We start from the raw sequence: 55133 nt of genomic DNA, 5'->3' as shown, positions 1-55133 counted from the left end.
GCGCGCCGAAACTGGTCGCCGGTCGTCTCCGAAAACCGAACCATTAACCCCTAGTTTCTTACCTTGTCGCCCGGTACCACGCGTCGGTATGGTTCCAAGACGACTCTCCGTCGCCGGGTACTGCAGGGACCGCCGGAAGCCGTCGGCGGTCATCGACGAGCGCGGAAGACCCTGTCGGGGCAGTAACAGGACGTCGCTGACCCCCGCGCTTTCAGCCTTCCCGCGATCGACTATCGACCGGAGCAACGACGGAGAGCCAGGCGGCCTCTCGCCGATCCCGGACGCCGGCGTCCGGGAGAGGATCTGCGAGAACAGGATCGCGGCGATCGACGACAACCACACGACCAACCTATCAAAATGATTGACGACGATTCCAGCGAGCCGACGAGCGACTCGTACGGCGCGGAAACGGGCACGGGTGGTTCGCACGACGTGGAGACGGACGGCGGTGTCACGGCCCGACACGAGACGACCGACTACCTCGACGCGGAGATCAATCTGCTGTCGCCCAGCACCCCGTACATGCGGGAACACCAGCGGATCGTCTGGACCGGGTTCATCGTCTGGTCGTTCACGACGTTCGGACCGATCACGGCGACCCGGATCGCGCCCGACCTGATGACCGCGCAGATGCCGATACTGGGGTTCCCGTTTCACTACTTCGCGATCGCGATCGGCGGCCCCACGAGTGCGCTCCTGCTCTCGGTGTGGTACGCCCGCCAGCGCGACAAACTCGACGCGAAGTACGGGATCGACCACTCCGCCGTCGAAAGCGGCGGCCGCGAGGACGCGACGGTGGCCGACGGAGGTGCGACGGAATGATGTCGGCCGCCGCTCTCCAACTGCCGTACATCATTCTCCAGGACCAGGCGCTGCTCCCGGAGGGGCTCGACATCTCGTTCAAGCCCCTGCCCGCGCTCATCGTGATCGTCATGATGACGTCGTTCCTCGTCGTCGGGTACATATTCAAGGTCGCCGACACCGACGACATGTGGGTCGCCGGGCGGTCGATCGGGAATATCGAGAACGGGATGGCCATCGGGGCCAACTGGATGTCGGCGGCGTCCTATCTCGGGATGGCGGCCCTAATCGCGCTGTCGGGCGTGTACGGGCTGGCGTTCGTCGTCGGCTGGACGACGGGCTATTTCATCCTGCTGATCTTCCTGGCCGCGCAGATGCGCCGGTTCGGGAAGTACACCGCGCCGGACTTCGTCGGCGACCGCTTCAACTCCGACGCGGCGCGCGCCATCGCGGCGATCACGACGTTTCTCATCGGGTACGTCTACTCGATCGGCCAGGCCCGCGGTATGGGACTGGTCGGCCTGTACATTCTGGGAGACCCCAACATCCCGGGCCTGACCGGCTACCAGGGGATGATGATCATCTTCATGGTGATCACCATCGGGTACCTCGCGCTGTCGGGGATGCTGGGCGCGACGAAGAACATGGCGCTCCAGTACGCCATCCTGATCACCGCGTTCCTGAGCGGGGTGTGGGTGACCGGCTACGTGGCCGGCTACTCGACGATCCTGCCGCAACTGGAGTACGGGCGGCTCATCAGCGAACTGGGGCGGGAGTTCTCGGCCCCCTTCGCGGGCGGCAGCTACTACCTGTGGATTGCGACGTGTTTCTCGCTGATCTTCGGGACGTGCGGCCTGCCGCACGTCCTGGTCCGGTTCTACACGGTGGAAAACGAGCGGATCGCGCGCTGGTCGTGCACCTGGGGGCTGTTTTTCATCTGCCTGCTGTACCTGAGCGCTCCCGCGTACGCGGCGTTCGGGACGGCCCTGTACTCTCAGAACGTTCAGCCGACCTACGGCGACCCCGGCATGGGCTCGGCGGCCGCGGACGTCATCGTCGTGCTGGCCACACAGCTCGCCGGGAACCTGCCGACGTGGTTCGTCGGCTTCGTCGCGGCGGGCGGGATCGCGGCGGCGGTCGCGACGGTCGCCGGGCTGTTCATCGCGGCGTCGTCGGCCATCTCCCACGACATCTACGCGAACATCGTCAACCCGGACGCGTCGCAGTCGGAGCAGGTCCTCGTCGGCCGCCTGAGCATCATCCTGCTCGGCGTGCTCGTCATCCTGGCCGCGCTGAACCCCCAGGCGCCGATCGCCGCGCTGGTCGCCTACGCGTTCTCGCTGGCCGCCATCGTGCTGTTCCCGATGTTCTTTCTCGGGCTCTGGTGGGAGAAGACCAACCGCCAAGGCGCGCTGACCGGGATGGTCCTCGGACTGATCCTCTGGTTCATTCCGATGCTGAACGAGGGGCAGTTCGGGATCATGAGCGTCCCCGAGGGGCAGTCCGGCGTCATCGAACCGCTCGCCACGTGGATGCCGGCTATCGGCTCGGCGCTGGTCGCCATGCCGATCGTGATGATCGTGACGGTCGCCGTCTCCAAGGCCACCCCGACCCCGCCCAGGGAGATCGTCCTGATGGTCCGGCAGTGCCACAACCCCGAACCGATGGCCAGGGACGTGACCGCCGAGGACGTGGTCGCCCGGAAGATGGACGAGAGCCCAGCGGACGACTAACCATGTACGAACGCATACTCGTTCCGACCGACGGAAGCAACGTCGCACAGGCAGCGGTAGACCACGCGCTCGACCTCGCCGAGAAGTACGGGGCCGAGATACACGCGCTGTTCGTCGTCGACATCAACGCGGTCAGCATCACGCTCGGTCCCGAACAGGTCGACCGTCTCAGCCAGGGGCAGTTCGGCCAGATGACGGAGCTGCGCGAGAAGGCCGAGTCGGCGACCGGCTACGTCAGACAGCTGGGCGAGGAACGCGGGATCGACGTCGTCGAGCACCACGCGGGCGGTACGCCCCACGAGATGATCGCCGACTACGCGGAGGACCACGACGTCGACCTGATCGTGATGGGGAGTCACGGGCGATCCGGCGTCCGGCGCGCGCTGCTCGGCAGCGTGACCGAGCGGACGCTCCGATCCACCAGCATTCCCGTACTGGTCGTCGACTACCCGGGCACCGGGGACTGACGTCGCCCCCGGTTCGCGTAAGCCTGAGGTAGCTGCTCCCCGTTCGACCCCTCATGGACGATCAGAGCGCCGCGAACGCGGGCGAGGTGCCGTCGCCGTGAACCTCGGGGATCGCCTGCGCGAGCACGTCAGCGAGAACAAGCGGGGGATAGTCCACGACCTGATGTTCGCCGTGATATGGGTGACGCTGGTGTCGTTGATCTTCGAAGCGGTCGAGGGCCCCCGGTGGGCGTACTACCTGTTCATGGTGGCGGGGATTCCGGCGTACTTCGGGTTCTTCCTCTCCCTCGAGATGGCGCGCGAACAGGAGCGCGAGGGGTGATAATCCCCGGGGCGCTCGGCTCGCGTTACGCGCGAACGAACAAACGAGAGGGAGGGCGCAGCGGGCGGGCCGGGAGGAAAGCGACGAACACAAACGGCGCGCCCGGCTATCGAGAGCTGAATGGACATTCGCTTTCTCGGCGGCGCTCGCGAGGTCGGCCGGAGTGCCATCCTCGTGAACGACCGCCTTCTTCTCGACTGCGGGATGTCGACCGGGAACCCCCCGCAGTTTCCGGTGGGCGCGCCAGACCCGGACGCGGTCGTCGTCAGCCACGGTCACCTCGACCACGTCGGCGCAGTTCCGTCGCTGCTCTCCGGCGATCGACGTCCGCCGATCCACTGGACGCCGCCGACGCGCGAGCTGGCGCTGACGCTCGCTCGCGACACCCTCAAACTCCACGGCGGCACCTACGACTGCCCGTTCACCGAGGAGGAGGTGCGGCGCGTCACCCAGGTGTCGGAGACCCACGGGTACCGAGAGACGTTCGAGGCGGCCGGCCACGAGGTGACGTTCTACAACGCGGGCCACATCCCGGGGAGCGCGCACGTCCTCGTCGACGACGGCGAAACGCGGCTCTTCTACACCGCCGACTTCCACACCGACAGTCAGCGGCTGGTGTCGGCGTCCACGGCACGGCCCCCCGCGGACGTCGTCATCTGCGAGAGCACCTACTCCGACGTCGAACACGAGCGTCGCGAGCGCACCGAAGAGCGGTTCGTCGAGAGCGTCAGAACGACGATCTGGGAGGGCGGCACCGTCGTCGTTCCGGCGTTCGCCATCGGTCGGACACAGGAGATACTGCTGATCTGCGAAGCCAACGGCGTCGACTGCTACGTCGACGGCATGGGTAAACGGGTGACACGGATGCTTCGCCGACATCCGGAGTTCGTCCGCGACGGGGAGGCGCTCCGGCGTGCGAAGTCCAACGCCCGCTTCGTCACCGGCCGGGACGGGCAGCGGAGACGCATCGCCGCGCAGAACACGGTGATCGTGACGACCAGCGGGATGCTCTCCGGGGGACCGGCCATGACGTATATCCCCGAGGTTCGGTCGAATCCGACGAACAAGATCACGCTGACGGGGTACCAGGTCGAGGGGACGCCCGGGCGCGAGTTGCTGGAGAGAGGACGGGCAGAAATCGGCGGGCGGGTACTACCCGTCAGCGCGCAGGTCGAGCGATACGACTTCTCCGCCCACGCTGACCGCGACGGGTTGCTGGACTTGCTCGCGGCGTATCGAGACTGCCCGGTTCTCGTGAACCACGGCGACCGCTGTGAGGCGTTTGCGGCTGAACTGCTCGACGAGGGGTTCGAAGCGTCGGCACCCGAGCCGGGCGACGAAATCGCCGTCTAGTTCCCCCGGAGAACCGACGACGCCACGGCCCTCCCGCGGGGGTTCGGGGCGGAAGTCCGCGACTTCAGTCGCGGGTTACTGACCTCCGAAGGAAGCAAGGCCGCGACTTCGGCCGTGGGCGACCCTCGCCCGCCGCGGACGCCTCGCCTCCGTCGGTTCCGGTTTTCCCACCACCGGCGTCGAGACGACGCCGGCGGGCAGACCGCGGCGCGCCGGAGGTCCGATCGCTGTATCGGGCCCTCGCCGCGCGCCGGGGTACCAGCCGTCGAAGGGCTTGAGTTGCACCGCCGAGTCCGACGCGTCGAGAATCAGCACCGCGTTCATGGCGTCGGCCGTCGAAGGTCGAACCGAGCCGTGCGCGGCGCACGGCCGTGATCACCGTGACGACGCGAACGTTCAAATCACCGGCCAGTTACGTACAGGGGCGCGGGGTGCTCGACGACCTCGGCGCGCACGCGGCGGCGCTCGGGGAGACGGCGCTCGTCGTCGGCGACGACGTGGTGCTCGACATCGTCGGCGACAGGGCGACGGAGAGCCTCGGGGCGAACGACGTCGAGGCGACGACCGAGACGTTCCGGGGGGAGGCGTCGACGGCGGAGATCGACCGCCTCGTCGAGGTGCTGCGGGAGCGCGACGCCGACGTCGTCGTGGGCGCGGGAGGCGGCAAGGCTCTTGACGCCGCGAAGGCGGTCCGGGAGGCGACCGGAACGGCGATGGTGTCGATGCCGACGGTCGCCTCGACGGACGCGCCGACGAGCAGCCTCTCCGTCATCTACACCGAAGCGGGCGAGTTCGAGGAGTACTGGTTCTACGAGGAGCACCCCGATCTCGTGCTCGTGGACACCGAAGTCGTCGCGGGCGCGCCGACCCGGCTGTTCCGGTCCGGCGTCGCGGACGCCCTGGCGACGTGGTTCGAGGCCGACGCGACCTACCGATCGGGCGGCCGGAACGTCTTCGGCGATCGGCCGACCCGCGCGGCGCGCAGCATCGCGAAGCTCGCGTACACGACGCTCAGAGAGCACGCCGTCTCGGCCGTGCGCGCGGTGGAGGCGAACGCGGTCACCGAGAGCGTCGAGGCCGTCACCGAGGCGAACACGCTCCTGAGCGGCCTGGGGTTCGAGAGCGGCGGGCTCGCGGCCGCCCACTCCGTCCACAACGGCCTGACGCAGTTGGAGGAGACCCACGGCGCGACCCACGGGGAGAAAGTGAACGTCGGGACGCTGTCGCAGTTAGTCCTGGAGGGCCGCGACGACGCGTTCGTCTCGGAGATCGTCGAGTTCTCGCTCGCGGTCGGCCTGCCGGTCACCCTCGCGGACATCGGCCTCGAGGACCCGACGGACGAGCAGCTCGACGCCGTGGCCGAGGCCGCGTGCGATCCGGACGAGACGATCCACAACGAGCCGTTCGAGGTGACGCCGGCGGCCGTCAGGGACGCGATCTGCGCGGCGGACGAGCTCGGACGCGCCGCGAAGGCGCGCGACGGCCGCTGATCGGCGGCCGTCGGATGCAAAAGGTTCACTATTGACTACCGGTTCCCTTCACACATGGACCGACGCTGTTCGAGGCGGCGGCTTCGGCCCGGTTCGATCCCGCACCCGGGATCGGAAGACCCTCCGTCCGACGTGCGCGCGGCCCGGCCAGCGACCGGATGCGGGCTCGACCGATGAACGAAAGCCGAAGTCCGGGCGTTTCGAACGTCGTCCTCGTCACGGTGGACTCGTTGAGAGCCGACGCGGTCGACGCGTCCCCCGCCGGCGATCTGACGCCGACGCTCGGCCGACTGGCCGCCGACGGCCTCGCGTTCGAGAACGCGTTCGCGCACGGCAACTGGACGCCGTTTTCGTTCCCCAGCGTCCACGCGTCGCGGCCGGTGTTCGCTGCGAGCGCCGACATCGGACTCCCGGAGACGCCGACGCTCGCGGAGGTCCTGCGGGCGTCGGGGATTCGGACCGGGGGATTCAACGCGGCGAACGGGTTTCTGACCCACCACTGGGGGTACGATCGGGGGTTCGACGAGTTCGAATCGTTCGTGACGGGGGCCGAATCGGGCCCGTACAGCCGATACCTCGCCGCGCACCCGACGGTACAGGGGTGGATTCAGCTCGCGACGTCCCCGTTCCGGCGAGCGGTTTCGCGCCTCGCGGGCGGCTCCGACGACCGCCCGTTCGCGGACACGTCCCGGATGCTCGACGTCGAGCGCCGGGCGTCGCGGTTCGTCCGCGACGCCGACGGGCCGTTCTTCCTCTGGGTCCACTACATGGACGCGCACACGCCGTACGTCCCCGCGCTGCGGTACCTCCGCGAAGTTTCCTCGCGTCGGGTGAGCGCGTTCGGGATGGCGCGCGCGCACGTCCGCACCGGGCTCGGCAGGGAGGTGGGTGACCGGACGCTCGCCGACCTGAAGACGCTCTACGACGCGGCAGTGAGGCAGGTCGACGCGAGCGTCGGCCGCCTGCTGGAGGCGCTGTCGGAGGCGGGCCGCCTGGACGACACCTGCGTCGTCGTCGCGGGGGACCACGGCGAGGAGTTCCTGGAACACGGACACCTCGCCCACTACCCGAAGCTCTACGAGGAACTCATCCACGTTCCCCTGCTCCTCTGGCACCCCGACCTCCCCGCCGGACGGGTCGAACCGCACGTCGGCCTCGACGCGATCGCGCCGACGGTGTGCGACGCGCTGGGCGTCCGGCCGGCCGAGAGCTGGGAGGGGGAGTCCGTCCTCCCGCCGTTCGACCGCGAGCGTTCGGGCGAGCGTCCCCCGGCGGTGTCGGTCGCGGTTCGCGGAGAGGAGATCACACAGCAGCCCATCCCGCGCCGCCTCGACGAGGGCGAACTCCTCGTGAGCGCGCGGACGGCCGACTGGACGTACATCGAACACGTGGAGACGGGGCGCAGGGAGCTGTACGACCGGAGAGCCGATCCGAGCGAGCAGCGGAACCGGTACGGCGACCCCGCCGACCGGCCGGCGGTCGCGGCGCGGCTCGAATCCGCGGTCGACGAGCACGCCTCCCGCCTCGCGAGAAACGAGTCCGCGGAGCGCGAAACGCCGAACGAGATCGCCGCTCGGCTGAAGGCGCTCGGATACCGGTGATCCCGTCGTTCGACTCGCGCGTCCGGCGGCTCGCGAGCCGTGCCGAAGCGGGGCGGCTCGCGCGGTTCTTCGTCGTGGGGTCGACCGCCGCGCTCGTGCAGACGGCGCTGCTCGCGGCGTTCGTCGAGGTCGTCGGGCTGTACTACCTCGTCGCGGCCGTCGTCGCGATCGAGATCACGATCGTCCTCCAGTACTTCGCCAACAACGCGTGGACGTTCGGAGCGTCCCGCCACCGGACGGCGGCCGAGTACGCCGGCGGCCTGCTCCGGACGAACCTCGTCCGGGGGACGGCGATTCCGATTCAGGTCGGTCTGCTCTACCTGTTCGTCAACGGAGCGCCGGTCGGGTACGCCCTCGCCAACCTCGGCGCGATCTTCGTGAGCGGCTTCTACCGGTACCTCCTCGACTCGCGCTGGACGTGGTAGGGCGGGAGAGAGGCGGAGGCGGAACGGTTATCCTCGCTACTCCTTCGACACGATGCGCACCTGAAACGGTTCGTACCCGCCGTAGGCGGCCTCCAGCGCGCCGAGCCACCAGTTCCACCGCTCCGGGATCGTGCAGTCCGCGGGCGCGTCGCCGAGGTTCCGAACCACCTCGTCGACGGTGAGCGGCGCGCCGCGGTCGACCTCCGCCTTCCCGGCGTCGGCGAGGTCGCGTGCCTGCCGCACGACGACTCGGCGCTCCGCCGGCGCGCCGCCGAAGGCGGATTCGAGGGCCGCGTCGAGCCTGGCGTCGTCCATGCGGGAAGGTGGGCGCGGCGGACCATGAACGCTACGCGCGCCAGGCGACGAGCAGGAACAGCCCGCCGAAGAAGCCGAGCGCGACGGCGACGTAGGCGACCGCCGCGCCGTCCACCCGTCCGGACGCCCGCAGGGCCGTGAATCCCGCAACACCGAGAAAGAGCAGCCCGAGCGCCGCGAGGATCCCCCGTTCGGCCCGCGACGCGCGGCGGCGATCGGACTCCGACCCGGCAATCGCCTCCAGCGCGGCGCGCACGGCCGGGAGTCGCTCGGCGGGAACGACGAGGAGGAACGGGTCGTCGATCCGGGCGCCGTCGTACCGGAGCAGACAGAGCGCGTAGCCGCCGAGCCGAACCGCCCGGACGGCGCGCAGGCCGTCGACGTCGTGTTCGCGGCTGCCGTCGCCCGATTCGACGACCAGCGTCGACGTCTCCGGATCGACCGAGCCGGCGGTGCGGCGGAGGGCGTCGACCGCGTACAGCGCGACGAGACAGCCGGCGTACGCGAGCGGAATGGCGGGGTGGAAGACCGCCAAGAGGAGCGCCGCCAGCCCGACGAGGAAACCGGCGACGAGCGGGCGCGGATCCGGACGTTCCGCGCCCGGCAGCAGGTCCGAGACCGCGTCCGCGCCGTCGATTCCGGCGGCGACCGCGAGGTAGACGAGGGCCACCGGTCCGCCGAAGAGCAGCGCGAGCGCGACCAGGAGCAGCGCTTCGGTCGCCTCGGCGGTCGTCGAGGTCAGCGCGACGAATCCGACGGTTCCGACCGCGAGAACGAGGAGGGCGACGAGCAGACCGACGAGACCGTATTTGGAGATCGTTCGGAGACCGGAGCCGGGATCGACGCGCCACGAGACGCGACGGGGGGACGTCGCGGGATCGGGAACCATGGGGGAAAATCTGTCGCCGGGGGAGAAGGAACTACCGCCGTCGTCGGGTGACGGGAACTACCGCCACCACTCGCCGCGGCGCTCCTCGTAGCTGGCGTCGCGGAAGGGCTCGGGTCGCTCGCGCTGCTCTTCTGCGCCCAGTCCGTAGGCGATCCAGTTGCCGACGTGCCAGCCGACGGCCTCCGTGTCGACGCCGGCGAGCACGATCCGGAGCCGGGTGTAGTACTCGATCGCGCCGTCCCCGTCGACGTCGGGGCCGGCGGTCGCGGCGCAGGAGCCGGTCGGGCAGGTGGACTCGTCGCCGAACCGGACGACGACGTCGGCCTCGTCCGGCGAGTCGACGGTGCGGAAGGTGAGGTTGTCCGGGACGCTCCCGTCGGCACCCCGTTCGTAGTACTCGAGCACGTGTCCGATCTGCTCGCGCGCCTCCTCGGGATCGGAGGCGTTGGCGGTGTCGACGTAGACCGCGAACGTCCCGTCACGCCACGGGAACGCCCGCTCGGTCGCGTTCGGCCGCGGTTCGGTGTACAGCACCGACGCGCCGCGCATGACCTCCCGCGGCGCGTCGTCGTGCGTGAGGCCGAGCGTGTGGCCGAGTTCGTGCTTCAGCACGAGGCGGGTCGAGTCGTTCGAGAGCCCGGTCTTCACGTACACTGGAAGGGGATCCGAGTCGGCGACCTGGCGCTCGTCGGTGACGAGGGGCGCACAGCCAGCCGCCTCGTGGGCGTCCCCGCACTCCCGCACGTCGTCGACGAAGCGGACGACGACGTCGGGGTCCTCCGCGTCCGGCTCGACGCGGTACGAGACGGGGTAGCCGGCGAACCGCTCGGCGTTCTCCTCCCAGTACGCCGTCGCGTCGCGGACGAGGGGGACGAAGTCGCGTCCCGGCTCGCCCGGGTTCTCGACGGCGACGACGATCGGCTCGTCGCCCCAGGGGCTCGGACGCGGTTCGACCGGCGTCGGGGTGGGCGTTTCGGCGCCCGGGGAGCCACCCCCGGCGGCGTCGTCCCCGCGGGACGCGCTCGGCGTCTCGGTCGGGCCGACCGAGTCGGACGGGCCGCCGACCGGAACGGGAAGCACGCAGCCCGCGAAGACGAGCGCAGCGGCGAGCGCGACTGGAATCAGCGCGGCTCGGAGGCTGCTCATCACCCTGTCTGGGGCCGGACGAGCCATGAGCGTTCCGGCCCGCGTCGTTCCCGTTCCGGTCGGGGCGGCGACCGACGTCGTCTCGGGAGGCGGGTCCGTCACCTCGGGGGTGAGCCGCTACGCCGCGCGGTTCGCGGCGTAGCAGTCGAACTCCTCGGCGAGCGCCCGCTCGCCGGTCTCGATCTGGACGGTGGCGTGATCGATCGAGAAGTCGCGCGAGAGGAGCGCCTGCGTCCGCGCCAGGATCGCGTCGGCGTCGGCCTCCGACGGCGCGACGAGGTGGGCCGAGAGCGCGGTCCGCGAGGAGTCGAGCGCCCAGACGTGGAGGTCGTGGACGCCCTCGACGTCCTCGACGGCCGCGAGCGCCGCGCGAACCTCGTCGACGTCGATCCCGCCGGGAGTCCCCTGCAGGAGGATGTTGAGGCTGTCCCGGAGCAGATCCGCGACCGAGTAGAGGACGAGCGCGGCGACGACGAGCGCGAAGAGCGGGTCGAGCACGTACAGGTCGGTGAACGAGAGGACGACGCCGAGGACGATCGCGGCGACGCTCCCGGCGGCGTCGGCGAGGAGGTGCAGGAACGCCCCCTCGACGTTGAGCGATCCGCGGTGGTCCGACAGCACCCACGCCGCCGCGGCGTTCGCGGCGAGCCCGAGGACGCCGACGAGGACGACGAGCCCGGCGTCGACCGGCCGCGGGTTCCGGAAGCGGCCGTAGGCGTCGACGAGCACGTAGCCGACGACCGCGAGCAGGAACACCCCGTTGAGGAGCGCGCCGATCACCTCCGCGCGGTGGTACCCGTACGTCCGTCTCGGATCCGGCGGCCGGGTCGCCGCCCACGCGGCGAAGAGCGCCAGCCCGAGGCTCGCGCTGTCGGTGAGCATGTGCGTCGCGTCGGCCAGGAGCGTCAGCGAGTCGGCCAGGAGCGCCCCGACCAGTTCGACGAAGAAGAACGCGGTGTTGATGCCGAGCGCCAGCGCCAGCGCCCGGAGGCCGCCGGCCGCGCCGCGGTCGTGACCGTCGTGATCGTGACCGTCGTGATCGTGACCGGACATCGGATGCGCGGGAGAGGGGGGAGGCTCAGGGGCGCTCGGTCTCGGCGTCGCCTCCCGGCGCGTCGTCGGGCGAGACGCCCGCGAGCCGCATCGCGTTGCCGGTGACGCCGAGGCTCATCCCCATGTCGCCGATCACGACGGCGTGGATGACCGACACCAGCCCGAGGGGCGCGCCGACCGCAAGCACCGCTTTCACCGCCAGCGACGACCAGACGTTCTGCCGGATGACGCCGTTCGCCCGGCGCGACAGGTCGTAGAGGTACGGAAGCCGCGCGAGGTCGTCACCCATGAGCGCGACGTCCGCCGTTTCGAGCGCCGTGTCGGTGCCCGCCGCGCCCATGGCGATTCCGACGGAGGCGGTCGCCAGCGCCGGCGCGTCGTTCACCCCGTCGCCGACCATCGCGACGCGTCCGTACTCGTCGGCCAGGTCTTCGACCGCTTCGACCTTCTCCTCCGGCAGGAGGTCCGCGCGCACCTCGTCGACTCCCACCCGCTCGCCGATCACCCGGGCCGTCCGCTCGTTGTCGCCGGTGAGCATCACGATCCGCCCGACCCCCAGGTCGCGCAGGCGGGAGACGGCCCACTCGGCCTCGGATCTGACCGTGTCGGCGATGGCGATGACGCCCTCCAGTTCGTCTTCCGTGCCGACGAGGACGACCGTCTTCCCCTCAGCCTGCAGGCGCGGGACCGTCTCGTTCACGAGGTCGAGGTAGGATCCGTGCTCGCACTCGGCCGCCTCGTCGAGGTAGCCGAGTTCGCGGCCGGTGCTCGATCCGGCTCCGCCGTCAGCAGCGTCGCGGCTGGCCGTTGCCGTTCCGCCATCTGTAGCGTCGCGGCCGGCCGTTGCCGCTCCGCCGTCCGTCTCCACGTGGGCGTGTTCGAGATCGAACCCGAGATCCTCGAAGAGGCCCGGCTTGCCGGCGTAGTGGGTCGTGCCGTCCAGGTCCGCCCGCACGCCCTTGCCGGTGATCGACTCGAACTCCGAGATCTCGCGGTCCGGCACGCCGCGGTCCTCGGCGTGCTCGACGACGGCCGCCGCGATGGGGTGTTCGCTCCGTCGCTCGATGGCGCGGGCGCAGCGCAGGAGGTCGGTCTCGCTCGTCCCGTTCAGCGGGATGACGTCGGTGACGCCGAGCTCGCCGGTCGTGAGCGTCCCGGTCTTGTCGATCGCCACCGCGTCGATCTCGCCCATCGCCTCGAGGTAGTTGCCGCCCTTGATGAGGACGCCGTTTCGGGCGGCGCTCGTGACGCCCGAGACGACGCTGACGGGCGTCGAGATGACGAACGCGCACGGACACGCGATCACCAGCAGCGTCAGCCCTCGGACGAACGCCTCGGTCCACGAGACGCCGAAGACGAACGGCGAGGCGAGGGCGGTGACGACGGCACCGACCACGATCACCGGCGTGTAGTAGCGGGCGAACCGGTCGACGAAGCGCTCGCTCTCCGTCCGGTTGGCCTGCGCGTCCTCGACCAGTTCGACGACGCGCGAGAGCGTCGAGTCGGCGGCGGTCGCCGTCGTCTCGACTTCGAGGTACCCCTCCTCGTTGATGCTGCCGGCGTACACCTCGTCGCCGGGCTCCTTGTCGACGGGGACGCTCTCGCCCGTGATCGGCGACTCGTCGACCGCGCTCGCGCCCTCGCGGACGCTCCCGTCGAGCGGCACCTTCTCGCCCGGACGGACGACCACCGTCTCGCCGACGGCGACCTCCTCGACGGGGACCGTCGCCTCCTCGCCCCCGCGGCGGACCGTCGCCGTGTCCGGCGACAGCTCCATCAGCTCCCGGAGCGAGTTCCGCGCGCGATCCATCGAGAAGCGTTCGAGGAGCTCCGCGACGCTGAAGAGCACCGCGAGGGTCGCCGCCTCGAACGGCAGGTTCACCGCGAGCGCGCCGAGGATCCCGGCGGCCATCAGGAAGTCGATGTCGAGGTTGCGGTTCCGCGCCGAGTAGTAGCCGTTGCGGACGATTCCCTGCCCGGCGACGGCGGCGGCCGCGACGTACGCCAGCCAGTCGACGGTGATCTCGCGGCCGACGACCGTCCCCAGGGCGACGTTCTGCCCGGTCAGGAGGTACTCGAAGAGAATCCCGGCGAGGAGAAACGCCGCCCCGGCCCAGGTCTTCAGCGCTCGCGCGCTGCGCCAGACGGAGTGGTGAGACGCGATCCCGTCGTCGGATTCGACGGCGTAGCCCGCGCCCTCGATGGCCGCGACGACGGCCCCGCGGCTCGTCCGGCTCGGGTCGTAGGTGACCGCGACCCGCCCCGCCGTGGGCCGAGTGTCGAACTCGATCACCCCGTCGACCGTTTCGAGGGCGTTTTCGACTTTCCCGGCGCAGGAGGGGCAGTCCATCTCCGGAACCTCGAACGTCTCGGTTTCGTCCGCCCGCACCGCGTACCCGGCGGCCTCGACGCGCCCGCGAATCGCCTCGGGACCCGTTTCGTCGGGGTCGTACCGGACGACGAGCGTCCCGGTCGTCGGGCGGGGTTCGATCGCGAGGACCCCGTCGAGGGCCGCGACGCTCGTCTCCACCTTCCCCGCGCACGACGGACAGTCCATCTCCGGGACTGAGAGCCGCAGGACGGGCGATTCGTCTCCCGCGCTCGACTCGTCTACCGGGTCGTTTCCGTCCGGACGCTCGTCGGAATCGCAACAGGCACAGCAGGAATCGGTGCGGCGAGCGTCCCGCTGCGTATCGGTCATTGGGTGTCCGTAGCGGCTCTATCGATATTAATTCATCTGCCAGAGAACGGCCTTCGTATACGAATCTATAATATCTGTTCGCGGTTTAGTTAATAATATATTTCTGTCGCGTAGTTTCGAGAAGCGGCTGAGAGGAGTAAGCCCCCTTCTGTTCGTCCCGACATTCGGCTGAGCGTCCGCGTCCACGTGTCCGGACTACCTTGGGGCGGCGGTCGCCGCCCGCGGCGCGGACTTGCACCGGTGAGGATTCGCCGTTCCATCCGTTCTCGGCCGTCCGCGTGCCCGCTGGCACGACGTGGCGGGACGGCCTCGCCGTCCCGCGCCCTCGGTGGGTTAACTCCCCTTCCTCGCGGTCGGGTTCGCGGACCCGAGCCGGTCCATCACCGCCTCGGGTCGTACACCAAGCCGGTGATGGACCGGCTTGGGTCTTACACCGAAGCGACGACGTGTCGCCTCGGGTCTTACACCTCATCGGTCGGGCCGAGTGGTCTCGTTTCTGTTCCAGAGCCAGCCGTCTCCGGCTCCGGGCTTGCGCCCGGTCACCCGTCCGGACGGTGGGGGGACTTTCCTCATGCCCGTCGAGCGCCCGGAATCGGGCGCGCTCTCGGGCACGGGGGTCGGGCTCTCTCTGCCACCGGAACTAATCGACTGGCGGCAATAAGCCGTTCGGTCGTTCGCTTAGTCGGGAAAATCCCTCACTATTCATTTTGTGTGAAGGGAAGCGTTCAAGTCGTTTCAGTTCCAGAAACGATATATGTCCGAGGCGCAGACCGTACGCCTCTCCTACGAGGACGGGGCTCGGGCGGTCGAACTAGCGCGGGAATCGGTCGAATCGTACGTTTTGCACGGACAACGCGAGCAGCCGGGGAGCATGCGCGAGGCGTTTTACAACAGGACGGGCGCCTTCGTCCGGCTCCAGTCGATCCGCGGCCGCGGCAGGCTGCGCGGCTGCGCGGGGGCGTATCGCGGGAAGGATCAGCTCGGACACGCCATCGTCGACGCGGCGATCAAGGCCGCGTCGGGCGACTCCTGCGGGTCGGAAGTCGAACCCCCCGAGCTCCCGAACCTGAACGTCTCGGTCTGCGTCGTCTGCAACTACGTTCTCACCAACGATCCCCTGTCCGACCTCGAACTCGGCGTCCACGGGGTCGCCATCGACAACGGCGGCCAGCACGGCTGGCTCTACCCGACGATCCCCGTCGAGAACGGCTGGAGCAAGGAGGAGTACCTCACCCGCGTCTGCCGGAAGGCGAGGCTCTCGCCGTTCGCGTGGCAGGACGACGACACGATGGTGACGCTGTTCGAGGGACAGGTGTTCCGCGAGCGGCCCGACGGCGGCAGCGTTCAGCAGCTCTGATCGGCGACGCCTTCCAGTTCCTTCCGACTCCTTCTGCGGTCCGCCCGACGCGATTCACCGCCGCTGCCCGCCACCCGCCGGCCGCGTCCGGTCGCCCTCCTCGAACCCGCGCGCCTCGCCGACCGCTCAGTCGACCCGTCCGAATCCCGTCAGCGCAGCGTCCTCCGCCGCCCGCTCCGTCGCCGCGTCGAGGTCGAACTCGGCGACGATCTCGCCGTCCCTGACGAGCGGTTCGAAGAGCGGGTCGGCGTCCGCCGGGGCCGGGCGGTCCCGGAGGCCGACGTGGTGGCCGCCGCCGGGGGTCCGGTACACCTCCTTCACGCCGGAGAGCTTGCCGCGCTTGGCCGTCGGTTCGCCCTCGACCTCGACGATGTCGAGCGCGAAGTCGATCGGGTCCGCGTTCGAGATGTAGCCGCCGACGCCGAAGCCGTCGACTACGTCGCGGAGGCGTCGCAGGTCGTCGGGGCCGAGGCCCCCGCTGACGAAGATGTCGACGCCGTCGTACCCGCGGGCGTCGAGCTCCCAGCGCACCTCGCGGACGATGTGGCGGAAATCCCCCCGACGGGAACTCGTCGTGTCGAGTCGGACGCCGTCGAGGCGGTCGCCGAGCGCCTCGACCGCGCGGACGACCTCGTCCTTCTCGTCCGAGTACGTGTCGCAGAGCGCGATACGGGGGACGCCCTCGGGGACCGCCTCGTCGAAGGCGCGCCAGGCCTCCTCCTGGCGTCCGCGGCCGAAGCAGATGACGAGCGCGTGCGGCATCGTCCCGCTCGCCTCGCGCCCGAGGATGTCGCCCGCGGCGACGTGCGAGAAGCCGTCGAGGCCGGCGAGCAGCGCGCTCCGCTCGACGACGGCGGCGATCGAGGGGTGGACGTGCCGCGCGCCGAACGAGAGGACGGTCGAGTCGGGCGCGGCCGTCCGGGTTTCGAGCGCGGCGGTGGCGATGCCCGACGCGTGGGAGAGGAACCCCAGAAGCGACGTTTCGAGCCGGGCGAACTCCAGGTAGCGTCCCTCGATCCGCATGACCGGGCCGCCGTCGAACAGCCGGCCCTCCGGGACCGCGTCGGCGTCCACCGCCCGCCCCGCGAGCAGGTGCGCGGCGTCCTCGACGCCCGCGAGAAGCTCGAAGTCCCCCGAGGGGAACTGGTCGGCCGTCACCTCGGCGACGACCCGCGGGTTCCGCCCCGCGTTCCGGAGCGTCGTCTCCGTGCGTTCGAAGTAGGCGTCGGTGGCGCGGCCCTCCAGGATGGCCTCGCTCCCGACGATGTCGAACTCGCTCATTGGTCGCCGTTTAGGCGGGCGACGCAAAAACCCCACCAGTTGCGGCCGAGCGGACACCAGTTGCGGCCGAGGGGACGTCAGTTGCAGGCGAACGGGCCACCAACTGCGGCCGGGGGAACATCGGTCACGGCTGAGGGAGGAGCCGGCAGGGCGGCCCGGTCGGCCGCGAGGGGGTCGAACGCGCTCTCGGCGGGAGGAGGATCACGGGGTTCGAGCGAGCCGCCGTCCGCCGATTTTCGCCTCGAATCGGCGGACGCGGGCGGGCGGTGGACGCCGTCGAGGCGCTCGACCGTCGGGGCGTTGACGATCGTGACCGCGTCGCCGGCGCGGGTGACGCGGTACGCGCCGCTGTACGGCCGGTTCTCGGGGACGCGGTACGTCCTCTCCCCGGCGCGCTCGGTCCCGAGGCCCGTCCGCAGCGTCGCCCGGTAGGCGCTCGCGAACCGTTCGGCGTCCGCGTCCGTCTCCCAGACGGTCCGGAAGACGTAGCCGTACTCGCCGTCCGCGCTCCGGTAGGGCACGACGCTGTCGCCCGCCCAGCCGTCGGTGATCGGGTGGCTGTAGTTGTACGGCGAGTACGGGTCGGTCGACGACAGGAAGTGGTTCGATCCGATCCGTCCGCGCTCGCGGAGCGCGACGTACAGCGCCGCCTCCCCGACGGTGTCCGCCGGTCGCTCGACGTCGAACCGCGACCACTCGGCGGACGACCGGTCCTCGATCTCGACCGGAACCGGTTCCGCGTCCGGGTACTTCTCCGGGTGGACGACCTGCGCGGCGCTCGCCGGCGGCCGGTCGTACATCGCGTTCACCGCGGCCCACCCGCCGGCCGCGCGGCGCTCGTGGACGAGCTGCGGGCCGTCGCTGTACGGCTGGTAGATCGTCGCGTACACCCCGAAGGCGTCGTCGGCGACGGAGACGTTCCGACCGGCGCGCGGGGGACGGGGCACGCACTCCCAGTCGGCGCGGCACCGCCGTTCGTACAGCTGTTCGACGTACCCTGCGTCGCCCTCGACGAGGCCGTTGCGGGCCAGCCGACCGTCGAGCGTCCCCGGTCGCCCGCCGAGGCCGAAGTGCTGGTCCTGGAGGGCGTGGACGAGTTCGTGCGAGAGGGTCCGCCGGTCGATCCGGGGCGTCCGCGAGTCCGTGACGACGACGATCTCGCCGTTCCGGGGGGAGTAGTAGCCGAGGACGTTCTCGCCGTACAGCCCGTCGAGCACGTCCGAGACGTTCCGCCCCTCGTCGACCAGGAGCAGCGCGCGCCACACCTGGTTGTGCCACGCCGCGCGCTCGGGACTCCGCCCGCCTCCGCCGGCGATCCGCTCGCGGAACTCCTCGCGGGTGATCACCCGCACCGACACCGGTTCGCGGAAGGGCAGCCCGCGGATCACCTCGACGCGGGCCATCGTCCGCGCGAGGAACGCCTCCGTCTCGCTCTCGTTCAGCCCGTCCGACTGGTCGACCGCGATCGGATCGTCGTACCGGTAGCCGTTCACCCACCCGACGCGCTCGCTCGACCGCTCGTCCCAGTCCGATTCGGGGCCGTCGCCGGTCGGCGGGGAGACGGGCGCGGCGCACCCCGCGATGACGACGGCGAGGCAGACGACCGCGGAGGCTGCCGTTCGGCGGTGCACACCTCCGAAGGGGGACAGCGGCGGCAAAAAGTGTTGCTCGCGTCCGCGTGAAACGGTCGTTCGCGTCTGCGGGACGGTGACGGGTCAGCGCCGCCGGGAACGCGCGACGGCGACCGCCGCGGCCGCGATCAGGGCGGCGACGGCGGCCGGAGCGCCGAACCCGGGCAGGGACACGCCGGTGCCGTCGCCGAGCGGGGCCGGCTTCTCCGACGCCGGGTCGGCCTCGGAGGCGGCCGGTCGGATGTCTTTCACCGCGGCGGGGGTCGGCCCGTTGACGATCGTGACGCGCGTCCCGTCGCGGGTGACGCGGAAGGCGTCGGCGAACGGGCCGTCCTCGACGACGCGGACGCCGCCGCCGGCCGCGGCAGCGTCGTGGGCGTCGAGGATCGCGAGGTAGGCGTCGCGGAACTCCTTCGCGTCGCGCGCCGTGTCCCACTCCGTGACCCACACGTAGCCGTACTTCGCGTCGTCGCCCGATCCCTTCCGGTAGGGGAAGAGTCGGTCGTTGCCCCAGCCGTTCGACGGCGCGGCGTCGTAGTTGTACGTGCTGTACCGCCCCGCGTTCCGGAGCAGCCCCTGCGGGTCGATCGTGTCCGCGCCGTACTGCCGCGCCTGGTACCAGAACATGGCGTAGATCGACGCCTCGCCGGCGGTGTCGGAGCCGTTCTCGCCCTGGTCCGGGAACGTCCGCCAGCCGTTTCTGGCGCGGTCCTCGTACTCGATCGGGACCGGCTTCTCGTCGGTGCGGTGGATCGTCTGCTCCGTCGAAACCGGCGGGTCGGCGAACGCGGCGTCGACGGCCGCCCAGCCGCCCTCTCGGTAGCGCTCGTGGACGTACGCCGGTCCGTCCGAGTAGGGCTGGAAGATCGTCAGGAGGATGCCGAGGTTCGGCGGCGACCCTCCGCCGGCGCCTCCCCGCCTGGGCACGCACTCCCACTCGGCCCAGCACCGCTCGGCGTACCGGGCCTCGACGTAGTTCGCCTCGCCCTCCACCACGCCGTCGGCCGCGAGTTCGCCGTCCTGCGTCTCGCCGGCGTAGCGCGAGTCAGACAGGTCGTAGTACTGGTCCTGCATCGCGTGCGTCAGTTCGTGGACCAGCGTCGCGTTGTCGACCGTCGGTCGGTCCGGCGAGTCGGAGACGATCTTGATCTCGTCGTCGGACGGGGAGTAGTAGCCCGCCACCGATTCGCCGTAGGTCGAGCCGAGTTCGTCCTGCGCGTCGTTCGACCGGCCGACGATGAAGAGCGCCTCCCAGACCTGGTTGTTCCAGGCGCCGAACGTCTCGTTCGACTGTCGCTCCGCCGACTCCCGGCGGAACTCGTCGCGGGAGACGACCGTCACGGGGACGGGTTCTTTGAACTTTCGGTCGCGCAGGTGCTCCACGCGGGCCATGGAGCGCGAGACGTACGCCTCCATCTCGCTCTCGTTCAGTCCGTCCGACTGATCGACCGCGATGGAATCGTTGTGCCAGTAGCCGTTCACGCGGCCGATCGGCTCGTTCCCCGAGGGACGCACGGTCACCCCGTCGGACGCTTCGGCCTGGGTTTGCGCTCGGACGGGGGACTCGCTCTGGGCGCGGGTCTGAACGGGAGAATCGGCCTGCGCCGGTCCGACCGGCGCGGCCGCGACCGGCGGACCGACGGCGGAGCCGGCCAGAAGGAGGACGAAACAGACGGCGATGACGCGTCGCATACTCGCCGATGGGGGCCGGGAGGGAAGTAAGTTTTCGAGAGAATCGCGGCGAGGGGGAGTTAATGGACCGGCATATACAGGCACGAAGAAGACTGTCAGGAGACGCGTACAGTATAGACGTATGACCTATCCTGACCGGCCGCGCGGTCGTTTAGTCACATCTGGTAGACGAGCGGCGATCCGCCGGACGACGAGCCGCGAGGGAGGGACGTACCGATAGATGTCCGCGGGATACGCCTCGGAGCTCCGCGACACGGCGACCGGCTTCTTCCAGCAGTACGGGCTGGCGTTCGTGATGGTCGCGAGCTACTTCGGCTCGGGATCGGTGTTCATAGCGAGCTCGGCCGGCGTCAGGTACGGATACGGGCTGCTCTGGGCGGTCGTCGGAGCGGTCCTCCTCGGGTTCATGGCCCAGGACATGAGCGCCCGGCTCGGCATCTTCGGCGACACCCTGATGAGCTTCGCGCGGCGGAAGCTCGGCGGTCCCGCCGCGACGGGGCTCGCGCTGGTACTCTCGGCCGGGTGCGTCGCCTGGACGCTCGAACTCACGGCCGCGGTCGGGAAGGGGGTATCCATCCTCACCGGCGGCGCGGTCGGCTGGCAGCCGATCGCGGTGCTGACCGGGATCGCCGCGATCGCCGTCGGCGTGATGAACTACGAGGGGATCGAGCGGTTGATGACGGCGATGATGCTCGCGCTGCTCGTGGGGTATCTCGTCGTCGCGGCGAAAAGCGGCGCGTCGGTCCCGGAGGTCGCGGCGGGGTTCGTCCCCGCGCTTCCCGACGCGGGCGCGGTGACGCTCGCCGCGGCGATCATGGGAACCACGGCGCTGTGGCCGAACTTCTTCCTCGAATCGAACCTCGTCGACCGGAAGAACTGGACGGGCGCCGACGACGTCGCGACGATGCGGCGCGACCTCGGCATCGGGTACTTCGTCGGCGGCGCCACGACCGTCGCCATCGTCGTCGTCGCCGCCGCGGTTCTCAGGCCGGCCGGCTACACCGAACTGGAGACGTTTATCACGCCCGGGCTGGCGCTCGCGGAGGTGCTCGGCGGGTGGGCGATGGCGCTGTTCCTCGTCGGCGCCGTCGCGGCGGCGTTCAACAGCATCGTCCCGATCATGTGGACGCCGGCCTACCTGCTCCAGCACGCTCGCGGCCGAGAGGTCGACAGCGCGAGCCGCGAGTTCAAGCTCATCTACGCGGCCGGCGTCGGCCTGGGCAGCCTCTCGCCGCTGGTCCACCGGGCGTTCGGCCTCAGCGTCGTCGACATGATCATCCTCTTTCCGGCGTACAACGGCATCGTCGGGCTGCCGATCACGGCGGCGCTCCTGTTCTGGGCGGTGAACGATCGCGCGACGATGGGCGAACACCGGAACGGGCTGGCCCTGTCGGCGGCGAATCTCGCCCTCGTGGTGCTCGCGCTCTACCTCGCGGTCACCTCCGCCCCGGGCTTCTTCGACGCGCTGACGTCCGGGGGCCTCTGAGCGCCCGCGATGACGCCGCCGATCGACGTCGCCGTCGCGCTGGTCCTCGTGGCCCTTTTCGCGGGCGCGGGCATCACGACCGTCGGACCCGGCGGCGTCTTCGTCACCGCGGCGCTGTTCGCGCTCACCCCGGCGTCGCCCGCGACGGTCGCCGGCACCGCGAGCGCGACGTTCGTCGCGACCGGTCTCGTCGGCAGCTACGCCTACCGGCGATCCGGCGAACTGACCGGGGAGCGGGGACGCCTCCTCGCGGCGATCCTGAGCGCGACGGGCGTGCTCGGCGCGGTCGTCGGCGCGACGCTGAACACGCGGCTGCCGCGGTCGGTCTTCGGCGGCCTGCTCGCCGCGTTTCTCGCGACCGTCGGGGTCGTGATCGTCGCGCGCGAGCGCCGGGGGCTCGCCGCGGTCGCGGAGATCGACTCGGAGACGGCGCGCGGACGGGCGGTCGTTGCCGCCGTCGGCTTCGCCATCGGCGTGACGGGGGGGCTGCTCGGGGTCGGAGGACCCGTGCTGACGGTCCCGGCGCTCGTGCTCCTCGGAACGCCGATGCTGCTCGCGGTCGCCGCCGCGCAGGTTCAGTCGGTGTTCCTCTCGGGGTTCGCGGCCGCGACGTACGCCGCCCACGGCGCGGTGTCGCCGTCGCTCGCGGCGCTCGTCGGGGTGCCGCAGCTCGTCGGCGTCGTCGTCGGGTGGCGGCTCGCTCACCGGATTCCGACGGCGCGGCTGAAGTCGGCGCTCGGGGGCGTTCTCGTGCTCGTCGCGATCTCGCTCGTCGCGTAGCCCCGAGGGATCGGCGGCCGCGGTCGACGCGTCGTCACCCCCAAGAGGCCGCCGGGTCGGAGAGCCCGACGGTCCGCGCGCTCGCGGCGGCGACGGATCGGGACCCCGACCGGCCGACACCCGACGGGTCGAGACAACCGTTTTGCGCTTCGGGGCGTAGAATCGACCATGAAGTTCGCACCCGATCGCACGGCGGTCGTCGTCGTCGACATGCAGAACGGCTTCTGCCACCCGGACGGCAGCCTCTACGCCCCCGGGAGCGAGGCGGCCGTAGAGCCCGTCTCGGAGTTGATCGCGAGAGCGCGCGGGGCGGGCGCGACGGTCGTCTTCACCCGGGACGTCCACCCGCCGGAGCAGTTCGAGGACGCCCACTACTACGATGAGTTCGAGCGCTGGGGGGAGCACGTAGTCGAGGGGACCTGGGAGACGGAGATCGTCGACGAACTCGACGTGCGCGAGGGGGATCACGTCGTGACGAAGCACACCTACGACGCCTTCTACCGGACCGACCTGGAGGGATGGCTGCGGGCGCACGGGATCGACGACCTCCTCATCTGCGGGACGCTCGCCAACGTCTGCGTGCTCCACACCGCCGGGAGCGCCGGCCTCCGCGACTTCCGGCCGGTGCTCGTCGAGGACGCCGTCGGGGCCATCGAGGACGACCACAAGGCGTACGCGATCGACCACGCGGGCTGGCTGTTCGGCGAGGTGACGACGCTGGACGAGGTCGAGTTCGAGTAGCGGGCTCGGCCGCCGTCGCACCTCCGGCCGTTCGCTCCCCGTCGGTGACGATCTCGAACCGGGCCCCGCCGCGCGCGCCGTCGGCGAGTCGGACACGCCAGCCGTGCGCGTCGACGACGTCCCGCACGATCGCCAGCCCGAGGCCCGTCCCGTCGTCCGTCGAGTAGCCCCGGTCGAACACGCTCCCCCGCCTGGACGCCGGGACGCCGGGGCCGTCGTCCTCGACGAAGAACCCGGTCCCGTCGGCGAGCGGTCCGACGGAGACGACGGTTCCCGAGCCGCCGTGTTCGACGGCGTTCCGGAACAGGTTCTCGAACGACTGTCTGACCAGGCCGGGGTCGCCCGTCACCGTGAGATCGCCGAGCGCGCAGTCCAGCCGCGCGTCGCCGGTGACGACCGTCTCCCAGGCGCTCTCGGCGACCGTCGAGAGCCGGAGGGGCTCGCGGCGCGACGCCCGGTCGCCCTCCCGCGCCAGCGCCAGCATGTCGGTCGTGATGTCGTCGATGCGGGCGAGCGCGTCCTCGACGCGGTCGAGGTGGGGCGAACCGCCGCGCTCCTCCCGGAGGAGATCGAGGTAGCCCGCGGCGATGGAGAGGGGGTTGCGGAGGTCGTGGGAGACGATGCCCGCGAACTCGTCGAGGCGCTCGTTCCGCGCTGCGAGCTCGCGCTCGCGCTCCGCCCGGGCGAGCGCCGCGCGGACGCTCGCGGCGAGGAGTTCGGCGAAGTTGACGAGTTCGTCGTCGAACTCGACCGGCCCGGTCGTCGAGATGGCGAGCGCGCCGCGGCGGCCGAGGGGGACGACGATCGCGCCGCCGAGGCGCGTCTCGTCGTCGCGGAGTTCGGGGGCGTCGCGGACGTCGTCGTAGACGAGCGCCTCCCCGGCCTCGAAGGCCGCGCCGAGGAGGCCCTCGCCGACGGGGAACGACGGAACCGGATCGTACAGCTCCGACACGCCGTCGGTGTACGCCGCCGGTTCGAGGGATCCGGTCCGCTCGTCGAGCAGGTAGACGGCGACGTACTCGAGCCGGAGCAGGTCGCGGGCGGCGGACACCGCGGTGTCGCAGACCGCCCGCTCGGTCGGCGCGCTCATCAGGGCGCGGGTCGCCGTCTGGAGCGCTTCGAGGGTTTCCTCGCGCCGAACCCGCTCCGTCGCGTCGCGCAGCACGACGAGCCGCCCCGCCGGGCGGACGGGGCCGGAGGAAAGCTCCGTGACCTGTACGTCGACGTGCCGCGGCCCGTCGGGTCCGGAAAGCGTCACCGTGCCGCGGTCCCCGTCTGCCGCCAACCAGGCCCCGATAGTCGGCAGCACCGCGTCGACGTCGGCGCCGACGTAACCCTCGTCGACTCCGCCGCGGCGCTCCCCGTCGTCGCTCCGCGCACCCGCGAGCGCGGCCGCGGCCGGGTTGATGTCGACGACGCGTCCCTCGCCGTCGAGGACGACGACGCCGTCGGCCATGGTGTCGACCAGCGCGGCGCGGGCGACCGGCGCGACGTCGAACAGCCGGGAATCGAACAGCGCGACGAAGAGCACGACCCCCTCGACGGCGACGGCGTACGGCGTGGGATCGAACGCCGAGAACGGGCCGACGCCCGCGAGGGAGAGCGCGTTCGCGACGGCGGGGAGCGTCGCGGCGGCGACGACCAGTCCGACCTGCCTACGGTGGTACCGCGAGGAGCCGAGCAGCAGCCGGAAGAGCGCGACGAAGCCCGCGACGACCAGGGCGTACGCGTAGACGGCGCTGAGGCGTCCGATCGGGCCGTACGCGTACGAGACGCCCCACACGCCGCCGAGAGACGTCGCCGCAGCCCCGGAGACGACGAATCCGCGGTCCGAGAGCGTCAGGGCGGCGACGGCGGCGGGAAACGCGAGGAGCAGACCGACGACGCGGGGGGACAGCCGATCGGCGCGGTCGGCGTACGAGAGGGCGAAGACGATCCAGACGACTGGCACGAAGACGACGAGCGCCTGCGTGAGGCGGAACAACCGGATCGCGCTCTCGGGCGAGGGTGCGAGCAGTTGGAGCGCGACGACGAACAACCAGAGCCCATCCAGCGCCATCATGACGGCGAACGGGCCGGCGCCGGCCCGCGGCCGACGCCGCCACGCGAGCGCCGCGAGCGCCGCCAACAGCGCCGACCCCGCCCCGGCGCTGACGAGCAGCGCCGCGCCAAAAGGTGTCACGCCCTGGAACATACCACGGACTGTGGCGTTTCCCCGTATAGCTTTACCGACCGGCGCGGTTCGTCGGTTCGTCCCGCGCGAGGAGGGCGGACCTATCGCCGAGTTGTCCGGTGGTTCACCTGAACAGGCGATAAGCCGCCTGTCCGGTCGCGACCGCCTCGGTCCCGCCGTCGGGCGTCGGGCCCTCGACGGTCATCTCGCTCACGCCGATAGTCCCCCCGGCGCGGACGACCTCGGCGGTCGCCGTCAGATCCCCGGAGGCCCGCCGGAGGTAGTTCACGTTCAGGTTGACGGTCGCGACCCCGCCGGCGAGCGGATCGTCGAGCGTCGTTCGCAGGGCGATCCCGCCCGCGGTGTCGACGAGCGTCGCGGCGACGCCCCCGTGGACGGTCGGCGGAGTCGTCGCGTTCGTGAGCTTCTCGTCGTACGGGACCGTCATGACGATCCGGCCGCGCTCGACGGACTCGACGCGCGTTCCGAGCCACGAGAGGTACCCGTGCTCCTCCTCGACGCGTCTCCGGACGAGGTCCGCCGCGCCGTCGGGGAGGTCTCCGTCGTCGGACGGTGTTGGCATACCGAAACGTCCGCGAGCGGGCACATGTAGTCTGCGGTCGTCCGGCGGCCGCGATTCCTTGCGCCGGCGAGGAGAGGAACGCGGCCGCCCGACGCCGAACGCGGGAATCGAACGCGCGGTGCCGAACGCGCGCCGGTCAGTCGTCTCGGCCGAGCGCCCCGTTCAGCACCTTCGCCGCGGTGAGGACCGGATCCCAGACGGGGCTGAAGGGCGGGGCGTACGCGAGATCGAGCCGCTCGACCTGATCGAGCGTCATCCCCGCGTGGAGCGCGGTGGCGACCGTGTCGATGCGCTTCGCCACCCTGTCGGTCCCGGCCATGCTCGCCCCGAGGAGCCGGCCGCTCGCCGCGTCGGCGACCATCTGGATGGTTATCGGCGCGCGGCCGGGATCGTAGCTCGCCCGGGACCCGGTCGTGATCGTCCGCTCGACCGGGTCGAAGCCGGCCTCTCGGGCCTCTTCGAGGTCCGTGATCCCCGTTCTGGCGACCTCCAGTTCCACGACCTTCGCGACGGCCGTGCCGACGACGCCGCCACCCTTCGTCGGCCGTCCCGCCACGGTGCTTCCGACGGCGCGCCCGTGCCGGTTGGCGGTGAGCGCCAGCGGGACGTACGTCGGGGCGTCGGTGATCACGTTCTCGACCTCGGCGCAGTCGCCGGCGGCGTAGACGTCGTCGAGGTTGGTCCGGTTGTACGGGTCGGTCGCGATGGCACCCGTCCCCCCGATCGTGACGCCCGCGTCCGCCGCGAGTTCGACGTTCGGGACGACGCCGGTCCCGACGACGGCCATGTCGACGGGGACCGAGCCGTCCGCCGTCTCGATCGCGGCGACGTCGGTGTCGCCCGCGAGCCCGGTCACGGACGAACCGAGGTGGAGGGTGACGCCCCGCTCCCGCAGGTGATCCTCGACGACTTCGGCGACGGTGTCGGCGTACGGGCTGAGCACGTGTTCCGAGCGCTGAAAGAGGTGCACGTCTAGCCCGCGGGCGTGGAGCGCGTCGGCGAGTTCGAGGCCGACGTACCCCCCGCCGACGACGCCGACGGTCGTCGGGTCGCGCTCCAGCAGGAACGCGGCGACGTCCTCGTCGGGGTCGGCGGACCCGGGCGGTTCGCGGTCCGGATCCGCGCCGGCGTCCTCGACGCGCTTTCGGATCGTCCGCGCCTCGTCCAGGGATCGCAGCGTGAACACGCAGCCGAGGTCCGTCCCGTCGACCGGCGGCACGGTCGCCCGCGCGCCCGTCGCGATCAGGAGCGCGTCGTACGGCTGCTCGAACTCGCCGCCCTCGCCCCTGACGGCGACCGTTCTGCGCTCTGGATCGATCCCCACGACCTCGTGGCGCAGTCGGAGGTCGATGCCGCGCTCCTCGACGAACTCCCGGGGGTCGACCGCGACGAGATCCGAGAGCGATTCGACGCTCCCCTCGATGTAGTACGGCATCCCGCAGGCAGAGTACGACACCCAGTTTCCCTTCTCGAACGCGACGACGTCCATCTCGGGCGCGTCGCGCTTCGCCTTGCTCGCGGCGCTCATCCCCGCCGCGTCGCCGCCCACCACTACGAACGTGTCTCCCATGGAAGAGAGAGGCGCGGGCGGAGGAAAGAACCGTCGTCGGTCGGGCGACCGACCGGTCACACCGCGATACCGTGGCCGCGGGCGAGGTGGCGACCTTCGGCGCGGCGCTGTCCGCGGGGCGAACCGACGTTCGGGACCGCGACGAGGTCCGAGAGCGGGGTTCGACGACCCGGATCCTCGCCGCCCGCCGTTCCCCGGGGCCTCTCACCGCCCGCCGAGTCTGATCGGATCGTCGCTCGGTCGGATCGACACCTCGACCTCGTCGCCGACGGCGAGGTCGTGATCCGGCGCGACGAGCTTCGCCCCGAAGGCGGCGTCGCGGGCGGCGAACAGCGAGATCCCCGTCACGCGCTCGCCGTTCGCCAGCACGTCGATCGGCCGCCACGTCACGTCGCGGCCCTCGGCGACGCCGATCGGCGTCCCGAGGAGCGACAGTTCGCGGGCGGAATCGCCGCACTCCGCGCCCGGGGATCGGATCCCCGCCGCGGTCGCCCGCCCCGGCGCGTCGCCTCGGCCTGTCGCGGTCGTCCGCCCTGCCCCGGCCGACCGTCTCGCCGCGGACGCGGGCGGCGTCGACGCGAGCGCCCCGCCGCCCCCGTAGTGGGCGAGGCCGCCGTCGAGGACGGTCCCGTCGTCCGCGGCGATCCCGGCGAACCACTCGCCCGGCGCGGGGTGGACGGGCGAGTCGAGCACGGCGTGGGTCGGTCCGGTTTCGACGACCGTGCCGGTCCCGTCCCACGGCAGGGGCTCGACAGGCGCGTCGACGTCGACCGGGAGCGATCCGGCCGCGCGGTAGGCGTTCCGCCCGCGCTCGCGGAACCCGAGGTGGACGTGGTTGTCGACCCACTGACCGAAGAAGCCGGAGCGGACCATCTCGCCGAGCGGGTCGCCGACCTCGACGCGGTCGCCGGGTTCGACGACGGGGTCGACGTGGAGGACCCGGGCGACGTACCCGTCGCCGTCGGATCCCGCGCACCGCTCGTCCGCGTCGATCAGGATGAGGTGGTCGTGATCGACCGCGTAGGGGCGGTCGGGACAGCGGACGGTTCGCGCGTCGAGCACCTCCCCGGCGACGGGCGAGATCCCCTCGTTCGTCTCGGGGTAGAGGTCGATCGCGCAGCCGCGGTCGTGCGCCGGGTACGGCGAGTTGTACAGCGAAAAGCGCCGGTAGCGTTCGAGCACGTCCGCGGGCAGCGTCACCGCCATGGCGGCCCGGAGGGGACGGATGCGCTTAGGTACGTCGGGATGCTCCGCACGCGTATGCGAGTCGTACGCGGCCGGGCCGAGACGCCCCGGCGGGACCGCGAGGTCACGGCCGAGATGCTGAGCCGGACGGCCGAGACGGGCGAACCGGCGATCCGCGTCTGGGCGCCGCACCGGCAGGTCGCCTTCGGCCGCCGCGACGCCCACGCGGACGGGTACGAGGCCGCCGTCCGCGCGGCGGAGGATCGAGGGTACCCGGCGATCACCCGCAGCGTCGGCGGGCGGGCCGCGGCGTACACGGGCGAGACGACGCTGGCGTTCGCGCACGCGGTCCCGGTCGACGACATCCGCGTCGGTCTGGACCGGCGGTACGAGGACGCGACGGAGACGGTCCTGCGGGCGCTGCGCGGGCTGGGCGTCGACGCCCGGCGCGGCGAACCCCCGCGGTCGTTCTGTCCGGGGGAGCACTCGATCCGGGGCGACGCGGACGGGACGGCCGGGGGCGGCGGAAAGATCGTCGGGATCGCCCAGCGCGTCCGCCAGGGCGCGGCGCTCGTCTCCGGGTGCGCGATCGTCGACGAGCGCGAGGAGCTGGCTGACGCGCTCGCCGCCGTGTACGACGCCCTCGGCGCGCCGTTCGACCCCGACACGGTGGGAAGCGTCGCGGACGCGGGCGGGCCGTCGGACCCGGAGGCGGTCGCGCGCGCGATCGAGGAGGCGCTCGCAGACGGACGCGAGACGGCGGTGGAACGCGTCGGGTGAGTCGGGCGTCGCGGATCCGGTTCGCCAGCTCCTCGGAAAAAATGAGACCACAGAACGCGAAGGGCTCGGATTACGGCTTCGCGAGCGCGATCCTGTAGTGGGGATCGCCCGCGCCGGATCCGCGTCGCACCTCGTCCGCGACCCACCCCGTCCCGACCGCCGCCTCGCGCACTCGGTCCGGGCTGAACAACCGAAACAGGAGCGTCTCGCCGACGTCTCCCTCGTACTCGAAGTGCATGATCCGGTGTGCGAGCCCCGGCGTCGGATCCGGGCGGAAGCCGAGCAGTTCGGCGCACCGCCCGCGTTCCGGGTCGTAACAGTCGAGGACGGCCGTCGCGTCGGGCGTCGTCACGAACGCCAGATCGCCCAGGAACCGGCGGAGGCCCTGCACCGACCCCGCGAGCCCGAGTTGCGTGCCGATCGCCAGCGCCGATTCGAACCGGTCGCGGCCGAACGCGTCGCGGAGGGCGAACATGTCCCCCCGGCGGGCGTCGCGAACGCCGCGCTCGCGCATCGTCTCGACGAGGTGGTCGCTCACCTCCAGCGCGACCGTCTCGAACCGCTCCTGGAAGTACAGCGCGTGCCGCCCCGCCCCCGCGCCCAGATCGAGGAGCGGACCCCCGAGGCGCGATTCGAGCCACGTCCCCTCCTCCCCGTCGGCCGCGAACTCGTCGAAGTAGAACCGCTCGATCGGGTGGTCGAGCGCCTCGTCGCCGTCGCGCTGTACGAGCGGTTCGTCCCGCGTCCCGCGGTGGCAGTCGCGGACGGCACGGCCGAAGGGATCGGACATGGTGGAACCGTCTCGACGGCGTGGCAAAAGCGCTCGTGAGACGCGGTACCGAGGAGCGTCGTAGCGGGATCGAGTACCGTCGAATCGGAGTCGGGCGGCGTCGAGGCGGAAACGTTCGTCGCGTGACACCGCCGCCCGCGACCACGACACTTACCACGCCCTGCCGCCTCCACACACCAACAGATGCTCATCAGGAACGCCGAACTCGCCGACGGGCGACGCCGCGACGTGCGGATCGAGGGCGAGACGATCGCCGCGGTCGAGCCCGCGAACGGACTCGAACCCGAGTCGGCCGAGGACGAGATCGACGCCGACGGCCTGCTGCTCCTGCCGGGCGCGATCGACGTCCACGTCCACTTCCGCCAGCCCGGCTACGCGCACAAGGAGACGTGGGAGACCGGCTCGAAGAGCGCGGCGGCCGGGGGCGTGACGACCGTGGTCGACCAGCCGAACACGAACCCGCCGACCGTGACGGGCGGGGCGTACGACGAGAAGGCGGCGCTCGCGGCCGACCGGTCGATCGTCGACTTCGGCATCAACGGCGGCGTCACCGAGGAGTGGGACCCCGACTCGCTCCTCTCGCGCCCGCTGTTCGCGCTCGGGGAGGTGTTCCTCGCCGACTCGACCGGCGACATGGGCATCGAGGAGCCGCTGTTCCGCGACGCGCTCGCCCGCGCCGCCGAGGCCGGCGCGACCGTCACCGTCCACGCGGAGGACGCCGACCTGTTCGACGAGAGCGCGCTGCCGAGCGCGGACGCCGCGGGCGACGCGGGGACGCGAACGGACGCCGGGGGATCCGACGACGCCGACGCCTGGAGCGCCTACCGGACCGCCGAAGCCGAGGCGGCGGCCGTCGAGCGCGCGGTGGCGCTGGGGGGCGAGTCCGGCGCGGCGATCCACGTCGCCCACACGAGCACCCCCGAGGGGATCGACGCCGCAGCGGAGGCGGGCGCGACCTGCGAGGTGACGCCGCACCACCTGTTCCTCTCGCGCGACGACCTCGACGAGCTCGGAACGCTCGGGCGGATGAACCCGCCGCTTCGGAGCGAGGCCCGCCGCGCGGCGGTGTACGAGCGCGTCGCCGACGGGGCCGTCGACGTGATCGCCACGGACCACGCGCCGCACACGCTCGACGAGAAGGACGCGAGCGTCCGGGACGCGCCGAGCGGCGTCCCGGGCGTCGAGACGATGCTCCCGCTGCTGCTCGAAGCGGCCCGCCGCGGTCGGCTGTCGTACGAGCGCGTCCGCGACCTCACCGCCCGCAACCCCGCGCGGATCTTCGACCTGCCGCGGAAGGGCGAAATCGCTGCGGGGAGGGACGCCGATCTCGTGCTGGTCGACCCGAACGCGACCCGCGAGATCCGCGGATCCGAGCTCCACTCGAAGTGCGACTGGACGCCGTTCGAGGGACGATCGGGCGTGTTCCCGCGGCTGACGGCGGTGCGGGGAACGATCGTCTACGAGCGCGACGGGGACGAAGAGCGGTTCGGACCGGCGGTCGGCGGGAACGTTCGGACGGCGTGAATCGGAAAAAGTCGGGGTCGGGCGCGCTTAGCCCAGGATTCGGCTGATCGTGTTCGAGGCCGACGAGCTGGGCATGAAGCTCTCGACCTTGTCCGACATCGCCTTCTGCCGGAGGTAACTCGAGAACGCGAGGATCGTCGGCGGCCAGAGGCCGATGAAGAGCCCGCGCGTTCGGTTCCCCCGGACGAAGAACTGGTACCACGAGAGCAGCACCGAAGCGCCCGCGGCCAGGAGCGCGAGGTCCGCGCCCGACTCCTCGGCCTTCGCCATCTGCTTTTGCTCACTCATGCTGCTCCCGGATCCGCCTTGCATCTGTTCGAGCAGTGCCATGCAACTGCGTTCTAGCCCCGGAAGCCACATTATTATTCTGGCCGTCTAAATCGTAATAAACCGCGTATTTCACGTTTCGAGGAGTGTGCCGCGGTTCGATCGGTTTCGAACGGAACGGGGAGAGCGCCCGTCAGTCCGGCCGGGGGAGCGGTCGCGGCGCGACGCCGACTCGGATAGGCGGACCGGCCGTGGTCACGCGGCGATCGTCCACGCGGCGACCGTCCCGACGACGGCGCCGGCCATGACCCCGGCCCCGAACGACGCGACGCGCGCCATCGCCCGGCGGGACTTCCGCTCCGTCCACCCCGAGGCGACTCCGAGCGACGCCTGCATCGCCTCGACGCCGTTGCCGGCGAGGATCGATCCGGACCACCCGACGACGCCGAACCCGAGCGCGAGCGCGCCGAGGGCGAAGACGGCGTCGCTGGCCGCCCGAACCGATCCGAGGGCGACCGCAGCCGCGCCGAAGCCGACGACGCCGGCCGCGACTCCCGCGGCGAACCCGGACGCGACGAGTCGGGCGCGGGGCGGGAGCATCCGGTCAGTCGACCGCCTGTCGCATCCGCGGGTCGAGCGCGTCGCGCATCCCGTCGCCGAGGAGGTTGAAACCCAGCACCGTGATCGCGAGCAGCAGGCCGGGGAAGAACGACCACCACCACTCGCCGGTGAGGAGCCCCTGGCTGACGCCGTTCGAGAGCATCAGCCCCCAGGATGGCGTGCCGGGGCCCGCGCCGAAGCCGAGGAACGACAGCGCCGCGAGGTCGATGATCGCGAGGCCGAAGTTCAAGGTGCTCTGGACGGTGATCGGCGCGAGGCAGTTCGGCAGGACGTGTCTGACGAGCACCCGCGGGTCCCGCGCGCCGAGGGCGACCGTCGCGTCGATGTACTCGTCCTCCATCACCTTCAGCGCCGCCCCGCGGACGACGCGGGCGAACCGCGGCGTGTAGACGAGCGTCAGCGCCGCCACCGCGCGCCACAGCCCCAGGTCGTCGGGGAAGATGGCGACGAGCGCCAGCGCGAGGAGCAGCGACGGGAACGCGAGCAGCACGTCCATCGAGCGCATGATCACGTTGTCCGTCACGTCGCCGTAGTAGGCGGCGACGACGCCGAGTCCGACCCCGAGGGCCGTCGAGACGCCGACGGTGATCGTCCCGTACTTCATCGCCAGCCACGCCCCGTAGAGGCTCCGCGCGAAGATGTCGCGCGCCTGGATGTCGGTGCCGAACGGGTGCGCGGCGCTGGGCGCCGCGAGGCTCGGGTTCGTCCCGATCCGCGTCGCGCGGAGCGCTTCGACGCTCGGGGCGAACCCGAGCGCCGCCCCGACGCGGGCGTACAGCGCGACGGCGACCACGCCGGCGATGAGCAGCAGGCCGGCGAGCGCGAGCCGATTCGACAGGAAGTCGGAGAGGAACGGCGACGCCCGAAGGCGGGCCAGGAGGCCGCGTCCCGCGCGCCGTTCCGTGGTTTTCGTTTCCGTGCTCATTGGTCGATCCTCGGGTCGAGGTACGAGTAGGTGACGTCGACGCCCAGGTTCACGACGGTGAACAGGAGCGCGAACACGAGGACGGTCCCCTGCACGAGCGGGTAGTCGCCGACCTCGATGGCCCGAACGAGGAGCGTTCCGATGCCGCCGATGCCGAACACCGTCTCGGTGAGGACGGCCCCGCCGAGCAGCGTCCCGAACTGGATGCCGATGACCGTGACCACCGGGATCATCGCGTTCCGGAAGCCGTGTTTCATCACGGTGATCTTCGCTCCCTGGCCCTTGGCGCGGGCGGTCCGCATGTAGTCCTGCCTGACGACCTCCAGCATCGACGAGCGCATCATCCGGGAGATGAGCGCCATGGAGTAGACCCCGATGACGGCCGCCGGCAGGAGCATGTGCGAGACGGCCGAGCGGAACGGCGCGAAGTCGCCCGCGGAGACGCCCAGAACGAGCGTGTCGACGGTGATGAGGCCCGTCACGACCGGCACGTCGTAGGCCGAGGCGATGCGCCCGGTCGCGGGCAGGAGGTCGAGCGACTGTGCGAACAGCAGGATGAGGAGCGGTCCGCTCCAGAAGATGGGCACGCTGATGCCGGCCAGCGCGCCGACGCGCGTGAGGTGGTCGGTGAGCGAGTCCTGCTTGACCGCGCTCACGAGGCCGAGGGGGATGCCGAGCAGGATGCCGATGAACTGGCCGTAGATGGCGAGTTCGAGCGTGACGGGCAGCCGCGCGCGCAGCACCCGCAGCACGGGCGTCCCCTTCCGGACGATGTACGAGTCGCCGAGGTTCAGGGTGACGAGGTCGCCGAGGAACCGGGCGTACTGGACCCAGATCGGGTCGTTCAGGCCGAGCTCCGCGCGGACCAGCGCGACCTGCTCGGCGGTCGCTCGCTGGCCCGCGATGACGCGAGCGGGGTCGCCGGGACTCAGGTGCAGGATGGCGAACACGAACGTCGCCACCCCGAACAGCACCGGGACCAGGAGCAGCAGCCGCTTGAGGACGAAGCGTTTCGAAACCATGTGCTGAACGGCGTGGGGGAGGTTACCGCAGTTCGACGCGGTTCAGGAACGGCCCGCCGATGGGCGCGAGCGTGAAGCCGCTGACCCGGTTCCCGACGCCGCGGAGCTCCTTGGCGTGGTCGATGAACACCCAGGGCGCTTCCTCGTGTGCGATCTCGGCGGCCCGCCTGTACTTCTGTTCGCGCGCGCCGGTCTCGTAGGTGGTCTGCGCCTCCTCGACGGTCTTCATGAACTCGGTGTTCGCCCAGGCGGCGACGTCGAGCGTGTTGAACCCCTCGGTATCGAAGCCGACCCAGTCCTGCCCCTCGGGGACGTCCTCGACCGAGACGCCGGGGTGCAGGAGCGAGTAGTAGAAGTTGTCCGGGTCGCCGTTGTCGGTCATCCAGCCGAGGAAGCAGGCGTCGTGCTTGCCGGAGTCGGTGTAGTCGAGGAACGGGTTGAACGACTGCTGGTTGATGCTGACGTCGATGCCGATCTCGTCGAGGTTCGATTTGACGGTCTGCGCCGCCTGAAGCGGCGAGGGGTTGTACGCGCGGGGGTTCTTGAACGTCGCCAGCTCGAAGCTGAACCCGTCTTCGTAGCCCGCCTCCGAGAGGAGCTGTTTCGCCTTCTCGACGTCCCGCGGGTACGGGTCGAGGTTCTCGTTGTACCCCATCACGTTGCTCGGGATGGGCTGGCTCGCCCGCTCGGCGATGCCCTTGAACACCGTCTCGACGATCGCCTTCGTGTCGACGGCGTGGCTGATGGCCTGCCGGACGCGCTTGTCCCGGAAGGCTTCGACCTTCGCCATGTTGAACGCCATGTACCCGACGTTGATCCCCTTCGCCTCGACGAGCTTCGCCTCCGAGGAGTTCTCGACCACCTTCGCGGCCTGCGCGCCGATGCCGTCGATGACGTCCGCGCCGCCGCTGTCGAGCGTCTGCGCGCGGCTCGTGTTGTCCCCGACGGCGGTGAAGACGACCTCGTCGACCTTCGGCGCGTCGCCCCAGTAGTCCCCGTTGGCGGACAGCCGGATGCGCTGGTTCGACTGATCCCAGCCCTCGAACGAGAACGCGCCGGTACCCACCGGCTCGCTCTTGAGCTTCGTCCCCTTCTCCTCGATGGCCTTCTTCGAGAGGATGCTGGCGGCGAACATCGCCAGGTTCCGGAGGAAGGGCGCGTACTTCTGTTTCAGCTGCACGGTCACGGCGTAGTCGCCGTCCTTCGTCACGTCCTCCACCCAGTTACCGAGCGTGAACGGACCGTACGCGGAGACGTAGTCGTCGCCGGGGTAGTGCTCGTACTCGGGGTCGACGAAGCGCCGGTACGTGGCGATCACGTCGTCCGCCGTGAACTCCTCGCCGTCGTGGAACGTCACGCCCTCGCGGAGCTTCAGCGTGGTCGTCGTCCCTTCGAGGTTGTAGTCGATCGCCAGTCCCGCCCGGAGGGAGGTCTCGCCGGGCTTGAACATGACGAGCTGGTCGTAGATCTGGTTCGTGACCTTCACGTCCTCGCCGCTCGTCGTGTTCTGCGGGTCGAGAGTGCCCGAATCGTTACCGCGGGCGTAGGTCAGGACGTTGTTCCCGTTCCCGCCTCCGCCGTCGCCGCCGCCGGAGCCGTCGTCCTCCGGCTCCGCGGCGCAGCCGGCGAGCGTCGACGCCGCCGCCGCGCCGCCGACCGCCTTCAACAGACTCCGCCTGCCAACAGTATACTCGCGTGGCATACTTTGCCATAATCGAAAGTCCCCGTAAAGATATCGATGTTCGAACGTGACCGATAACCGATTCGAACGCGAGCGACGACCGATCAGTCGTCCCCGTCGACGAGGTGGCACGCCGCCGGGTGGGCGTCGTCCCCGAGTTCGGGGCGAGCCCGCTCGCAGACGCTCTCGAAGCGCCCCCGCAGCGTCTCGGCGGCGGCGTCCCACTCGCCGGCCGCGACGGACGCGAGCGCGTCGTCGACGACGGCGCGGTTCTCCCCGGTCGGCGGCGTCTCGAAGAAGCGCTCGCGGAGCGCCGCGACCACGGGCGCGCTGTCGTCGCGACGGATCGCCGAGCGGCGGTCGCGGTCCGTCGAGGAGGTCGAGGCGGTCCCGCCGTCGGTCGCGGTTGCGGGCTCCGCCCGATCGGCGTCGGCCGGGAGCGTCTCCCGGACCGCCTCGACGTCGATGGCGCGCTCCTCGACGCGCTCGCGGAGCGTCATGATCTCGCGGTAGGTGGGCTGATCGACGTCGACGTCGGCCGGCGGGATCACCCGCGGACAGCGCGTCCGGAACCGGCAGCCCGACGGCGGGTCGATCGGCGAGGGGACGTCACCCCGGAGGATGACCCGGTCCCGATCGGCGGTCGGATCCGGTTCGGGGATGGCCGACAGGAGCGCCCGCGTGTAGGGATGCTTCGGCGCGTCGAACAGCTCCTCGGTGTCCGCGACCTCGACGATCTCGCCGAGGTACATGACGGCGACGCGGTCGCAGATGTGTCTGACGACGGAGAGGTCGTGGGCGATGAACAGGTAGGTGAGGCCGAACTCCTCCTGGAGGTCCTCCAGCAGGTTCAGGATCTGCGCCTGGACGGACACGTCGAGCGCCGACACCGGCTCGTCGCAGACGATGAGGTCGGGGTCGACCGCCAGCGCCCGGGCGATGCCGACGCGCTGGCGCTGCCCGCCCGACAGCTCGTGGGGGTACCGATCCCGCTGGTTCGGGTCGAGGCCGACGGCCTCGAGGAGTTCGGTGACGCGCTCGCGGCGCTGTTCGCGCCGGGAGGTGCCCGCCGGCGGCCCCTCCGCCGGCAGATCGTGGATCTTCAGCGGCTCGACCAGGATCGCCTCGACGGTCATCCGCGGATCGAGGCTCGACATCGGATCCTGGAAGATCATCTGCAGGTCGCGGCGCTTCTCGCGCAGCGCCGCCCCCGAGAGGTCGGCCAGGTCCTCGCCGGCGAACACCACGCGGCCGGCGGTCGGATCGAGCAGGCGGAGCAGCGTCCGGCCGGTCGTAGACTTGCCGCAGCCGGATTCGCCGACCAGGCCGAGCGTCTCGCCCTCGTACACCGTCAGGTCGACACCGTCGACCGCCTTCACGCTCTCGTCGTCGAAGCCGAGCCACTCGTCGAGCAGGCCGTCGGCCCGCGAGAAGTGCTTCTTCAGGCCTGACGCCTCCAGGAGCGGCCCGCCGATCTCGTGCTCGCCGATCCCGAGGGCCCCGTCGTCGCCGTACTCGCTCGCGTCGAACGAGTCGAGGACGCACTTGGCCCGGTGGTTCGCGCTCGCCGGGCCGTGCTGCCGGAACGGGATCTCGCCCTCGCGGCACTCCGGCTTCGCCCAGGGGCAGCGCGGGGCGAAGTGGCACCCGGGGGGCATGTCGACGAGGTCCGGGACGTTCCCCTCGATCGGCGTGAGCCGCTCTCTGTCCTCGGTCGGGATTGATTCGAGCAGGGTGTAGGTGTAGGGGTGCGAGGGGTTCGAAAAGATCTCCTCGACCGCCCCCTCCTCGACGATCTCGCCGGCGTACATGACGGCGACGCGGTCGCACGTCTCCGCGACCACGCCGAGGTCGTGCGTGATGAAGAGCACCGACATGCCGAGTTCGTCCTGCAGTTCGTTTATCAGATCGAGGATCTGCGCCTGGATCGTCACGTCGAGCGCGGTCGTCGGCTCGTCGGCGATGAGCAGCCGCGGGCGGCAGGCGAGCGCGATGGCGATGAGCACGCGCTGGCGCATCCCGCCGGAGAACTCGTGGGGGTACTCCTCGACGCGCGAGGCGGGCTCGGGGATGCCGACCTCCGAGAGCACCTCGACGGTCCGGTCGAGCACCTCCTCGTCGACTCCGCGCCCGAGTTTCGGGAGGAGTTCGCGGACGCCGTTGAGCCAGCCGTCCCTCCGCCGGCCGCCGTACTGGTGGAGGCGGAGGCTCTCCGCGACCTGCTCGCCGACGGTGAGCGCGGGGTTCAGCGAGGTCATCGGGTCCTGGAAGATCATGCTCATCTCGCCGCCGCGGATCGACCTGAGCGCCTCCTCCGGCGCCGCGGTGAGGTCGATCCGGTCGCCGTCGACGAACGCGGGGTCGCCGTAGCGGTCGCGGAACTCGGCCGCGAGGCCGGGCGCTCGGAGCGTCACCTCGCCGCCGACGACCTCGCCCGGATCGTCGACGAGCCCCATCGTCGAGAGGGCGGTGACGCTCTTGCCCGAGCCGGACTCGCCGACGAGCCCGACCGTCTCGCCCTCGCGGATCGCGAGGTCGACGCCGTCGACCGCCTTCACGCGCCCCCGTTCGGTGGCGAACTGCGTCCGCAGTCCGGAGATGGAGAGCAAGTCAGACATTGCCCCGACATCGCGGCCATCCCCCGATATATCTTTTCACATTCGGTCGGTGCAATGACTGCCCCATCTGTTTGGTTTAAAACCAACGCCGGGTCCGGAGAAAACGCTCGCGCGGCGGAGGAACGGTTCGACCGTCGGAACGGGTTCGGCCGTCGGAGAAGTTGTCCGGCCGACGGGACGCGGCGTTCGGGTCCCGAAGGGAACGTTTTTCACGTGGGTGGCGACCAAGAGAGGGTATGGACGGTCACCCACTGTCCGGCGCGCTGGAGATCTGGGAGGGCGTCGTGGAGGACGCGGCGGCGACGGCCGCGGCGCTCAGAGAGGAGGGGTGGGAGGCGCTCGAACTCCACCCGGGCGACGTGACGCCCCTCCCGCCGCCGACCGCGACCGACGGCGGGGACGGCGAGTTCGGCCTGGACGTGCTGGTTCCGGGCGACGAGTTCGACGCCGTCGCGTCGTTCGTCGGGGAGACGTCGTTCGACGAGTACGAGGTGTACCGGGCGCGGGAGGGGGGCGTCGTCTTCCTCCTGCTCGTGATGAAGGCGGCGGCGTCGAAGCGCGCGGTGCTCGTTCCGCTGTACTACGCCGTCCACGACGCGCGGCCGATGCTCGACCGCGCGCGGGAGGAGGGACGGATGCGGACGGTCGTGCGGCCGCTCTCGGACGACCGCCGGGTCGTGTTCACGCAGGAGGAGCCCGCGCGCCTGTTCCCGGACTGATCGGCGGGGGCGTCAGACCTCGTGGGTGTGCCCGCAGTTGGGGCACTCGACCTCCTCGCTCCTGAGCGCCGCGCTGGACTGTCGGACCTCGCGCATCACGCTGGAGATGCGCTCCTCGGCGGCCAGCTCCTCGTCCACGGAGAGGTCGACCCCCTCGACTTCGAGCAGGAACTTCGCGATCTCGGTCACCTCGTACATCATCTCGTCGAGTTCCTCCGCCGTGAAGAAGCCGCACATCGCGCCGTAGAGGAACGTCGCCCCCGCCTTCTTCACCTTCCCTTCGAACGAGGAGCGCGCCTGGTTCACCGCCTGCGGCGTGTACGTGTCCGTCATGAAGGGGACGAGGCGGGGGAGGTTCTCGCCGATCTTCGTCATCTCCACGCCCGTCTCCGTCCGGAAGTCGGCGCAGAGCCGGGCGATGGCCCACTCGCGCGCCGTGATGTACGTCCGGTCGCGGAGGAAGCCGTTGACGCGGTCGTACTGCGCCCCGTCCATCTTCTTGAACCGCTCGTACTTTCGAACGTCGTCGGGGACCGATTGGCGGGGCGAGTCCCCCGGCGACGCCTCCTCGGCCCCGTCGGCCGCGTCCGACTCGACGTCGTCGCCGCCCTCGACGCGGTGCGCCGTCTCGTCCTCACTGACCTCGGCGGTGTTTCCTACCGCCTCGTCCTCACTGACCTCGGCGGCGTCCGATGCCGCCTCGTCCTCACTGACCGCCTTTCGGTCTGTCGCGTCAGCCGCCTCCTCGCGCGCCGAGTCCGGCGTCGTCGCGGGGTCGTCTGCCATATTGTCCCTTTTCATGTCGGACCCAAAAGGCTGTCGCGCGCGGCCCGATCGGGGGCTCAGCGCCGCCGCGTCGCCGTCGACAGTCGCGGCCGCGGACCGTTCCACGGGAAACTATTTTTTCCCGCGACTCCGACTGGCCGCCCATGAAGGTACTGCTGGGGATCGGGGGAAGCGAGGACTCCGTCCGCGCGCTCGAACAGACCGTCGAGCGCGCGAGGGCGGCGGACGACGACCTCACTGTCGCCATCGTGGAGAACCCGAACGCGGACGCGACGCCGGATGAGATCGAAGACCGCGTCCGGGGGGTGCTGACCGACGCCGACCTGGACGCCGAGGTCCGACACGTCGCGGGGGATCCCGGAAGCCGGCTGGTCGACATCGCGGAGGAAGAGGGGTTCGACCAGATCACCCTCGGCGGCGGCGAGACCAGCCCGATGGGGAAGATCAAGATCGGGAGCATCGCCGAGTTCGTGCTGCTCAACTCGCACGTGACGGTGAAGCTGGTACGGTGACATGAGCCGCGACCGAATCTATCCCGACGAGCCCTCGGGACCGTTCCCGGAGCCGCCGCTGTCGTTCGAGGACCGCGACGGCCGCGAGATCGAGATCGTCCCGCTGGATCCGGCGGGCGACGACCGCGAAGCGCTGGTGGAGATGTACCTGCAGTTCGATCCCGCGGACCGCGCGCAGGGCATCCCGCCCGGACAGGAGCGACGCATCCGCGACTGGCTCGACACGATTCTCGACGACGACTGCCTGAACGTCGTCGCTTGGCACGGCGACGAGGTGGCCGGGCACGCGACGCTCGTCCCCGACGAGGGCGCGTACGAACTCGCCATCTTCGTCCTCCAGCGGTACCAGGAGGCGGGGATCGGAACCCAGCTCATGCGGGCGCTGCTCGGCTACGGCGCGTCCCACGGCGTCGAGAAGGTCTGGCTCACGGTCGAACGCTGGAACCGCGCGGCGGTCGGGCTGTACAAGAAGATCGGGTTCGAGACCAGCGACGCCGAGAGCTTCGAACTGGAGATGACGATCCGGCTCAGGTGACGACCGAAGGCACGGGACGGGCGCGGAGAACCGCACCCGGTCCGAACCTCGGAGGGGCAAGACATATCGTTTGTGGTGTGCGTAACGAATTTGGATAGCCCGGCGCGCGGTGTTCGAGGAGACGGGATCGGCCCTCCGTCCCGGGGTCGAAACGGCGCGACGCGTCCGCGGGCGACGCGCTCGTCACACAGACAGCACCGGCTGGCTCGCGTAGAGGAGCACGTACTCCGCCGCGCGTTCGAGCACGTCGCCGGTGTCGTCCGTCACCGCCTCGCGCGGCACGACGACGAAGTCGGCGTCCAGCTCCTCGGCCGTGTCGAGCACGACGCTCCCCGGGTGGCGGGCCTTGACCTTCGTCGAGAAGCCGTACGCCGTGGAGGTAGTGAGCCGCACGCCCCGGTCGCCGGCGATCCCTTCGGCGGTTTCGATGAACGACTCGCCCTCCGCGGCGACCTCCTCCTCGTCGACGACGCCGGTTTCGATCGCGCGGACGATCTCCTCGCCGAGCACGTACACCGCGTGGACCTCTGCGCCGTACTCGGCGGCGAGGGCGACGGCGTACTCGACGGCCGTCTCGGACTCCTCGCTCCCGTCGACCGGGACGAGCACGAGGTCGAGTTCGAGCGGAACTGTCATATCGACCCCTCTGCGGGCAAACGGCAAAAAGCTCCCTCCGGCTCCGGCGCGCCCGGGACCGTCACCGAGATTTATGCCGCGTCGCGGCGAACGCCGCCGTATGTTCGAACAGATCGTCATCGCGACCGACGGCTCGAAGAGCGTCGGCCGGGCCGTCCGAGTGGCGCTCGACCTGGCGGAGCGGTTCGACTCCGAGGTCCACGCGCTGTACGTCGTCGACACGGGAGAGGTGGAGTCGTCGCCGGAGCGGGTCCGCGGTCAGCTGCGCGACGCGCTCCGCGAACAGGGCGAGGAGGCGCTCGACCGGGTGCGCGAGGAGACGGACCGGTCGGTGACAACCGCGGTCCGCGAGGGCCGGCCCGCGGCGGAGATCGGAAGCTACGCCCGGGAGGTCGACGCCGACGTGGTCGCCACGGGCACGCGGGGGCGGCACGGCGAGAACCGCTTTCTCATCGGGAGCGTCGCGGAGCGCGTCGTCCGGACCTGTCCGGTCCCGGTGCTGACGGTGCGGCAGCTTTCGGAGAGCGAAGGGGCGTCGGCGTCGTAGGCCGGCCCCGCGGTGCGTCGACGGCGACCGCGAGCGCCGCCTCGCCCGCGTATTCCGCGTCTCGGTCCGCCGCCGCGGGAGGCCCGGAGTAGGCCGCGGCGGCCCGGCGGCGATAGCCGGAGTTTTCACCGCCGATCCCCTCGGGCCGGTATGGAAGACGAACTCATCGACGGCGATCGGCTGTCGCTCTCGCGGAAGTCGGTACTGCCCGGCGCGGGCTTTTTCTACCCGGACTCGCTCGACGAGGAGTACGCCGAGCGGCGGACGAAGGAGGCGGTCGAGGGGGCGGAGGTGGTGGTGATCGCCGACTCCGACGCGGACGGCCTCGGGTGCGTGGCGCTGATCCGCGAGGCGTACGACGCCGCGCTCGACGCGGCGTCCTTCGAGGAGTCGATCGCGGAGCGCCTCGCGGGCGACGAACTGCTCGGGGGACCGGACGCCGGGAGCGGGAGCGGCGGAACGGACGAGGAAGATGGGAGTGACGGGGAGCGCGGCGGAGGCGAGGCGGACGACGAAGGGGGGGAGGAACCCGCGGAACCGGACTCCCCCGTCGCCCTCGTCGGCGCGGGCCCCCACAGTCTCCCCGACGCGCTCGAACGCGTCGCGGAGTACGCCGATCCCGGCGCGGACGCCTACGTCTGCGACCTCTCCCCGGACCGCTACGAGGACGTCGGCGAGTCGCTCGAAGCGCTCGTCCGGCGCGCCTCGCGGGTCCGCTGGTTCGACCACCACCAGTGGGACGACGAGGTGGCGGCGGCGGTCCGCGGGGCGGGCGTCGACCTCGTCGTCGGCGACTCCGACGAGGAGTGTTCGACGGACGTGACGCTCCGGTCGCTCGACTACGACTTCGACGACCGGTTCCGCGAACTCGCGGCCGTCACCCGCGACCACGACCTCTGGCTGCGCGAGGACCCCCGGAGCGACGACCTCGCGGACTACGCCTACTGGGCCGATCCGGAGGAGTACGTCACCATCGTCGGCCGGTACGGGGCGGACCTCCCCGAGCCGGTCGAGGAGTACGTCGCGGCGCGCCGCGTCGAGAAGGAGCAACTCGTGGAGCGTGCGGTCGAGCGCGCCGAGATGAAGGCGGTCGGCCCCTGGACCGTGGGTGTCACCTACGGCCGGTGCTCGCAGAACGAGGTCGCGGAGGCGCTCCGGGAGCGCGGTTCCGACGCCGCGGTGATCGTCAAGCCCGCCGGAAGCGCGTCGATCCGGGGGTCCGACGGGTTCGAGCGCTGCCACGAGGTCGCGGCGCAGGTGAACGGCGGCGGCCACCCCAAGGCGGCGGGGTGCAAGCCCGGCATCTACGACGACATGCTGGACTACGCCCACCACTGGACGACGCAGGGATCGGCGGCGAAGCGCGTGATCTTAGCGGCGTTCGAGCGGCTGGCCGAGGATGAGACTGCGGAGGGCGAAATCGAAGCGGACGAGGACGACGGCGACGGAGACGAGGACACCGAAGGGATCGAGACGGACCGGTAGTCGACTGGTTGGCTGACCGCCTCGGACGGCGAACTGGTCCGCTTTCGGACGAAAGTACATATACGCAGAATCGAGTACACAGACACACAGATGGGGAGCAAGACGATCAGCGTCAAAGATGAGACGTACCGCCGGTTGGCGCGCGAAAAGCGCGAGGGGGAGAGTTTCAGCGACGTGATCGACAGGCTCGTCGGCGCGAATCCCGGCGACAATCCGCTCCGAGAACTCGTCGGCCTGGCCGACGAGGAGGAGATCAAAGCGATCCGGGAGGCGTCCGACGAATTCCGGAACGATCTCGACGAACAGTTCGATCGGAGAGGGACGTAGATGGTGCTGCTCGATTCGTGTTTTCTCATCGGTCTGTCCGCCGAGGACGGAGGCGCGATCGCCAAACTCGACGAGTTCGACTGGCGGGACGCGTCGATATCGGCGCTCAGCGTGACCGAGGTCGGCGTCGGCCTGTCCGATTCGAAGCGCGAGCGCTTCGAGGAGATCACAGAGCGGGTCGACGTGCTCCCGTACGGGTACGTCGAGGCTCGCCGCGCCCTGACCGAACAGCGTCGGCTCCGGGATCGAGGCGAGCAGATCGGAACGGTGGACCTGCTGATCGCGGCGACCGCGATCGAGGCGAACAAGCCGGTCGTGACGCGCAACGTCTCGGAGTTTCAGCGGACGAACGCCAGGGTGACGCCGTACTGACCCCGGCGCCGGTTCACCGCTCTCCCGCGATCCACCGATCGGAGTACGCCGTCCCGCACTCGCACTGCGCGTAGGCGTGGATCACGTCACCCTCGGCGTAGATACCGCCGATCTCCTCGTTCCGCTCTTCGGCGAAGGCGAAGACGAACTTCACGGAGTGGTTCTCGCCCGGTTCCGCCTCCGGGCACTCCCCGCCGCCGAGATCCGGGTCGATCTCGCCCTCGGTTCCCATCGCCCCCTGGGCGAACCGCATGGCGTCCGTGCCGGTGCCGGCGGCGAACATCTGCCGCCCCTCGTCGCCGGGGACGACGAGCACCACGCCGTTTTCGACGTCCTCGCCGTAGTTGGCGATCTTGCCCTGTTCGTCGAGGTACTCGTGGGTCAGAAACAGCGCGACGTCGTCGGGGCGGTCGCCCGCGAGGAACTCCCGTAGCTTGCTCATGGGGAGAGTGGGCGATCGAACGGTAAAAAGCGCCTGATCGCGTGGTGATTCGACGACGGAGGCGGCTACGACCCGCCGCTCTCCTCGTCGAGCGACCGGGCGATCGAGGCCAGGGACTCGTTCGGCTTCTCCGTGACGGTGTACACGGTTCGTTTGCCGGGGACGCGAACGCCGTAGAGGAATCCGGGGACGATCTCGTCGACCTCGACGCTGGAGCCGAGCGATCGACCCGTCTCCTCGGCCCACTCGACGAGACGATTGGTCGCCCCGCCGGGTTCGCGCGCGAGGCGGCGGTTGTCGTACGCGCCGCGGATCACGAGGCCGTTCGCGTCCTCGCTCACGCGGGCGTGGTGCTGCTCGCCGCTCAGGGCGAGCCGGACGATCTCGCCGGGGTCGAGCGACAGCCCGGCGTCCGCGGGAACGCGGAGGCAGGGTCGGCGGGTGCCGCCGCTGCGCGCGAGCGTTCCGCGGACGGTCGCGACGGAGGGGTGATCACTGGGGACGCGTTCGGGCATGAGATGGAATGGGAACGAAGACGGTAGTCGGGCGGGCCGGTCCTATTCGTCGGCTTCCTCGTCGCCCTCGCCGAGCGCGGCGGCCACGTCGCCGTCGCCCTCGACGACTTTGACGTTGAGCTGGGCGATCTCGTCGCTGATCTCGCGGCCGCGGACGGTGACGCGCTTGCGCTCGCCCTCGCGAGACGGCTTGTACCCGACGCCGCCCTCGAGGAGGACCTTCTTCAGGTTCGGTCCGGCGACGTCCGCGCGCATCGGTCGGCCGGTGGCGTCCGAGCCGCCCGTGATTTCGAGCGTGAAGCCGCTCAGACCGACGGCGCTGCCGTCGACCTCGTCGCCGATCTCTCGGCCGAGGAAGCGATTCGCGTCCTGTCCCTCCACGTCGCGCTGGTAGCTCGCCCCGGTCTCGGGATCGGAGACGACGACTTTGAAATCTGCCATGGGGGGAACGAAACGGTCGGCGATAAAAAGTACGTCGAAACCGTCCGTCGCGGGTATCGGCGTTACTGACGGAGTGTCGCAAAGAGGGCGTCGAGCGGGGAAAAGAGCCGCTGACCCTCGGCGAAGTGCGTCGCGGCGATCCGAGACGACGAGAGCGCTACTCAGAACCCCTCCTCCCACCGGAACCGCCCGTTCCGCTGGACGACCTCGCCGTCGACCTCGACGCGCGAGTTCTCGCTCACGTCGGTGATCAGATCCACGTGGACCGCCGACCGGTTGCCCTCCTCGCCCTCCGGGAGGCAGGCGTCGTACGCCCGGCCGACCGCGAGGTGGATCGTGTCGCCCATCTTCTCGTCGAAGAGGACGTTGTCCGTGAAGCGATCGATGCCGCGGTTCGTGCCGACGCCGAGTTCGCCGAGGCGTCGTGCGCCCTCGTCGGTGTCGAGGAGGTCCGCCAGGACGTCCTCGTTCTGCCCGGCGGCGAAGTCGACGACCTCGCCGCCCTCGAAAGAGAGCCGGACGTCCCGGACGCGCTTGCCGGAGATCGTCATCGGCACGTCGAAGAACGCGGTTCCCTCCGCCGCGTAGGGGGCGGTGAACACCTCGCCCGAGGGGAGGTTGTGCGAGTCGTAGGCGACCGAGGCCGCGCTGTTGACCGCCGTCCGCCCCTCGATGGACATGGTCACGTCGGTGCGCCGCGACGGCCCTGAGCCGCCGTCGCCGTCGGGGTCCTCCTTCACGATCCGGACCTCGCTGCCCGCGTCGAGAATCTCCTTCAGCTTCGCCATCTCCCCGGCGAGCGACTCCCAGTCGCGGAGGACGGCCTCGTAGACGAAGTCCCGGTACTCCTCGTAGGCCATGCCGGCACGCTGGGCGAGCGCCCGGGTCGGGTGGACCGTCGACACCCAGTCGGTCGCCATGCGGGCCTCGCGGGCGCCTTCCGTCGCCCGCGCGAGCGCCTGCCGCTTCTCGCCGGGCACGTCGGCGGTCGCGGCGGCGTTGCGGCCGCCGCCGAGAAAGAGCACGCTGTCGGCGTTCCGGTACAGCGCGAGTTCGTGCGCCGGATCCTCGTCGAAGTCGCCGTCGTGGGCGCGGAGGTAGGCCCGAGTCACCTCGTCGGAGGCGTAGCCGGACACGACGTTCGCGCCGCGCTCGCCCAGCTTTTCCGCGACCGCGACGGCGAGGTCGTGCGCGCCCTCCGCGACCTGGAGGACCACGTTGTCGCCGGGTTCGATTCGCGCGCTCCAGTCGACGAGCACCGCGGCGTGCTCGCGGGTTCGGGGGTCCATACCTGCGTCTCGGCGGGAGCGAGGAAAACCGCGACGGTATGGCTCCCCGCGCCCGGAGCGGGGCGAAGAACTCCGGGACGACTCGGATCGGGTCCGCGTTCACCCCCCGCCGCCGCGGTCGAACAGCGAAAGCGCCGTTTCGAGATCCCGACCGAGCCGGACGAGCGCGTCTTCGAGGGTCACGACGCCCGCGAACGAGCCGGCCTCGTCGACGACGACGGCCCGGCGCTCGCCCGTCGCCTCGAACTCCGCGAGGAGCATCGAGAGGTCGCCGGTCGCGGGGACCGCGAGCGGCTCCTCGACGAGGTCGGCCGCGGTTTTCGCGTCGAGGTCCTCGCCGGCGACGTAGGCGCGTCCGACGTCCGCCGGGGTGAGGAGGCCGATGGGCCGCTGTTCGTCGAGGACCGCGACGAACGGGAGGTCGCTCTCGCGCATCGCGGCGGCGATGTCCCCGACGGCGGTCTCGGGGGACGCCGTCACGGCGTCCGTGCGCATGATGTCGCTGAGGGGCATAGCGCCCGGTATCTAGGCGCGGAACGCATCTAAACGCAGCGCCTGCAAACCCAAGTTCCGCGCGTCGAACGGGCGCGAGAGACCGGCGGGTGGTTCCGAGGAGGCGACGTTTCGAGGCGAGATGACGGCGAGTCGGAACGGGATGGGCGAGTCGGAACGAGACGACGGCGGGACGGAGGAAGACGATAGCGGTTCGAAGCGAGACCGAGGGAGCTTGCCGAGCGCGAACCACAACCCCTACCATCCCGCCCGAGAACCGTCGCCCATGCAGCTGGGCGTCATCGGACTCGGACGGATGGGACAGATCGTCGTCGACCGCGTCCTCGCGGCGGGCCACGATGTCGTGGCGTTCGACCTCTCGGCGGAGGCGGTCGCGGCGGCCGCCGACGCGGGCGCGGAGCCCGCCGAGTCGGTTTCGGATCTGGCATCGCGACTGGGCGACGAAAAGCGGATCTGGCTCATGGTGCCGGCGGGCGACGCCGTGGACGCGACGATGGAGGCGCTCGAACCCCACCTGACGGGCGACGACGTCGTCGTCGACGGCGGCAACTCCCACTTCGAGGAGTCGGTGCGCCGGGCCGGCGAGACGGCCGCCGCGTACCTCGACTGCGGCACCAGCGGCGGCCCGGCCGGGGCGGAGCTCGGCTTCTCGCTCATGATCGGCGGCCCCGAGTGGGCCTACGAGGAGATGGTGCCGGTGTTCGACGCCGTCGCGACCGGGCCGGACGGCCACGACCGGATGGGGCCCGCCGGATCTGGCCACTACGTGAAGATGGTCCACAACGGCGTCGAGTACGCGCTGATGCAGGCGTACGGCGAGGGGTTCGACCTGCTGGCGAACGGGCGATACGACCTCGACCTCGAAGCGGTCGCGCGCACCTGGAACAACGGCGCGGTCATCCGGTCGTGGCTCCTCGAACTGTGCGAGGAGGCGTTCCGCGAAGAGGGCGCGGACCTCGGCGACGTGGCGGACTACGTGGCCGGCGGCTCGACGGGTACCTGGACGGTCCGGGAGGCGCTGGCGCAGGAGGTTCCGGTGCCGCTCATCTACCAGGCGCTCGCCGAGCGCTTCGGCAGCCGGACGGCGGGACGGTTCTCCCGACGGCTCGCCAACCGGCTCCGGTACGGCTTCGGCCGGCACGAGGTCGCCCGGGAGGAGTAGCGCGGAGCGGCGATCAGCGTGACGTTCTCGGAACGACGGCTGAACCTCGGAGTCGGTGTCGCATCGACGGAATCACAACTGTTGTAAACCAGCATTCCGTAGCCACCGCCATGGTAGACCTACTGGGAATCGGATTGGGCGCCGCGCTGACGCTCTTCGCCGTCGCCCTGCACTACTCGAAGGGGACGGGGTGGACCCCGACGCAGGACATCTCCCAGGAGATCCTCGAACAGCGGGCCGCGACCGTCGCCGAGACGGACTTCCCCGAACCGATGAACCGCTCGATCGGCGGGGGGGCGGTCGCCGCGGGCGCGGTCGCCGGCGGCGAGGGCGGCGAACTCGAAGAGGGCGGCGCAGAGGAGGAAGCGGCCGGCGGCAGTCCCGCCGACATCCCCGAGGACGAGATCGAGTACTACGAAGTCGAGTTCGTCAAGGAGGGCGAGACGATCGAGCTCGCCAACAACCAGACGATCCTCGAACAGGGCGAAGAGCACGGCTGGGACCTCCCCTACGCGTGCCGACAGGGACAGTGCGTCTCCTGCGCCGGCCGGATCACCGACGGTCCCGCCGAGGACTACGTCGTCCACGACAACCAGCAGATGCTCGACGAGGGCGAGCTCGACGACGGCTACACTCTGACCTGCGTGGCGTACCCGCGCGCCAGCTTCTCCATCGAGACGGGCGAAGCGCCGTAAGCCGGCGGTTCGCGCCGCACCGATCCGTCCCGACGTTCTCTTTCGCCCGGCCGACCGATCCGACGGTTCCCGATCCGTCCCGGTGTACCGTGCGATCCGCCGTGCTATTCGTTCCCGCGAATACCGGCCAACCGGGGCCGGTTCCGACGCGTTCAAACCGCGGCCTTCCGTCAGTTCGCCTCTGTGTCCGACGCCCCGAACCGTCCCGACTCGCTGACCGACGGCGACCTCGCGCGGCCGATGCTCGCGCTCGCGTGGCCGATCATCGCCACGGAGCTGCTGCAGGTCGCGTACAACCTCGCGGACACGCTCTGGCTCGGCCGCCTCTCGACCGACGCGGTCGCCGCGATCAGCCTCGCCTTCCCGCTCATCTTCCTGCTGATCTCCGTGGGCGGGGGGTTCACCGTCGCCGGGAGCACGCTCGTCGCGCAGTACACCGGCGCGAGGAGCGAGGCGTCCGCGGGGACGGTCGCCGGCCAGACGCTCGCGTTCATCACGGCCATCGCCGTCGCCGTCGGCCTGCTCGGCTTTCTCTTCACGGACGCCATGCTCGGGATCCTCCCGAGTTCCCCGGCGACGGCCGGCCAGGTCGTGCCCCTCGCGGGCGACTACATGCGGGTGTTCTTCCTCGGGCTGCCGTTCCTGTTCGGCTTCTTCGTCTTCTCGGCGCTCATGCGCGGCTACGGCAATACCCGCGCGCCGATGCGCGTGATGTTCGTCAGCGTCGTCATCAACGTCCTGATCGACCCGATCTTCATCTTCGGGTTCGAGGGCAACCCGCTGTTCGAGTACCTCGCGCTCGGCTCGCTGGAAGGAGCGCTGTACGGGATCACGGGCTTCGCGGGCCTCGGCGTCGAGGGTGCCGCGCTGGCGACCGTGCTCTCCCGCGGGATCGCGACCGCACTCGGGATCTACATCCTGTTCGGAACGAGCGCCGGGCCGGACGTGGCGCTCTCGGACTTCCGGCCGCAGTTCGCGTTCGTCCGGGAGATCGTCCGGATCGGCGTGCCGAGCGCGATCGAGCAGTCCGCGACCGCGCTGGGCTTCATCACGCTGACCGCGATGGTCGTCACGTTCCGCCCGGAGGTCGTCGCGGCCTACGGGCTGGGGAACCGGCTCACCTCGCTCGTGTTCCTGCCGGCGCTCGGGCTCGGCCGGGCGACGAACACGATCGTCGGGCAGAACCTCGGCGCCGGGAAGCCCGACAGGGCGGACAGAGCCGTCCGGCTCGCCGCCAAAGTCGGCGCGGGCGTGATGCTCCTCGTCGCCGTCGTCGCGTACCTGTTCGCGGAGCCCGTCGTCGGCGTCTTCATCGGGACCGGCACGGCGTCGGCCGCCGACACCGTGGCGCTCGGCGCGGAGTACCTCCGAATCCGCGCGTTCGAGTTCGGCTTCATCGGCGTGCTGCAGGTCGTCCTCGGGGCGTACCGCGGCGCGGGCAACACGAAGACCGCGCTGGCCTTCTCGCTCCTGGCGCTCTGGCTCGGACGGGTGCCGATCGTCTACGTCCTCGCGTTCGTCGCCGGCCTCGGGGAGACGGGCATCTGGATCGGGATGGCCGCCGGGCAGATCATCGGCGCGGTCGCCGCCGCGGCCTGGTTCACCCGAGGAACGTGGAAGGAGGCGGTGATCGACCGTCCGGGCGTCGGCGGAGAGATCGCGGATTCGAGGACGGAGGATTGAACGCGCAACGGTGGCGATCGGCGGCGGAGAACATAACCGTTAAGCGGGGGAGTCGTGTACGGGAAGGAGAGAGCGCGTAGCTCAGTGGACAGAGTGCTTGGTTCCGGACCAAGTTGTCGCGGGTTCAAATCCCGTCGCGCTCGTCCCCTCGTTTCTCACTTCGGATTCAACACACCGCGTCGAGGCGGTTATCAATCCTCTCGCCGACCGGATACGTGAGTTGAACCCCTCGCGGGTTCGCGGTGCCCGCCGTTGCGCGGTACTCGCTGTCGGCGACGATCGCCGCGTCCGCTTTCGAGCGGCCGATCGACACCGCCCGGCCGCAATGACCAAATGCGACCGGGTAGAATTGTGTAGTATGGGGTATACTCTGACTAAGCGAGTGGACGAAGATTTCGACGAGGTCGTCGAAGCGACGATCGGCGCGCTCGAGGGCCAGGGGTTCGGCGTCCTCTGCGACATCGACGTTCGAGCGACGCTGAAGGAGAAACTCGACGAGGAGTTCCGCCGGTACCGAATTCTCGGCGCGTGCAACCCGCAGTTAGCGCACGAGGGGTTGACCGAGGAGATCGAACTGGGCGCCTTACTCCCCTGTAACCTCGTCGTGTACGAGTCGGACGACGGCGTCGTCGTGAGCGCCGTCGATCCGGCCGAACTCGTGGGCGTCGCGGACAACCCCGCTCTCGACTCGATCGCCGACGAGGTGCACGAGCGCTTCGAACGAGTTCTCGCCGACCTGTAGCGCGCCCGGCCGACGCTTCGGAGGCGACGAAACGGATCCTGATTCGGGGACGCGCCCCCACCGTCGGCCTCGGATCTCCGTTGAAGTGTGAGGTAATCCCATTATCGAACAAAACAGTGAGCGTCCCGTTTCGTCCCCTCGTGATCGTCCTCGGCGACTTCATCTGCGGAATCGGTCGAGAAAGCGTAACCAGCGGTACGCCGTGCCACACATCGTGACGAAGGCGTCTGCTACAATTCGAGGGCGAACTCGGAGGCCGGGACGGAGGCGGCGGGCCAAACTGTTTGGGCCGAGCCCCTATTCCGCCAGCGGTCCTTCGGACAGGTTACGACACATGAAGCGGGAATACCCTGCGAACCCGTCTCCGCCGCGGGTGACCGACGGATACCGACGTTCCGACATCGACGGCTCCGCCGACTCGCGCGTCACGGCGGCGATCGACGACACCGAGGACGGCGAGCTGCTCGTCCTCGCGGGCGAGACGCGCGACGGGGCGTGGATCGCGACCGCGATCGAAGCGGGTTGCGCGCTCGACGAGTGGAGGTAGTTTTCGATGACCGAGGCGATATCGACGACGCTGCCGAACTACAGCCAGATCCAGAAAGCGCTCGAGGAACTGAACGCGACCGTGACGGTTCACCGCCAGGAGCAACTGCCGCAGCCGGCCGATTACTGAGCGGCAGTCCGGTCGACGCCGGGGTTTGATCCGGACTTCGAACTAGGTACCTCGATCCGACAGGCGAAGGCGACGGCGCGGCGACTGCCGAGTTCGTCCGGAAAAATCGAGAGAAGGCGCGGCCTCAGTACCTCGAAGGGAGGTACGCCATCGCGAGGAGGAGCACGGCGGTGATGCCGCACAGCGCGATGATGCTCCAGAGGCTGTTGAGGAGCTGGTGGTGCTGAGCGATGTCCTGGTTCTGCGCCTTGTAGCTCTGGAAGTCCTGCGTCAGGACGACCGTCTGGTTGTTCGGGAAGTGGACGAGGTACTCCTGCCCGTCGAGGTTCACTCGCCCGCCCTCCGACAGTTCCGCGGTGCTCGTCCGCGGCCCGGTCCAGGTGACGGTGACGCTCTCCGCCGTCACGTTCTCGACCGTGGACTGGTTGCCCTGGTAGTTCAACGAGTCCCCCTCGCTGTACCGCTGGGTCTGCGGGTCGGGGAAGTACTCGTCGGCGGGGACGAGCGTGGTGTCGTTCCCGTTCTGGACGACGACGTACTTCTGCCCGTCGCGGGTGATAGTCTCGTTGTCGGCGTTCGGATCGTTCTGGAGGACCTGCGACTCGTTGATCTCCTCCTGGAGGGTGAAGGAGTTCGGATTCGACTGGTTCGGGATCAGGACACGGTACGACTCGTTCGTCTGGTTGTTCAGCGTGACCGTGCTGTTGTTCTCCCAGGTCGCGTTGTACTCAGCCGACTGGATCGTCCAGGTGATCTCGCCCGAGCGGGTCAGCTCGCCGCCGCCCCCGCCGTGGCCGCCCCCGCTACTCTCCATGGACGCCTCGATGCTGGACACGGTGTACTGCTGTTGTTGCCCTTCGACGGTGAACGACTCGTTCTGCGACAGCCTGTAATCCGGGTTCTCGAAGGAGATCTCCGGCTCCTGCGCGGTCGCGATGAGCGAGTACGACGCCGCACCGATGACGAGGAAGAGCACGGCGTAGATGGCCGCAGCGCGTCGTTGCATACGTTGGGCAATGGCTACCCGCCGTATAACGATTACTTTTCCGAAACCGAGCGCCGGAGTGAGTCCGCCTCGCCCTCCTCGCCCGTTTACCTCACTCCACTGCGCAGCGTTCTCCTCGATCGGAAGCGCAGCCTGACGGCTCTGAGACGTCGAGTTGCTCGGAAATGAGAGCCAAGGGCCGGATTTGAACCGGCGATGGGCGGCTCTGCAGGCCGCTGCGTTCGGCCGGACTCTGCCACCTTGGCGCAGATACCTCTACTGGTGTCTGCCGCTTAAGCCTAGCGTTTCCGAGCAACGACGCGAGGTCGACGCGTCACGCGCGCGATCGCGTCGCGACACAGCCACCGCTCTCGGAGGACGGACCGAGCGACGCGCGATGGGCGTCGCTCACGAGGATGAGTGAAGTATGAGTGGGAGGCGGCGAACCGGTGTTCCCAGAGGCTCGCGCACTCCAGTACTTGCCGGTACGCAGACGGGCTTAACTTCCGTGTTCGGGATGGGTACGGGTGTGACCCCGCCGCTCTGGCCGCCTTAACGCCGACCCGCGGAATCGAACCGCGGTTACGTGACACCAGCGTCGGTCGGTCCGTTCGACCGTAATGAACGCGCAATCCAGTTAACGCCTGAACCCGCTTCACGGGTGTGAAGTCGATGACGTATGAATGGTGGCTCGGTCTGTTAGTGCTCGCGGGCTGAACGCCTCGTTGCCTCGGCGCGTACACCCCGAGTCTATCGAACCCGTCTTCTACGGGTGACCTCACCGGTACCTCTTTTCCATGTGGGTTTCGAGCTTAGATGCGTTCAGCTCTTACCCCGTGTCGCGTGGCTGCCCGGCGTGTGCCCTCTCGGACAACCGGTACACCAGTGGCGACCACTCGTAGTTCCTCTCGTACTATACGAGCGTTCACGTCAGGTACCTTGCACCCCCAATAGATAGCAGCCGACCTGTCTCACGACGGTCTAAACCCAGCTCACGACCTCCTTTAATAGGCGAACAACCTCACCCTTGCCTGCTTCTGCACAGGCAGGATGGAGGGAACCGACATC

54 protein-coding genes, 2 tRNA genes, 2 rRNA genes, 1 other RNA gene and 1 pseudogene are annotated in these 55133 nt (G+C 70.3%); 29 read left to right on the top strand and 31 right to left on the bottom strand.

Going from position 1 to position 55133, the window contains the following annotated elements:
* Positions 1 to 88 precede the first annotated feature (88 nt).
* The 9 genes from CNO20_RS00305 to CNO20_RS00265 all read left to right on the top strand — a co-directional run bounded on the left by CNO20_RS00305 (position 89) and on the right by CNO20_RS00265 (position 8192).
* Positions 89 to 361: a hypothetical protein gene (locus CNO20_RS00305; RefSeq protein WP_101294059.1), complete on the top strand. Its 273-nt coding sequence runs from the start codon at positions 89 to 91 to the stop codon at positions 359 to 361.
* Positions 358 to 822, top strand: a complete 465-nt coding sequence (locus tag CNO20_RS00300; RefSeq protein WP_101294058.1) for a DUF4212 domain-containing protein — start codon at positions 358 to 360, stop codon at positions 820 to 822. Before CNO20_RS00305 ends, CNO20_RS00300 begins: the two co-directional genes overlap by 4 nt.
* A complete protein-coding gene (locus CNO20_RS00295) occupies positions 822 to 2534 on the top strand; it encodes a sodium:solute symporter family transporter (RefSeq protein WP_101294057.1) in 1713 nt (570 codons plus the stop codon). Before CNO20_RS00300 ends, CNO20_RS00295 begins: the two co-directional genes overlap by 1 nt.
* A 2-nt stretch (positions 2535 to 2536) precedes the next feature.
* On the top strand, positions 2537 to 3001 hold the full coding sequence (locus CNO20_RS00290; protein WP_101294056.1) for a universal stress protein: 465 nt from the start codon (positions 2537 to 2539) through the stop codon (positions 2999 to 3001).
* 97 nt (positions 3002 to 3098) lie between these two features.
* Positions 3099 to 3323 (top strand): DUF8119 family protein, encoded by a 225-nt coding sequence (locus CNO20_RS00285; protein ID WP_101294055.1) that lies wholly within the window; start codon positions 3099 to 3101, stop codon positions 3321 to 3323.
* A 120-nt stretch (positions 3324 to 3443) separates the two neighbouring features.
* Complete coding sequence (locus CNO20_RS00280) at positions 3444 to 4676, top strand: MBL fold metallo-hydrolase (protein WP_101294054.1); 1233 nt, start codon at positions 3444 to 3446, stop codon at positions 4674 to 4676.
* Positions 4677 to 5056: 380 nt separating this feature from the next.
* A complete protein-coding gene (locus tag CNO20_RS00275) occupies positions 5057 to 6166 on the top strand; it encodes a glycerol dehydrogenase (protein WP_101294960.1) in 1110 nt (369 codons plus the stop codon).
* 173 nt (positions 6167 to 6339) lie between these two features.
* Positions 6340 to 7767 carry a sulfatase family protein gene (locus CNO20_RS00270; RefSeq protein WP_101294053.1) on the top strand — a complete coding sequence of 476 codons (1428 nt, stop codon included), beginning with the start codon at positions 6340 to 6342 and terminating at the stop codon, positions 7765 to 7767.
* On the top strand, positions 7764 to 8192 hold the full coding sequence (locus CNO20_RS00265) for a GtrA family protein (RefSeq protein ID WP_233203837.1): 429 nt from the start codon (positions 7764 to 7766) through the stop codon (positions 8190 to 8192). Before CNO20_RS00270 ends, CNO20_RS00265 begins: the two co-directional genes overlap by 4 nt.
* 36 nt (positions 8193 to 8228) lie before the next feature.
* Here CNO20_RS00265 and CNO20_RS00260 read toward each other — a convergent pair whose 3' ends face one another.
* From CNO20_RS00260 to rnpB, 6 genes are all read right to left on the bottom strand, one after another.
* Positions 8229 to 8507 (bottom strand): WNWW family protein, encoded by a 279-nt coding sequence (locus CNO20_RS00260; RefSeq protein WP_101294052.1) that lies wholly within the window; start codon positions 8505 to 8507, stop codon positions 8229 to 8231.
* Between the two features lie 31 nt (positions 8508 to 8538).
* Positions 8539 to 9396, bottom strand: coding sequence for a hypothetical protein (locus tag CNO20_RS00255; protein ID WP_101294051.1), 858 nt, complete (start codon positions 9394 to 9396; stop codon positions 8539 to 8541).
* Positions 9397 to 9453: 57 nt separating this feature from the next.
* On the bottom strand, positions 9454 to 10542 hold the full coding sequence (locus tag CNO20_RS00250; RefSeq protein ID WP_101294050.1) for a zinc metalloprotease: 1089 nt from the start codon (positions 10540 to 10542) through the stop codon (positions 9454 to 9456).
* Between the two features lie 117 nt (positions 10543 to 10659).
* A complete protein-coding gene (locus tag CNO20_RS00245) occupies positions 10660 to 11595 on the bottom strand; it encodes a cation diffusion facilitator family transporter (RefSeq protein ID WP_101294049.1) in 936 nt (311 codons plus the stop codon).
* A gap of 25 nt (positions 11596 to 11620) precedes the next feature.
* Positions 11621 to 14296, bottom strand: a complete 2676-nt coding sequence (locus tag CNO20_RS00240) for a heavy metal translocating P-type ATPase (RefSeq protein WP_101294048.1) — start codon at positions 14294 to 14296, stop codon at positions 11621 to 11623.
* 125 nt (positions 14297 to 14421) lie between these two features.
* Positions 14422 to 14929: RNase P RNA component (gene rnpB, locus CNO20_RS00235), an RNA gene on the bottom strand.
* Positions 14930 to 15050: 121 nt separating this feature from the next.
* Here rnpB and CNO20_RS00230 point away from each other — a divergent pair.
* Complete coding sequence (locus tag CNO20_RS00230) at positions 15051 to 15653, top strand: TIGR00296 family protein (RefSeq protein WP_101294047.1); 603 nt, start codon at positions 15051 to 15053, stop codon at positions 15651 to 15653.
* A gap of 126 nt (positions 15654 to 15779) precedes the next feature.
* Here the strand turns inward: CNO20_RS00230 and CNO20_RS00225 are convergent, their stop codons facing one another.
* The 3 genes from CNO20_RS00225 to CNO20_RS00215 form a co-directional block, all read right to left on the bottom strand.
* The gene (locus tag CNO20_RS00225; protein WP_101294046.1) at positions 15780 to 16934 is read right to left on the bottom strand and encodes a nicotinate phosphoribosyltransferase; all 1155 of its coding nucleotides are present in this window, start codon (positions 16932 to 16934) and stop codon (positions 15780 to 15782) included.
* A gap of 77 nt (positions 16935 to 17011) precedes the next feature.
* Entirely contained in the window at positions 17012 to 18565 is a 1554-nt protein-coding gene (locus CNO20_RS00220; protein ID WP_199174685.1) for an Hvo_1808 family surface protein, read from the bottom strand.
* A gap of 84 nt (positions 18566 to 18649) precedes the next feature.
* A complete protein-coding gene (locus tag CNO20_RS00215; RefSeq protein ID WP_101294045.1) occupies positions 18650 to 20257 on the bottom strand; it encodes an Hvo_1808 family surface protein in 1608 nt (535 codons plus the stop codon).
* Positions 20258 to 20477: 220 nt separating this feature from the next.
* Between CNO20_RS00215 and CNO20_RS00210 the strand changes: the two genes are divergently transcribed.
* The 3 genes from CNO20_RS00210 (at position 20478) to CNO20_RS23620 (ending at position 23264) form a co-directional block, all read left to right on the top strand.
* On the top strand, positions 20478 to 21743 hold the full coding sequence (locus tag CNO20_RS00210; RefSeq protein ID WP_101294044.1) for an NRAMP family divalent metal transporter: 1266 nt from the start codon (positions 20478 to 20480) through the stop codon (positions 21741 to 21743).
* Between the two features lie 9 nt (positions 21744 to 21752).
* The gene (locus tag CNO20_RS00205; RefSeq protein WP_101294043.1) at positions 21753 to 22523 is read left to right on the top strand and encodes a sulfite exporter TauE/SafE family protein; all 771 of its coding nucleotides are present in this window, start codon (positions 21753 to 21755) and stop codon (positions 22521 to 22523) included.
* A gap of 168 nt (positions 22524 to 22691) precedes the next feature.
* Entirely contained in the window at positions 22692 to 23264 is a 573-nt protein-coding gene (locus tag CNO20_RS23620) for a cysteine hydrolase family protein (RefSeq protein ID WP_101294042.1), read from the top strand.
* Positions 23265 to 23322: 58 nt separating this feature from the next.
* On the opposite strand, the pseudogene CNO20_RS00195 reads toward CNO20_RS23620, so the two are convergent.
* The 4 genes and pseudogenes from CNO20_RS00195 to CNO20_RS00180 form a co-directional block, all read right to left on the bottom strand.
* Positions 23323 to 25458, bottom strand: a pseudogene (locus tag CNO20_RS00195) (histidine kinase N-terminal 7TM domain-containing protein); the annotation flags it as partial.
* Between the two features lie 103 nt (positions 25459 to 25561).
* On the bottom strand, positions 25562 to 26020 hold the full coding sequence (locus CNO20_RS00190; RefSeq protein WP_101294040.1) for a PaaI family thioesterase: 459 nt from the start codon (positions 26018 to 26020) through the stop codon (positions 25562 to 25564).
* Positions 26021 to 26156: 136 nt separating this feature from the next.
* Positions 26157 to 27590, bottom strand: a complete 1434-nt coding sequence (locus CNO20_RS00185) for an FAD-dependent oxidoreductase (protein ID WP_101294039.1) — start codon at positions 27588 to 27590, stop codon at positions 26157 to 26159.
* A gap of 204 nt (positions 27591 to 27794) precedes the next feature.
* Complete coding sequence (locus CNO20_RS00180) at positions 27795 to 28796, bottom strand: DUF8155 domain-containing protein (protein WP_101294038.1); 1002 nt, start codon at positions 28794 to 28796, stop codon at positions 27795 to 27797.
* A 54-nt stretch (positions 28797 to 28850) separates the two neighbouring features.
* Here CNO20_RS00180 and CNO20_RS00175 point away from each other — a divergent pair, with 54 nt between their 5' ends.
* On the top strand, positions 28851 to 29555 hold the full coding sequence (locus CNO20_RS00175) for a lipoate--protein ligase family protein (protein WP_101294037.1): 705 nt from the start codon (positions 28851 to 28853) through the stop codon (positions 29553 to 29555).
* A gap of 70 nt (positions 29556 to 29625) precedes the next feature.
* Here the strand turns inward: CNO20_RS00175 and CNO20_RS00170 are convergent, their stop codons facing one another.
* Positions 29626 to 30345, bottom strand: coding sequence for a class I SAM-dependent methyltransferase (locus CNO20_RS00170; RefSeq protein WP_101294036.1), 720 nt, complete (start codon positions 30343 to 30345; stop codon positions 29626 to 29628).
* A 183-nt stretch (positions 30346 to 30528) separates the two neighbouring features.
* Here CNO20_RS00170 and CNO20_RS00165 point away from each other — a divergent pair, with 183 nt between their 5' ends.
* On the top strand, positions 30529 to 31869 hold the full coding sequence (locus tag CNO20_RS00165) for a dihydroorotase (RefSeq protein ID WP_101294035.1): 1341 nt from the start codon (positions 30529 to 30531) through the stop codon (positions 31867 to 31869).
* Positions 31870 to 31896: 27 nt separating this feature from the next.
* Here CNO20_RS00165 and CNO20_RS00160 read toward each other — a convergent pair whose 3' ends face one another.
* The 6 genes from CNO20_RS00160 to CNO20_RS00135 all read right to left on the bottom strand — a co-directional run bounded on the left by CNO20_RS00160 (position 31897) and on the right by CNO20_RS00135 (position 39003).
* The gene (locus tag CNO20_RS00160) at positions 31897 to 32157 is read right to left on the bottom strand and encodes a hypothetical protein (protein WP_394337238.1); all 261 of its coding nucleotides are present in this window, start codon (positions 32155 to 32157) and stop codon (positions 31897 to 31899) included.
* 234 nt (positions 32158 to 32391) lie between these two features.
* Complete coding sequence (locus tag CNO20_RS00155) at positions 32392 to 32736, bottom strand: DUF7268 family protein (protein ID WP_101294033.1); 345 nt, start codon at positions 32734 to 32736, stop codon at positions 32392 to 32394.
* 4 nt (positions 32737 to 32740) lie between these two features.
* The gene (locus CNO20_RS00150) at positions 32741 to 33682 is read right to left on the bottom strand and encodes an ABC transporter permease (protein WP_101294032.1); all 942 of its coding nucleotides are present in this window, start codon (positions 33680 to 33682) and stop codon (positions 32741 to 32743) included.
* Positions 33679 to 34704, bottom strand: a complete 1026-nt coding sequence (locus tag CNO20_RS00145; RefSeq protein ID WP_101294031.1) for an ABC transporter permease — start codon at positions 34702 to 34704, stop codon at positions 33679 to 33681. Before CNO20_RS00145 ends, CNO20_RS00150 begins: the two co-directional genes overlap by 4 nt.
* Positions 34705 to 34726: 22 nt before the next feature.
* Entirely contained in the window at positions 34727 to 36406 is a 1680-nt protein-coding gene (locus CNO20_RS00140; RefSeq protein ID WP_101294030.1) for an ABC transporter substrate-binding protein, read from the bottom strand.
* Between the two features lie 83 nt (positions 36407 to 36489).
* Entirely contained in the window at positions 36490 to 39003 is a 2514-nt protein-coding gene (locus tag CNO20_RS00135) for an ABC transporter ATP-binding protein (protein WP_101294029.1), read from the bottom strand.
* Between the two features lie 236 nt (positions 39004 to 39239).
* On the opposite strand from CNO20_RS00135, the gene CNO20_RS00130 reads away from it, so the two are divergent.
* The gene (locus CNO20_RS00130) at positions 39240 to 39722 is read left to right on the top strand and encodes a DUF7529 family protein (protein ID WP_101294028.1); all 483 of its coding nucleotides are present in this window, start codon (positions 39240 to 39242) and stop codon (positions 39720 to 39722) included.
* 12 nt (positions 39723 to 39734) lie between these two features.
* On the opposite strand, the gene CNO20_RS00125 is transcribed toward CNO20_RS00130, so the two are convergent.
* Positions 39735 to 40508 carry a DUF5806 family protein gene (locus tag CNO20_RS00125; protein WP_101294027.1) on the bottom strand — a complete coding sequence of 258 codons (774 nt, stop codon included), beginning with the start codon at positions 40506 to 40508 and terminating at the stop codon, positions 39735 to 39737.
* A gap of 143 nt (positions 40509 to 40651) precedes the next feature.
* On the opposite strand from CNO20_RS00125, the gene CNO20_RS00120 reads away from it, so the two are divergent.
* Together CNO20_RS00120 and CNO20_RS00115 are read left to right on the top strand one after the other, a co-directional pair.
* A complete protein-coding gene (locus CNO20_RS00120) occupies positions 40652 to 41020 on the top strand; it encodes a universal stress protein (RefSeq protein ID WP_101294026.1) in 369 nt (122 codons plus the stop codon).
* Between the two features lies 1 nt (position 41021).
* Positions 41022 to 41555: a GNAT family N-acetyltransferase gene (locus CNO20_RS00115; protein WP_101294025.1), complete on the top strand. Its 534-nt coding sequence runs from the start codon at positions 41022 to 41024 to the stop codon at positions 41553 to 41555.
* 183 nt (positions 41556 to 41738) lie between these two features.
* Here CNO20_RS00115 and CNO20_RS00110 read toward each other — a convergent pair whose 3' ends face one another.
* Positions 41739 to 42191 carry a universal stress protein gene (locus tag CNO20_RS00110; RefSeq protein WP_101294024.1) on the bottom strand — a complete coding sequence of 151 codons (453 nt, stop codon included), beginning with the start codon at positions 42189 to 42191 and terminating at the stop codon, positions 41739 to 41741.
* A gap of 100 nt (positions 42192 to 42291) precedes the next feature.
* Here CNO20_RS00110 and CNO20_RS00105 point away from each other — a divergent pair, with 100 nt between their 5' ends.
* From CNO20_RS00105 to CNO20_RS00090, 4 genes are all read left to right on the top strand, one after another.
* Positions 42292 to 42738, top strand: coding sequence for a universal stress protein (locus tag CNO20_RS00105; protein ID WP_101294023.1), 447 nt, complete (start codon positions 42292 to 42294; stop codon positions 42736 to 42738).
* Positions 42739 to 42888: 150 nt separating this feature from the next.
* Positions 42889 to 44223 (top strand): DHH family phosphoesterase, encoded by a 1335-nt coding sequence (locus tag CNO20_RS00100; RefSeq protein WP_101294022.1) that lies wholly within the window; start codon positions 42889 to 42891, stop codon positions 44221 to 44223.
* Positions 44224 to 44313: 90 nt separating this feature from the next.
* On the top strand, positions 44314 to 44550 hold the full coding sequence (locus CNO20_RS00095) for an antitoxin VapB family protein (protein ID WP_101294021.1): 237 nt from the start codon (positions 44314 to 44316) through the stop codon (positions 44548 to 44550).
* Positions 44551 to 44922: a type II toxin-antitoxin system VapC family toxin gene (locus tag CNO20_RS00090; RefSeq protein ID WP_101294020.1), complete on the top strand. Its 372-nt coding sequence runs from the start codon at positions 44551 to 44553 to the stop codon at positions 44920 to 44922.
* Positions 44923 to 44935: 13 nt separating this feature from the next.
* On the opposite strand, the gene CNO20_RS00085 is transcribed toward CNO20_RS00090, so the two are convergent.
* The 5 genes from CNO20_RS00085 to CNO20_RS00065 all read right to left on the bottom strand — a co-directional run bounded on the left by CNO20_RS00085 (position 44936) and on the right by CNO20_RS00065 (position 48122).
* Positions 44936 to 45364 (bottom strand): DUF5807 family protein, encoded by a 429-nt coding sequence (locus CNO20_RS00085; RefSeq protein WP_101294019.1) that lies wholly within the window; start codon positions 45362 to 45364, stop codon positions 44936 to 44938.
* Between the two features lie 65 nt (positions 45365 to 45429).
* Positions 45430 to 45879: a DUF7112 family protein gene (locus CNO20_RS00080; protein WP_101294018.1), complete on the bottom strand. Its 450-nt coding sequence runs from the start codon at positions 45877 to 45879 to the stop codon at positions 45430 to 45432.
* A 42-nt stretch (positions 45880 to 45921) separates the two neighbouring features.
* On the bottom strand, positions 45922 to 46320 hold the full coding sequence (locus CNO20_RS00075) for a 30S ribosomal protein S6e (RefSeq protein ID WP_101294017.1): 399 nt from the start codon (positions 46318 to 46320) through the stop codon (positions 45922 to 45924).
* A gap of 161 nt (positions 46321 to 46481) precedes the next feature.
* Positions 46482 to 47609, bottom strand: coding sequence for an aminopeptidase (locus tag CNO20_RS00070; protein WP_101294016.1), 1128 nt, complete (start codon positions 47607 to 47609; stop codon positions 46482 to 46484).
* A gap of 99 nt (positions 47610 to 47708) precedes the next feature.
* On the bottom strand, positions 47709 to 48122 hold the full coding sequence (locus CNO20_RS00065) for a CBS domain-containing protein (RefSeq protein ID WP_101294015.1): 414 nt from the start codon (positions 48120 to 48122) through the stop codon (positions 47709 to 47711).
* Positions 48123 to 48387: 265 nt separating this feature from the next.
* Between CNO20_RS00065 and gnd the strand changes: the two genes are divergently transcribed.
* From gnd to CNO20_RS24005, 7 genes are all read left to right on the top strand, one after another.
* Positions 48388 to 49284 carry a phosphogluconate dehydrogenase (NAD(+)-dependent, decarboxylating) gene (gene gnd / locus CNO20_RS00060; protein WP_101294958.1) on the top strand — a complete coding sequence of 299 codons (897 nt, stop codon included), beginning with the start codon at positions 48388 to 48390 and terminating at the stop codon, positions 49282 to 49284.
* Between the two features lie 110 nt (positions 49285 to 49394).
* The gene (locus CNO20_RS00055) at positions 49395 to 49979 is read left to right on the top strand and encodes a 2Fe-2S iron-sulfur cluster-binding protein (protein WP_101294014.1); all 585 of its coding nucleotides are present in this window, start codon (positions 49395 to 49397) and stop codon (positions 49977 to 49979) included.
* A gap of 240 nt (positions 49980 to 50219) precedes the next feature.
* On the top strand, positions 50220 to 51662 hold the full coding sequence (locus tag CNO20_RS00050) for an MATE family efflux transporter (protein WP_101294957.1): 1443 nt from the start codon (positions 50220 to 50222) through the stop codon (positions 51660 to 51662).
* A 70-nt stretch (positions 51663 to 51732) separates the two neighbouring features.
* Positions 51733 to 51805, top strand: a tRNA-Arg gene (locus tag CNO20_RS00045).
* Positions 51806 to 52044: 239 nt separating this feature from the next.
* Positions 52045 to 52404 carry a DUF302 domain-containing protein gene (locus tag CNO20_RS00040; protein ID WP_158237343.1) on the top strand — a complete coding sequence of 120 codons (360 nt, stop codon included), beginning with the start codon at positions 52045 to 52047 and terminating at the stop codon, positions 52402 to 52404.
* 334 nt (positions 52405 to 52738) lie between these two features.
* Positions 52739 to 52951 carry a DUF7556 family protein gene (locus tag CNO20_RS00035; RefSeq protein ID WP_101294012.1) on the top strand — a complete coding sequence of 71 codons (213 nt, stop codon included), beginning with the start codon at positions 52739 to 52741 and terminating at the stop codon, positions 52949 to 52951.
* 6 nt (positions 52952 to 52957) lie between these two features.
* On the top strand, positions 52958 to 53080 hold the full coding sequence (locus CNO20_RS24005; protein ID WP_269844108.1) for a hypothetical protein: 123 nt from the start codon (positions 52958 to 52960) through the stop codon (positions 53078 to 53080).
* 124 nt (positions 53081 to 53204) lie between these two features.
* On the opposite strand, the gene CNO20_RS00030 is transcribed toward CNO20_RS24005, so the two are convergent.
* The 4 genes from CNO20_RS00030 to CNO20_RS00015 all read right to left on the bottom strand — a co-directional run.
* Positions 53205 to 54086, bottom strand: coding sequence for a hypothetical protein (locus CNO20_RS00030; protein ID WP_101294011.1), 882 nt, complete (start codon positions 54084 to 54086; stop codon positions 53205 to 53207).
* Positions 54087 to 54255: 169 nt separating this feature from the next.
* Positions 54256 to 54331: transfer RNA gene (locus tag CNO20_RS00025), tRNA-Cys, on the bottom strand.
* Between the two features lie 167 nt (positions 54332 to 54498).
* Positions 54499 to 54620, bottom strand: a 5S ribosomal RNA gene (rrf, locus tag CNO20_RS00020).
* Between the two features lie 124 nt (positions 54621 to 54744).
* Positions 54745 to 55133 (bottom strand): 23S ribosomal RNA (locus CNO20_RS00015); the annotation flags it as partial.

Origin of the sequence: Halegenticoccus soli (assembly GCF_002844195.1) — an archaeon.
Classification (GTDB): Archaea; Halobacteriota; Halobacteria; order Halobacteriales; family Haloferacaceae; genus Halegenticoccus; species Halegenticoccus soli.
This window is presented reverse-complemented; position numbering and strand designations above follow the sequence as displayed.

Bases quoted from the DNA above. Each gene is read 5' to 3' on its own strand.
- CNO20_RS00305 (WP_101294059.1), top strand. From the start codon at position 89: ATGGTTCCAAGACGACTCTCCGTCGCCGGGTACTGCAGGGACCGCCGG.
- CNO20_RS00300 (WP_101294058.1), top strand. From the start codon at position 358: ATGATTGACGACGATTCCAGCGAGCCGACGAGCGACTCGTACGGCGCG.
- CNO20_RS00295 (WP_101294057.1), top strand. From the start codon at position 822: ATGTCGGCCGCCGCTCTCCAACTGCCGTACATCATTCTCCAGGACCAG.
- CNO20_RS00290 (WP_101294056.1), top strand. From the start codon at position 2,537: ATGTACGAACGCATACTCGTTCCGACCGACGGAAGCAACGTCGCACAG.
- CNO20_RS00280 (WP_101294054.1), top strand. From the start codon at position 3,444: ATGGACATTCGCTTTCTCGGCGGCGCTCGCGAGGTCGGCCGGAGTGCC.
- CNO20_RS00270 (WP_101294053.1), top strand. From the start codon at position 6,340: ATGAACGAAAGCCGAAGTCCGGGCGTTTCGAACGTCGTCCTCGTCACG.
- CNO20_RS00260 (WP_101294052.1), bottom strand. From the start codon at position 8,507: ATGGACGACGCCAGGCTCGACGCGGCCCTCGAATCCGCCTTCGGCGGC.
- CNO20_RS00255 (WP_101294051.1), bottom strand. From the start codon at position 9,396: ATGGTTCCCGATCCCGCGACGTCCCCCCGTCGCGTCTCGTGGCGCGTC.
- CNO20_RS00250 (WP_101294050.1), bottom strand. From the start codon at position 10,542: ATGAGCAGCCTCCGAGCCGCGCTGATTCCAGTCGCGCTCGCCGCTGCG.
- CNO20_RS00245 (WP_101294049.1), bottom strand. From the start codon at position 11,595: ATGTCCGGTCACGATCACGACGGTCACGATCACGACGGTCACGACCGC.
- CNO20_RS00240 (WP_101294048.1), bottom strand. From the start codon at position 14,296: ATGACCGATACGCAGCGGGACGCTCGCCGCACCGATTCCTGCTGTGCC.
- CNO20_RS00230 (WP_101294047.1), top strand. From the start codon at position 15,051: ATGTCCGAGGCGCAGACCGTACGCCTCTCCTACGAGGACGGGGCTCGG.
- CNO20_RS00225 (WP_101294046.1), bottom strand. From the start codon at position 16,934: ATGAGCGAGTTCGACATCGTCGGGAGCGAGGCCATCCTGGAGGGCCGC.
- CNO20_RS00215 (WP_101294045.1), bottom strand. From the start codon at position 20,257: ATGCGACGCGTCATCGCCGTCTGTTTCGTCCTCCTTCTGGCCGGCTCC.
- CNO20_RS00210 (WP_101294044.1), top strand. From the start codon at position 20,478: ATGTCCGCGGGATACGCCTCGGAGCTCCGCGACACGGCGACCGGCTTC.
- CNO20_RS00205 (WP_101294043.1), top strand. From the start codon at position 21,753: ATGACGCCGCCGATCGACGTCGCCGTCGCGCTGGTCCTCGTGGCCCTT.
- CNO20_RS23620 (WP_101294042.1), top strand. From the start codon at position 22,692: ATGAAGTTCGCACCCGATCGCACGGCGGTCGTCGTCGTCGACATGCAG.
- CNO20_RS00190 (WP_101294040.1), bottom strand. From the start codon at position 26,020: ATGCCAACACCGTCCGACGACGGAGACCTCCCCGACGGCGCGGCGGAC.
- CNO20_RS00185 (WP_101294039.1), bottom strand. From the start codon at position 27,590: ATGGGAGACACGTTCGTAGTGGTGGGCGGCGACGCGGCGGGGATGAGC.
- CNO20_RS00180 (WP_101294038.1), bottom strand. From the start codon at position 28,796: ATGGCGGTGACGCTGCCCGCGGACGTGCTCGAACGCTACCGGCGCTTT.
- CNO20_RS00175 (WP_101294037.1), top strand. From the start codon at position 28,851: ATGCGAGTCGTACGCGGCCGGGCCGAGACGCCCCGGCGGGACCGCGAG.
- CNO20_RS00170 (WP_101294036.1), bottom strand. From the start codon at position 30,345: ATGTCCGATCCCTTCGGCCGTGCCGTCCGCGACTGCCACCGCGGGACG.
- CNO20_RS00165 (WP_101294035.1), top strand. From the start codon at position 30,529: ATGCTCATCAGGAACGCCGAACTCGCCGACGGGCGACGCCGCGACGTG.
- CNO20_RS00160 (WP_394337238.1), bottom strand. From the start codon at position 32,157: ATGAGTGAGCAAAAGCAGATGGCGAAGGCCGAGGAGTCGGGCGCGGAC.
- CNO20_RS00155 (WP_101294033.1), bottom strand. From the start codon at position 32,736: ATGCTCCCGCCCCGCGCCCGACTCGTCGCGTCCGGGTTCGCCGCGGGA.
- CNO20_RS00150 (WP_101294032.1), bottom strand. From the start codon at position 33,682: ATGAGCACGGAAACGAAAACCACGGAACGGCGCGCGGGACGCGGCCTC.
- CNO20_RS00145 (WP_101294031.1), bottom strand. From the start codon at position 34,704: ATGGTTTCGAAACGCTTCGTCCTCAAGCGGCTGCTGCTCCTGGTCCCG.
- CNO20_RS00140 (WP_101294030.1), bottom strand. From the start codon at position 36,406: ATGCCACGCGAGTATACTGTTGGCAGGCGGAGTCTGTTGAAGGCGGTC.
- CNO20_RS00135 (WP_101294029.1), bottom strand. From the start codon at position 39,003: ATGTCTGACTTGCTCTCCATCTCCGGACTGCGGACGCAGTTCGCCACC.
- CNO20_RS00130 (WP_101294028.1), top strand. From the start codon at position 39,240: ATGGACGGTCACCCACTGTCCGGCGCGCTGGAGATCTGGGAGGGCGTC.
- CNO20_RS00125 (WP_101294027.1), bottom strand. From the start codon at position 40,508: ATGGCAGACGACCCCGCGACGACGCCGGACTCGGCGCGCGAGGAGGCG.
- CNO20_RS00120 (WP_101294026.1), top strand. From the start codon at position 40,652: ATGAAGGTACTGCTGGGGATCGGGGGAAGCGAGGACTCCGTCCGCGCG.
- CNO20_RS00115 (WP_101294025.1), top strand. From the start codon at position 41,022: ATGAGCCGCGACCGAATCTATCCCGACGAGCCCTCGGGACCGTTCCCG.
- CNO20_RS00110 (WP_101294024.1), bottom strand. From the start codon at position 42,191: ATGACAGTTCCGCTCGAACTCGACCTCGTGCTCGTCCCGGTCGACGGG.
- CNO20_RS00105 (WP_101294023.1), top strand. From the start codon at position 42,292: ATGTTCGAACAGATCGTCATCGCGACCGACGGCTCGAAGAGCGTCGGC.
- CNO20_RS00100 (WP_101294022.1), top strand. From the start codon at position 42,889: ATGGAAGACGAACTCATCGACGGCGATCGGCTGTCGCTCTCGCGGAAG.
- CNO20_RS00095 (WP_101294021.1), top strand. From the start codon at position 44,314: ATGGGGAGCAAGACGATCAGCGTCAAAGATGAGACGTACCGCCGGTTG.
- CNO20_RS00090 (WP_101294020.1), top strand. From the start codon at position 44,551: ATGGTGCTGCTCGATTCGTGTTTTCTCATCGGTCTGTCCGCCGAGGAC.
- CNO20_RS00085 (WP_101294019.1), bottom strand. From the start codon at position 45,364: ATGAGCAAGCTACGGGAGTTCCTCGCGGGCGACCGCCCCGACGACGTC.
- CNO20_RS00080 (WP_101294018.1), bottom strand. From the start codon at position 45,879: ATGCCCGAACGCGTCCCCAGTGATCACCCCTCCGTCGCGACCGTCCGC.
- CNO20_RS00075 (WP_101294017.1), bottom strand. From the start codon at position 46,320: ATGGCAGATTTCAAAGTCGTCGTCTCCGATCCCGAGACCGGGGCGAGC.
- CNO20_RS00070 (WP_101294016.1), bottom strand. From the start codon at position 47,609: ATGGACCCCCGAACCCGCGAGCACGCCGCGGTGCTCGTCGACTGGAGC.
- CNO20_RS00065 (WP_101294015.1), bottom strand. From the start codon at position 48,122: ATGCCCCTCAGCGACATCATGCGCACGGACGCCGTGACGGCGTCCCCC.
- gnd (WP_101294958.1), top strand. From the start codon at position 48,388: ATGCAGCTGGGCGTCATCGGACTCGGACGGATGGGACAGATCGTCGTC.
- CNO20_RS00055 (WP_101294014.1), top strand. From the start codon at position 49,395: ATGGTAGACCTACTGGGAATCGGATTGGGCGCCGCGCTGACGCTCTTC.
- CNO20_RS00050 (WP_101294957.1), top strand. From the start codon at position 50,220: ATGCTCGCGCTCGCGTGGCCGATCATCGCCACGGAGCTGCTGCAGGTC.
- CNO20_RS00035 (WP_101294012.1), top strand. From the start codon at position 52,739: ATGAAGCGGGAATACCCTGCGAACCCGTCTCCGCCGCGGGTGACCGAC.
- CNO20_RS24005 (WP_269844108.1), top strand. From the start codon at position 52,958: ATGACCGAGGCGATATCGACGACGCTGCCGAACTACAGCCAGATCCAG.
- CNO20_RS00030 (WP_101294011.1), bottom strand. From the start codon at position 54,086: ATGCAACGACGCGCTGCGGCCATCTACGCCGTGCTCTTCCTCGTCATC.